This window comes from Rhizobium sp. CB3060, from assembly GCF_025200735.1.
In the GTDB taxonomy this organism is placed as follows: domain Bacteria; phylum Pseudomonadota; class Alphaproteobacteria; order Rhizobiales; family Rhizobiaceae; genus Rhizobium.
Genome location: NZ_CP104160.1, coordinates 57,672 through 115,342, shown reverse-complemented (window position 1 = coordinate 115,342; position 57,671 = coordinate 57,672). Strand labels below are relative to the sequence as shown.

Below are 57,671 nucleotides of genomic sequence, written 5' to 3'. Positions count from 1 at the left end.
GCGCAGCATTTCGCAAAAACGATACCTCTGCAAATCGTTGAGCTTCCGCTGCCATTACTCCTTCCGTTCACCGAAGCCGTACAATGGCCCGCCCTGCACAATAGTGATCCCGCAAGCCTCTGGATACGCGAACTTGTGTTCAAGGAGACGTCCTACATGATTTCGCCACCGGCCGCGGGCGAACCTCATATCCGCCGGATAAGCACCGCCCCTGTGCGGCCCACCTGCGATCGGCGAATTTGATAACGACCGGAAAAGTCATGCGCCTTGCCCTTTTTTACATAAGCCAATTGGGTTCGACCGCAACGGCCATAACCAGTCGCAACATTATTTTGCGTCCGGGCGCAGCAGAATAGCGTGGATGCGTCAGTTGAACGGAAATTCGAATAATTTCAGGTCTCCGATCGACATGAAGGACGCGCTACCATAACTCGGGTCGCGATTGCGGGTTGCAGGCATAAGGCTCAGCAGTCGTTACCGAAGCCGATCGACGTTTGTGCGTTACTTTGCCGAATGCCGGTAAAAAACATCCGCCAGAATGTGGTGATCATGGCGGTAGACTTCAGCCATGATATTGTAGAGCTCTGGATCGCGAACCTTGAACTCGTCTGATGTGGCGACGGTGAGTTCACCATTGACGTAAGCCGTATTCGTATTGAACCAAAACCGCGTGCCTTCGGCCCAATACTCATCGACGGTGTTCTCCATATACGAACGCGCCCAGAGTCCTTTTTCGCGGGCGTGGAAATAGGCTTTTTCAACTCGCGCGACGAGATCAGGATCCACCGTGCGAAGCGCGTTGAAGATGTTATGGGAGAATTCGTGAACAAGAATGTTCCCTCCGTAATACCGAGTGCCGCGCACGCCCATCAAATTTTCCACGGCCCCCGTCGTGTAGAGCCCGCCCATGCCGCGCGCCCGTTGGGCCCAGTATTCCCGGGCAGTCATCTTGTCGATCGTGTTGGCGTAATTCCGCCGTTCGTCGGGGGTGAGGCGCGGATCATCGGGCGCCGGCTTCTTCCAATCCCGCTGCTCCGGAATGTCAGTCGTCGTCTCGTCGATTGCCATAATGCCCACCCGCGCCCCAGCCCGGATTAAAGCATCGCGAACGTCACGACGTTCTGACAACATGTATAGGACAATGTCACGTGCGATCAAAAGTGCCGTGTCTGGAACCTTTTCGGACGAGATAATAGGTATGCCCGCTGCGTCAGCATATTTGGCATAAAACGGATCCAGGCCGAGTGAAGTCGGTGGGCTGCGAACCATGAAAGTATCGAAATTGGATATATCAGCCATCGACAATGGCGACGCAGATAACCCATCCTCAGCGCCGCCGAGTCCCCCTGCGGACGCAGCAAGAAGATATCCACTACACAGGACCATCCCCATCGAGCATACATGAATCATCATGACCTTTCCCCAATGCGCTGTCTTCCTGAGACGACGCAACAACCGTGCCAATTACCAAGCAAAGAACCGATGGCTATATCTGTCGACGATAGTCTGTCGCGCTGAGCATTTGCGGCTACGCCTTTATCCGAAGGATAAGCGGATTAGGACTTGCAGCTGAAGGCAACATGCTTCTCGACGCTGGGACGTTGCTCGCAGCCGCGCTTGCATCAATACGAACCGAGGTCGCCTACCGCGCTGGTCGGTGGATTTCACCGCTGTGAAGTGAAGCTTGCCGGAACCATCCGACGTTTGGATGAGTCCTATCAAATCAATCGATTATCCCAATGGGCCAATCAAGCGTAAATAGGCGGTGAAGTGCTCCACCGACAGTGGGGTCCGCGATGCTAATCAGTGGTGGTCCACGTGAAGATAAGCCTCCTCGGCAGGGATGTCGACGATGTCCCCATTGATCACATTCGCCACGGTCGACTCATCAGTGGCGAAGGTATTGGGCAGATCAGGATACCCAATCCGCCGATGGACGATATCGATCTCGCTTGCATGGCCGTCTTTGAGGTCTCGATCGAGTCCGTGGCTCTCGGTTTGTAATTTCATGCTCCAGGAACCCCTCATGAAGATTTCAGTGGTGATCGTCCTATCGAGCTGCACATTGCTGCCGGTCTCTACGCTGTCCATCGCGATTGCGATCCCGACTAACTGAAACGGAGAAAAGATATGTCTGATGCAAAACTGCAAGGTGTGCTTTCGGCTCTTTCGCAGACGGCGAGACAGCTAGACGCTATTCCGCCCAAACAGCCGGGTCCGGAGGCCAATTGCGTTAAGCTGGACACGAATGAGAATCCATTTCCGTTGCCAATGCTGGTGATGCGAAGCGCGATTGCCGCCCTCAAACGGCATTATCTTTATCCCGAAGATGATAATCGCTGCTTGCGGGAAGCGGCCGCCAATGCGTATGGCCTCTCTCGCGATCAGGTGATCGCCGGCAATGGATCGTCTGAACTGCTGGCGCTCATCTACAGGGCTTTCCTTGCTCCCGGTGATAGTGTGGCGATGATGTCGCCAGGTTTTTCGTTCAACCGCAAACTAGCCATGTTGCAAGGTGCTCGATTTCTCGAAATCGGATGGGGCAAATCTTATTCGTTGCCGATAGAGCAATTGCTTCTCGGTCCCGCAAAAGAGGCAAAGTTCATCCTGCTGGCCAATCCGAATAACCCGAGCGGAACCTTTATTCCGATAGCCGAGATCGACAGGCTCGCTGCGCAATCCGACCGTTTGATCGTGTTGGATGAGGCGTATGTCGATTTTGCGCCCGACGATGCTCTACGACTTATCAATCGCCACTCGAACCTGCTGGTCTTAAGAACATTTTCCAAAAGCTACGCCGCCGCCGGTATTCGCATTGGCTTCGGCTTCGGTCATCCTGAACTTATCGGAAGGCTGCGTAACAGCCAAAATCTCTTCAACATGAATCTTATCGCCCACGCGGTCGGCACTAGCATCCTCTCGCACCGCGCCGCCTACGCCGAGAACCACAAACATATCAAAGATGAAAGAAACCGAACCACGGCTGCACTTTCTAAACTAGGATTTTCGGTGACACCGTCTCATGCAAATTTCTTGCTCGCTCGCGTACCACCTGGGCAAAACGGCACGTGGTGGCAAGCATCGTTGAGAAGACGAAAGATACTTGTGGCCGTCTTTCCCGATGACGGCTTGGAAAATCATATTCGCGTAAGCATTGGTTCAAAAAACCAAATGGATGCATTCCTATCGGCCGCCGCTGACATTTCTGAAAGCCTGAAAGTGCAGCCAGTCACGCACGGCTAATTTTTGTTTTTGCGCACGCTACAGAAACAGCCAAGTCGATCTGGCCGGGATACCGAGATCTCTGCACCAGATGAGGTTCACACAACCGGTATCGGCCATTGCACTTTCCCTAGTGCTTTTTGATGCCTTGTCGTGGAGAACCATGGCCGGAGCATAGACGGCCTCTTGATCGCTTGAATCGACATCTTTCGTTAACATTGGAGACAATTGAATGGGAAATGCCATTCCTTCTAATCTGACCTTCGGCATCTTCGATCATCTGGACGACAACGGCTGCGACATAGCCCAGCAGTACGCAGATCGCCTGAGGTTAGCCGAGGCGTGCGACGGCCTTGGTTTTTATGCTTATCATCTTGCTGAGCACCACTGTACTCCGCATGGGAGAGGGCCATCACCAAATTTGTTTTTGTCGAGCGTCGCGCAGCGTACGCGTTGGATTCGTATCGGGCCACTTGTCATGCTGCTGCCCCTTTATCATCCACTGCGGGCTTTTGAAGAAATCTGTATGCTGGACCAATTGAGCGGCGGCAGAGTTGAGGTCGGGATTGGACGCGGTTCTCTCCCGATTGAATTAAGCTATTTCGGGATGTGTGCGGACGCGGCACCAGGCTGCTACGCGGAAGCAAGTGAAATTCTTGTTAATGCGATGAGAGGCGGCACGCTGTCCCATAAGGGCCAGCATTTTGAGCTGAGCAGCATACCTTTGACACTAAGACCTCATCAAAGGCCGCATCCACCGATGTGGATTGCCACAGGTAGACCCGAGTCGGCCCGCTGGGCCGCTGCGAATGGCGCAAACATCGCGTGCCTGGGACCGTCCTCTTCTGTCCGCAGAATTACTGACGCCTTCCGCGCCCATCGAAAAGAGAACACGGGCGAAGATGATCAATCCTCATTTCGTGGGTTGCTTCGCATGATCGTGATTGGGCGCTCTGACCGCGAAGCCCGTGTGCTCGCTGCGCCGGCTTACGAACACTGGCTCGCCAGCTTTAAATTCCTTTACGAGCTAAATGAACTGCAGACTCCACCAAACCTGCCGCTGACTTTCGACGAGGCAGTTGAGAATGAGTTATGCGTCGTAGGGTCGGCGGCGTCGGTGAGACAAACATTACTGAGCCAGATAGATGCGGCAGGCGCCAACTATCTTCTATGTCAACTTGCATTTGGGACCCTGCCGCTGGACGCTTCCCTTTACACAGCAGCCACTATTCAATCCGAATTTATGGCTCATCTTAACTGATGTGCCATAATTTGGAGCCCAACAACTTTTTCCTGCGCCGTGCTGGCCCTCCAGTTGGATGCTAAAGGTCAAGCAACAATCCTCGCCGTCGCATCCGGTTCATATGCTCCTGATGATGGAAAAGTTTTTGCAGCGGCCTCTCCATGGTCAGCAGATCGCCTTGCCGTTGTCCTATGCCAAGCATTGAGGGCCACATTGTCGCCGAGTACGTCAGCCGGAGCCGGCTATATCGCCCCTTTTGGCTCTACTTTGGGAAAGAAGCCTTGTTCCCCGCACTATATGAGAGAAATTAAAAATGATCGATCGTTACATCTCTGCCGCATCGTTGGCCGCTGCGGTTTTGGGCTTGATGTTTCTCAGCAATCCTGCGCCGGCGCAGCAAACGCCGCAAGAAAAGCAACCCGCCCAAGCACAACCAGATGGCAATGTTGGGGCTGCGAGCATCAGTGACCAGAAGATCGAAGCTTTTGCCATCGCGTATCTCCAGGTGGGCAATATTAGGCAGGAGTATGCGGCCAGGATCGAGGCGGCGCCGGATGAGACATCGAAGCAAGAGCTACGGAGCGAGGCAAGAAAACAGATGATACAGGCCGTTCAGACCTCTGCCAATATTTCGGTGGACGAATACAACCAAATTCTGTCGGCTGCACAGAAGGACCCTGTTCTCGTTAAGAAACTTGAGGATAAACTGCAGAAATCCGGACCCACAGAGCAGTGAGCGACGCTTCGATCACCAATCCATTTGCCGCCATGGCCGCGCCAAGTCCTACAATCTTGGCACGGCGTTGACCAGGGTTCTTCATCACAACGTCCGCGACATTGCTTCAAACCGGCGGTGCGCACGTCAACACGATACTGTGCGGCAATTTTCCGGCAGCCCAGCAGTCACATACGAGCAATGGACGCAATCATCTACTCTTCGGCGGACGTGTGCATTATCCGGATCTGCTAATGGCTCAAAGTGCCACTGTCGAACAAGATCACCCAAGTAGCTCTCACGGCGTAGTCGCATCTCCGACATCGTTAAGCGGCAGACCGACGGGCAAACGGGAGGTCATGAATGAGCGATGATCGCGCTCGGCTACCGGTTGAACGTATGCGCCGTCTACGCCCCATTGATTTTAGAGTTTCAGCTACCGGGTAAGGCTGCCTAAGGGCCAGATGTGAGCTCACCGGATAGTATCTGACGAGCTCATTATGAGGCCTTGATGCGGGCGGCATAGGCCCATGGCATCAGCGCATCGATGTCTTTGGCGAGGTGGCCATTTGCGAGGCGGGTGAAGAGGTCGCACAGGTAGGCGTATGGCTCGACGCCGTTCATTTTGCACGTGCCGATCAGGCTGGCAAAGCGGGCCCAATTTCGGCCCCCTTCATCGTGCCCGGCAAAGAGCGCATTGCGGCGGTTCATGGCCGGTCGGCGGATGGCGTTTTCCACCAGGTTGGAGTCAATATCGACGTGGCCGTCGTCCAGGAACAGCCGGAAGCCGTCCTGTCGCGTTAGCATATAGGCCAGGGCTTTTCCGAGATCAGACTTGCGTGAGACGCGCTTGGCTTGCGCTGCCAGCCAGGTGAAGAACTCGTCCACGAGCGGAAGGGACAGGTCCTGTCGAACTGCCCGGCGATGTTCGGGATCTGAGCCCCGGATACTGTCTTCGACCTTGTAGAGCGCGGCGATCCGCACCAGCGCCTCGTCGACGATGGGCGATCCACTCTTTGGCGTGGCCTTGATCAGCTTCCTGCGCCCGTGCGCCCAGCAGAAAGCCAGCTTCAAGGGATCGCCGCCCATCCGGGCCGACGTGGCGAGGTGAGAGTAACCACCGTAGGCATCGACCTGGATTGTCCCGTTGAACCCGTCAAGGATTTCAGCGGCATATTCGCCCTTACGCCCGGGCCGGTAATGGAACACCACGCCCTGCGGCGCGGAGCCATTCCAGCCACGGTCGTCACGCAACACGGCCCAGAGATAACCTGTCTTCGTCTTGCCTCGCCCCGGATCAAGAACCGGAGCTGTTGTCTCGTCGACATAGAGCCGCGTGCTTTCAAACAGCAGCCGTTCAGCCATGTGGTCGACCACCGGTGCGATTTCGCTGCCCGTGCGCCCAAGCCAGTCGGACAGGACCGTGCGGTCGATCGGCACCCCGTGTCGCGCCATGACCTCGGCCTGCCGGTTGAGCGGCATATGTTCGGAATGTTTGGCGACGGCAATCTCAGCCAGAAGGGCTTCGGTCGGCCAGCTCCCTTCCAGCAGATGCGCTGGCGCTCTGGCCTGGATGACGCCCGTTCGACCCTTGGGGCATGCGTATTTCGGGCGGATCGTGACGATCACCTCGTAGCGCGCCGGAACCCGGTCGAGCCGTTCCGTCCGATCCTCGCCGATCCGGACCATGTTGCCGCAGCCGCAGGGACAAACGATGCTCTCGGGCTCGATCACTCTCTCGACCCGCGGCAGGTGTTCGGGCAGTGCACGGGCCTTACGCTCCTTGCGAGGAACGGCCTTGTCCGGATCGGATGCGCTGGCTTCGATCTTTTTCTCGACGGCGGCAATCCGCGCCTGTGTTTCGGCAATCGCCGTTTCAAGGTCTTCCAGCGCCAGTTCCATCTGCGCCGGATCGAGCTTTTCCGATTTCGGCCCGAACTTCGTGCGCCGATAGTCGTGAACCTGCCCCTCAAGCTTCTCGATCAGTTCCTTCAGCTCGGTGATGAACGCGTCCTTTTCGGCGACCACCGCTTGCTCATGCTGACGTGCCGCACGCTCGACCGACAGCTCGAACTGCACGTCCGCAAAGGCTTTCAAAACCTCGGGAGGAAGGTCCGGGAACTGGCTAAGATCGATCGGCTGCGACATGCAGCTTCATAGCAAATCGAAGCAGAAAAACCCAATAAAACAATACAAAAACAGGACGGCTGAGTCATCCTGCCGCAGTCGGCGCTGTTACCCGTTGCGCCATGACCCGTCGCCAATCAAGCCCTTCGAATAAGGCTTCGTATTGACCCCTGGAAAGACGCATCGTCCCATCCTGAACCTTGGGCCAGGCAAAGCTACCCTGTTCCAGAATTTTGTAGGTCAGCACCATTCCGGTGCCATCCCACACCAGGATTTTGAGGCGATCGCCGCGCTTCGACCGGAAGATCACGGTCACCCCGGAATGCGGATCGAGCTTCAACTCGGTCTGCACCATCAGAGCCAGCGCCTGATGCCCACAGCGGAAGTCCACCGGACGCGTTGCAATCAGGATCGGCAGTCGTTGGCCCGCGACAATCATGCCGCCCCTCGCATGGCTCGCACCAGAGCCGCCACACGTTCAACCGGCACATCGTCGGGAACCCGCATCACAACGTCCGGGCCGATCTCCAACGTCAGGACCGACGAAGCCGCCTCCGGCAGCGGCGGCGCCAAAACATTCACAGCCGCGCTCGGCTCTGCCGCAATCGCCAAAGGCACAAATGCAGGCTCGGCATCGCCGCTCTCCGACAGCCCCGACATAGACTCAAAAGGCAGGGCCAGAGTGCCCTCGCGCACTTGCCGGCGCCACAAGGAAAGCTGGTGCGGAACAACGTCATGACGGCGCGCGACATCAACGACACGAGCACCAGGCTCAAGGCTTTCCGCTACGATCCGCGCCTTCACATCATCTGGCCAACGCCGGTTTCCGCGGCGCGGCTGGACAACTTCGTAGCGCCCAACAAATCCATCATCTGCCATGCAAATCTCCAGATAGTCCTGGAAACCTTCTCGCACACGCAGCAAGCCTCAAAATATAGCCAATCCAATGGGGCGGAGGCGGCGCTTACGGTTGAACTGAAATCCCCAGCGTTAACCTAATCCCATTGTCAAAGCGGTCGGCGAGACGACGCGGGAAAGGTCAAACTTACCGGGAGGATTAAGGCGCCGCTCCGGAAACGGCGCTATGGCAGCCATTTAACAGTCATGGCCCAATGAAGTTCGGATCATAGATGTGCCGGACAACATTCGTGCTGGTTTGGGTTGCTGAGCGGCGCGGTCGTGGCAATCGGCGAATCCATGCGGGACGCCTCCGCAAACAGCATTTCGCGCATCCAGACGCTTCCCGGATCACCATTGTGAAGTTCATGCCATTGAACCGCTTCGGTGAACGGAAGGGGTCGTGGCAGCGGAAGCTCGACGATCCGCAGGGGCATTGTTCTTGCGAAATGCTGCGCCAGCCGCAAGGGCATGGTTCCTATGCGCTCATTGCCCGAAACCATGGACGGAATCATGCTGTATCCATGTACGACGACGTCGATACGTCGCTCGCGACCGTGCTCGAGGAGGCACGATTCCGCGAGCCCCGGCCTCCTCGTATAGAATTTGGCTACAACGTGCCCCATCGACATGTATTTCTCGAACGTAAATGGCTCTTCCAGTTGCTTGTTCGAGGTGCAGCCTACGCACACATGGACATCATCGAACAGTCTCGCTTGTGGATGGGCGTTTGACATAAATATTTCGGGCAGAATGAAAAAATCAACGTCGCCGCGCCGAAGAAGATCCTCCGTATCGTCGCCGGGGGGAAGAAATTCGAAGCTGATGCCGGGAGCTTCTCGCGCGACACGCTCTGCAATCCTTTCGAAAAACACGAGTGTGACGTAATCGGAAAGTACAATCTTGAAGCGGCGATCCGACCTGGCCGGGTCAAACGGCTCCCTGGAAATAATCGAGAGCTGAATCTGCAGCAGAGCCTCGCGCACCGCGGGCGCAATACCTTCCGCCCGCCGGGTGGGGATAAATTCACGGCCGGCCATCGTAAACAGCTCATCTTGGAAATAGGTGCGCAATCGGGAGACGGCAGCGCTCATGGCAGGTTGGCTCAGGTTGATGCTGCGCGCCGCCGCCGTCAAATTACGCTCGCTCATCAGGGCGTCGAGCGCAACTAGGAGATTTAGGTCAAGACCATTGAACCGCATATCTTATCTATCCATAGCGTATATACGCCATCCAAACCTATTAGTACTCCTCATTAGTAATACAAATTGACGTTTTCACAGCGCAAAGAGGCGTTGTGAAAACTTTCTTCGCAAATCGCATATTGAGCGGAAAATTGAATATGGCGCTGTCCGATAGCGGACCCCATACGTTGGAAAGAAAGAGCGATCCGCACCGCATCGCGGTGAACTTCAGCGAGTGAACGGCAGGCCTTTTATCATTCCTGCGTAGCCGATCGGTCCGAGGCAATCCCCCTTCGGCACCCGGAAAGACCTGTCCATTGCTGCGTAACAAGGGTTCCCTGTCCTCTACGAATTTCTCTTGGTAATTTTGCCAGAGATTAATTCGGTTCAATCCCCGCGGTCGAGCGCCTTCTGATCCGGTGGCGTTAAACCGGGAGTTTACGATGAGAGGAAGAGGCTCAATACTGCTTTGAAGGGCGTTTCAAAACAAGCAGACGGCACTTGCCGTGCTCAGGATTGTTGCCGCGCGGCTATTCACCGAACATAGCGCTGTGAAACTAATTGGCTTCCCCTTTGACGGCGGGGCGACGGCCAGGGAATGCAGTTGGTTTTTCGCCCCCAATGCTGCCCACGGGCGGCGGCGATGCCGCGATCCAGTTTTGCTTCGTCGTCCTGTATGTGGTCTTGGCCCGGCCGGGAGCGTGGAGCTTTGATGCCAAGATGAAACGGATCTGAGCCGACCCCTCGTATCTCGACTTGCCGGGCAGGATCATCACCAGAAAGGTGGGCGCAGCCTTGCTGATCTTCTCGTCAAGCAGTCTCCTGATTAAGGATTGCCGCCACCAAGTGATCAGAACCAGCTCTTTGAACCTTAAGCTGCGGAACTGCTATCCGAGCGAACACGTCCATCTCTTTCAGCCGCCTTCAATCCGCCAGCCTCAACTCCCCGCATACCATTTCCAACCTTAGTTCTGATCCAACGTCGCTTATCAAACGGAAACATAAAATAGTCACGTACGGTGAGTGGCTCGGACTGATCTCGGAGACCAACTTGCGGCCACTCGTCCTTTTTCGGCCAATATGCCGTGCGGAAAACCGTGTCCCATACCGTCGTAAAGAACCCATAGTTTCGATGCCGATGATGCGGTTCCATCGAGTGGTGAATGCGGTGGAATTTGTTGTCGCCGATAATGTATCGGAGCGGCCCAAGATTGACACGTGTGCTAGAGTGAGAAAGGTGGGCCTGAAAGGTAATCAGCGTCATGGCAACGACGGGCACGACGCCTGATTCGAAGTTAATCAGGGTAAGTGGTAGCGTGACAAATAAGGCGTATACAAATGGCTCGGTAAGATGATGGTTACAATTCCACGCCGACAGTTCACGAATTGAGTGATGAGTAGCATGCAGGCGCCACAGGAATGGAACTGCATGTTGGGCGCGATGCATCCAGTAATAGAAGAAGTCACCGGCTATCGCGACGAGCACACCTGAAAGGACGGCGAGGCCCGTGTTAATAATTGGATTGTTGGAGTGAAGCAAGGCACCAAAATTGACCGTTAGGAGCGGCTTTATCCCTAACAATTTCAAACCCACCGCGTACAAGTGCCAGATTACAGCGCCGCATCCAATGCGAATAACCCAATTCCGCGCGCCCCGAACGTACGAGGCAAAGCTATACCGATAAGCCGGAAAGATCACCTCGAGCACGACGCATGTCGTAGCGAAAATCGCAACCAGCGTGAACGATTTCACGAAGAACTGGGCCATCTCCTCAAAATCGAGAACGTACATTAGAATTGCTCCGACGAATTGGCGAACGACGTAATTGCCCTATGCGATGTAGGCGGCGATTGAAAATCGATTGTTTGGATAAGAGCAATTCGTTTTGCAAATGGTTGTCGCCACTCCCCGAGCCGCCGCTGCAATCGGAAAACCGCCGGAGCCATGCTTCTTGAGTGCTGCCACTCTGGCCCGGCGCATAGCATAAGGGGAAATCGGGCGTCTCCTGTTTCAAACAGTTGACGGGCAGAAAACCGCGCACATGGAGATCACCGGTCTTTTGAACGCGACGGTATTCCACTCTTCGTGGGCCAAGAGCAAACGTTTTTTTGGCACGGTTCTTCGGCTCTGCTTCGCGGGAGTCGGGGCCCACGATCCCATCCAGTTTTGCCGCTATGCAGTGTGTTCGCAAAATTTTACTTGGCATGAATTGTGCAGTTTTGCCGTGGAGGAGTCTCAAGCAACTCACCATTCTACCAACCAAGGAGTGTCTAATGGCTACGCCTATTCAGCAATTGACTAATCAGGTCGATGACAATCCCGGGCCAAGATATCAACCGCCATGGGAATTCCTATCGATCGACACGAATACGGGCGTGGGCGGAAAGTACATCTACATCGGCTACATGTTAGGCCAGGAGAATCCGGTGACGTCGGTCGACTTTGTCGCCTACAGTCAAGCACAAGCGAACCCTCCCTCTGGTTGGAGTTGGACCGGGCAAGACTTGAAACAAGGCGCAGGCGGAAAATTCATCTACATGGTCTGGAAAAACGGCGAGCCCGGAAAACAGCCCATCACAGCTCTGCAGTTGCTCGTGACGGGCCAGTCCTCACCCCCGCATATTGCCGGCTACCAGGCGATCAACCAAGACCTAAACCAGGGCGCCGGAGGTCCGTATATCTGGCCATATTACAGCACGACCGTCCAGCTTCAGACCAAGGAGGAGGCAGTGCTCATCAAAGCATAGCCATTCAAAAGCGTCATGACGATCAAGGAACGCTTTGTTTTGCGACTTGCACATTCAGCACAAATTCGACGATGCGCGTATTAGCTCTGGATGTCTGGTCTCGGCTGTGCGGGTCTGCGACCTGATTTTTGTCGCGTACTGACGGGAGTTCCAACGCTGCAGAACCGACGGCAAAGAATGACGAAGTAAAGTAAAATCTAACGATCGTTTCGTATTGAAAACAATCGGTCGCGTCAATCGAGCCAATCTTTTTTCCTCACGGGGTCCTGAAGGAATGCAACCCGGAAGCCCGTCTCCTTGTTTCAGACGGATTTTCTCCATAGTGCGCCCTATAAACTGCGGAAAACCTCCCGAACTGAAAGAATCCCCATTTCAGGCAGATATCTTTCAAAAGCATACGGTTCTCTGGATCGAGCAGGTCCTCCCGTGCTGCCCGCAACCGGAGCATTTGTAAATAGGCTGCGGGTGTCATGTCCTTAAAAGCACGAAAACCAGCTTCGAGTGCTCGGGTTGAAACCCCCACTGCTTCTGCAACCATCGGCATAGTAATCGGCTGATCGATATTGGCTCGCATGAACTCGATCCCGCGTCGAACATGTCTGGGAGCGATCATGCTGGCTTTCTTATCCAGCAGATGCAATAGCCGATGAGGCACCATTCTTATCACCACGTCGGCGAGCGCCTGCGAAATATGTGCCATGGCTATAGGAGACTGCAAAAGCGGACCATTATCGCGTATTCCGTCGATGATTGTTTCGGTGAGATTGCCGATCGTGCGGCCAACTGGCGTTGACAGATCCAGCTCAGGCAAGAGGTCGAGGGAGCCATTGAAAGGCACGTCGAAAGTCTCGCCAATAGTCCGTTGGAACAAGGACCAATCAAGCACCAACTCATCTATTAGATTGGATTGCCCGTGCATCACGATGCCGTCAGGCTCGAAATTCCGGTAAAGAAGCAATTTCCCTTGTGCTGCCTCGGCGGTGCGCGGACCGTACGTAACCCCCATGCCACCGCTGCGCGGCACTACGATCGATAGATGCTCCGTTGCGCCCGAGCACCATTCCGCACGGAACTGAAATCCATCCTGATGGGAACCGGTAATCAATACGGCGCCTTCACAGGCCGAAAGATCGATCCCCCAATGGAAGTCTTGGGAGCGACTGACGAGTTCAGCGTCGAATGTCCCGAAAACCTCGCTGAGAGTTTCGATCATGCTATCGAACGTTGAGCCGCGATATCGAAAAACGGCATCATCGGCGCTATTTTCCATATGTGTCCTCCAGGTGCCAGCGAGATCGTTCCTGTCGGTTCATACAAGATCGTCTCTCGGGTTTCATAGAGCTTGCGACAACCATTTTTTAATTGACCATAGCTCGCTCGGCGCTCGAGACCTCCAGCGAGGAGACGGTGTGTTTCCCTTTCCCTCTTATCCGAGTTATTGGCAATCGGATCTTCAGTCGCCTTCGCCTCTCCGTCGTGGACTGAATGGGCTAGCCGATTACGAGCATAGCAGTAAACAGGCCCGGAGAGCGGTCGTTTTCTTGACATGGTTGCGTCTACTAGCATTCGCCCGTGGCGGGTTCCACCTCGATGCCGTTTTCCTGTCGACCGAATGTCGTTACATACCTATGTCCGCAGGCAATCGACGTTGTCAACCGCAAAATGGCGATTAACACGCGCTGTCGCCAATAATTTCGTGGTATATTCTGAACCAAGAACGAGAGCTTCTTTATGTCAGTCGTAGCTTACTCTTCAGTTTATTTGCTGACCAGATGTCATACGATGACTTCCGTTACGATCCAACGCTGGGAATTCAACGATGGGTGTTCCGGACATAAGACTAGCTTCAGTCGCGAAGCCCTCTCATATCCGCTTCATCTTTGCGTCAAAGCTCCACGCCCCGGGACCTGTAAAGGCCAAATAAAGGAGGATGAAGCAAAACAGGAGCGTATCATCCCCGCCGTTCAGCACGGGAAAGACGCTCTTGCCTGAGAAATGGGTAGTCCAGTAGCCGAGGCCCATTTGCCCTGACAAAAGAAATGCAACCGGTCTGGTCAGGAGGCCAGTCAGCACAGCTAGGCCGCCGAACACTTCCCGAAGGCTAAAAATCAGCATCAGAGTGGATAAATTACCTTCGTCCCCTGCTCCGCCCACGCCGAACGCGGGGAAGCCAACTAGCTTCATGGCGCCATGTTCAATGAGCAGCAGCGCGGTAACGATTCTGAGCACGGCAAGTGCCGTCTGCGCGTGTTTTGAAACATCCTCCAAAGCAGTCTCCAGTTTTCCGGTTGTATCGTCGTAAATTCCGGTCGATCGGCATTCGGATCAGGGGCGCCGGATCGATAGACGGAGTGGCGCTTGATACGGCCCTTGTTTTGTCGTCGGTGTCCGCCGCCTAAAAAACGCACGCGTCAACCGTGCGATCCTTTACTCGAACCGGATCGCAAATCCGTTCCAATCCGGAGGGTCCATGCTCACTTATTGTCCATGAGTTTTTGAGAGATGTAGGTGTATTCGAGCGCGTAGAGGCGCGCGCGTTCCTGCAGGTTGGCGGCAGCGGCGTGGCCGCCCTCGATGTTTTCATAATAGTAGAACGGCAGACCCATATCTTCGAATAGGGCGGCCATTTTACGCGCGTGCACCGGACCGACGCGGTCATCTTTGGTCGAAGTTTCGAAGAAAGGTTCGGGATAGGCCACACCCGCCCTGACGTTATGATAAGGCGAGATTGAGCGCAGGAAGGCGCCTTCGACCGGATCGTCCGGATTGCCATATTCGCCCTGCCACGAGGCTCCTGCCGACATGTGGGTGAAGTTGACCATGTCGAGAAGCGGCACCTGGATCACCGCCGCGTTCCATAGATCAGGGCGCTCGGTCAGTTGCACGCCCATCAGCAGGCCGCCGTTCGAACCACCCATGATCCCGAGATGCGGTGGCGAGGTAACCTTCTTCGCGATCAGGTCCTGCGCCACGGCCTGGAAGTCGTCATAGACGCGCTGACGATGGGTTTTCAAACCGGCCTCGTGCCATTTTGGTCCGAATTCGCCACCCCCTCGTATATTGGCCAGCGCGTAGGCACCCCCCTTTTCCAGCCACAACTTGCCAAGAGCTGCCAAATAGGTGGGACGCATTGAAATTTCAAAACCGCCATAAGCATAAAGAATGGTCGGGTTCATGCCGTCGAGCTTAACGTCCTTGCGCGCCACAAGGAAATACGGAACCTTCGTTCCATCCTCCGAGGTCGCCCAGAACTGCTGTACTTGCAAGTCTTCAGCATCGAAGCGTTGCGGGCTCGACTTGAGCTTCTCGACATTGCCGCTTGCAGCATCGGCGTAAAAAAGGGTTGAGGGTTCAAGAAAACTTTCCGAGAAGATGAACAGGTGATCGCTCTCATTGTCGCTGGAGATCACGGACAAAGTCGCATTTTCCGGCAGTGCCAACTTAAAGGACGTCCAGCCATTCTTGCCGAAATCGAAGCTGCGTAGCTCGCTGCTGAAATCCGACTGGATCGACAGCATGAGGCGGTTCTTGGTCTGGGTAATCCCTTGGACAGACTCGTGGTCGTTCGGCATGAACAGCACAAGTGGTTCGACATGTGCCGGATCGGCGAGCGCCGCGCGGAGATCGAAAGCGATAATCGCGCCGTTGTGGAAGACGGTGCCCTTGGCCGAGACCCAATCCGACTTCAAAGTGTAGATTGCCTGGCCCTTGTAGTAGCGACTCAAAGCGGCCGTGGTCGGGAATGGCAGAACGACCTTGTGGTTGTCGGTGTGACCGTTAGGGTAAAAGGCTAGTTCTGCGTTGAAGGAGTCGACGCCGCGATAGGAGATGTCCATCACATACTTGCCATCGATGTCGCGCATTACGCTGCGTCCAGACGAGACATCTTTCTTGTCGCCACGAAAAATTTCGACCGCCTGATCGAGGCCCTGGCCCCGCTTCAACACCTTGGTGACGTAGCCGTAGCCGGAAGTCGTCACTTCGCCCGGCCGCCATTCCCGGGTCACGTAGATGGTGTTCTCGTCCACCCAAGTTGCCGACTGCTTGCCCTCGGGCAGGACGAAGCCTTCCTTAACGAACTCGCCCTTGGCGACGTCGAATTCGCGTACCACATCTGCATCCTTGCCGCCATCAGACAGGCTGAGCAGGCAGAGATTGTCGACGGGCGGCAGGCAGTTCTCGCTTCTGAGCACCCAGGTCTTATCCTCGAGTTTGGACAGCGCCTCGACGTCGAGAACGACGCGCCATTGTGGGCTTCCGGACCTATAGGCTTCCCAGCTCGTACGCCGCCACAGACCCTGCACGTGCGTGCCGTCCTGCCAAAAGTTGTCGATCATGCCGCCGTGAGCGAAGCCGGGCGGAACAATGCGATCGGTGGCGTGCAGAATCTTCAGAATGTCAGCCTGGTATTCGCCATAGCGTGGATCTTTCGACAGTTTGTTGACGGTTGATTGGTTATGCGCCTTGACCCAGACAATCGCCTTTTCGCCGTCGATCTCATTCAGATAGGCGCGAGGGTCGGCGGCGTCCTTGGGAGCGTTGTTAGGGTTGGAATCGATCGGCTTGGCAACAGTGGTCATCGGGGTCTGGGCAGAAGCCGCCATGGTGAATGCCATCGCCAAAGCCGTAGCCATCACCAATCTATTCAGAAATTTACCGCTCATGATTTGCCTCGCCAAATCCAAAGTCTAAGCGGTTGAAACGAACCGCTCCGCCTCTCGTCTCGGCAAGAGCTGTGCCAATGAAATGCATTTGAATAGACCCATTTGGAATCAACGGTTTGGGAGCAGGCAGGCCGTGTAGGATAAGTGCCACTATAATGTCGCAACCGCTGCAGGCTTGTCACTTGCAGAGGGCTCTGTACGATCATCGGCGTACTGATTTCCCAAAAAGGGCGAATGCGCACATAGGCCATCAGGCCTGGTGTTGTCTCCGAACGGAGTGCGCGGGCGGGAAGGTGCGCCCCGCCGAGGCTCTCGGGAGTGGTCGGCCGCCGCCTGACGAATGGGATTGCGCCGTTGGGGGCGAGCGAGCACATAGTATCTCGCTAGCCTCCAAAAAAACGTGCGGACAATCCACGCCTGAAGGAGGCGCAAAAGGTCAGGCGAATACGCCGATGCTGCCGGTGATGGCGATGGTTAGCGGTCAAATGACAAGAACGCGGTGCGCTGTTGGCGATGCGCGTGCGGCGGTCGTAACCGCCTTTCGACCCGGGGTATAGAGCGCGTCATCGAAACACTGATCAAGTCTAATGACCGCTGGGCGAGCAACAAGGCGAAAGCTTCATGGCAATTGGTGAGAGTCCCTGCCGGCAAGCCGCACCACGGCTATATTAACGACGATCAAGCGCCGCTTCCCTTGAGAACGCCTTTACGCTCCCCGCCAAATTTCATGTCGGTCGCGACAGCTGACCCTACTCGAATTCGGCTGGCCTCGGTCGGCATAGCATCGTAAGCTAGTCTACAAGACACATCCGTTAGATCCGGGTGGTGGCGCGCGGGCCAAGGCCGACTGCTAAGAAGCGGTCGAGCATCGCATTCACTTGGTCAGCCACCTCGATAGTGTTGAAATGGCCAGCCAACAGCGTCTTGGCCAAAACGAGCTGGGAGCAGCGAACCTTTAGCCAGTCGAGATCACATGCAGCGCTCACCAGCGGCACATCGGCAGCGATGTAGGCCATCGGGACCTTGCAACGCGTTGCCGCAGGAGACGCATCATAGTTGAGCATGAAATTGCGCATTGCAGAATACGCCACATGCTGCGGTGTCTTCTCGCACGAGGCGCGGATATAGGTGTTGTGGATGGTCTCGCGCCTGGTAGGAGCGTCGTAGTTGAGGGCCATGGACCACGCGTTTTTTCGCAAAATCTCCCGATAGTTTGCGGTCGAAATTTCATCCAGGAACTGCTCAATTTCGGGGCTGTCACGTAGCGCAAACCGGGGTGTGACAATAGAATCGATCATCACCACACCCGAGGCCAGCTCCGGATGGCGGCCGCACAGCTCGAGCGCGACCGACCCACCCATGCTGTGGCCGATGATTAGCGGTTTCTCCAGGTTGCGCTCGCGGCATTGCCACGCCACGTCGTCAGCAAAACCCTCAATCGTGTACTCCTGCTTCGGCGCATCGCTGTCTCCGTGACCGCGGAGATTTACCGCCATGACGTGCCGACTTTTAGCGAAATATTCAATCTGGCGCGTGAATATCCTGTGATCGCCGGTCCAGCCGTGAATCAGGACGAGCGGCGGACTTTGGGGCGAAGCCGATATTGCTTCGAAGTGCGCAAGGCACACTCCGGCGCGGTTCATAAGGATGGGGCTCGATTCGGCTACATTCATGAGGTCGGCTCCTTTTTTCTGGGTTCGCCAGCCAAGGGCAGAGTGTGTGTGTCATAGAGCGAGCGGAACAACCAACGGCAGTCAGATCGCAAGAGCAATGGTTTGCGGATCCACACTGATCACATCAAGCCGGAGACGAAGATCGACTTGCCCGGTAGGCAAGCATCGAAGGAAAGGTATCGATGCCCAAATCCCCTGGGCGAAATGCCTGAGCGCACCGACGATAAATTAGAACAATCCGAATGCACGATCAAACCGGCCGCAGGTCGCCGATCCGACAATGTTTATTTGCCACCATAGCCTCCAATTCGGCAACGAGACCGGAGGCGGCGATTTCAGCTTTGATGCCATCGCCCAAGCGGCGCGCCGCATCGCGATAGCGCGGCTCCTGTAGCAGCCGACTGACGGCATGGGCGATCTCGGCTTCACTAGCACTCGGGGGCAGTCGAAGACCAGCTCCCTTCGACACAACTCGTGCAGCATTATCCCCTTGGTCGCGCCCGTTCGGGAGCACCAGTTGCGGTAGACCGTTTATCAGCCCCCGGCTGACGGTGCCGTGGCCGCCCTGGGTTATCAAAAGGCAGACTTCCTTCATCACTGTGTCATGCGGTGCGCCGTGCAACAGATGCACGTTCGCGGGGGCGACCAGCTTCCCCGCATCAACATGAGGCCCGATGGTCGCCACCGCATACACGTCCAGCGTACCCAATGCGCAAATGATCCGTTGGACCAAGTCGTCTTGACCCTGAGCGCCGGAGCTGCAGGCGACGAGCACACGAGGTCGATTGGCGTCCACCGGCCAAGGGGCCTTCCAGCTCTTTGACCAATTTGGTTGCTCCAGCAGCGGCCCAACATAACAAACGTTGTCCGGTAGAAGGTCGGCCTCAAAATCGAAGGTCCGGCTGATCGCCAGCAAGTACCGATCGGCACACCCAAATAAATCCACCGTCCTGGCCAAACCGGAAAGCCCCAGCCGGGCACGCGCCCCGTTTAGAAGCGAAAGGAATTGGTTTAGGAAGCCAGCCCAATTTTCGTTCGCCGCCGCGATCGCGATCCGCTCTTCTGGCGTCTGCGGCTGCGCCAATCCGCTGGTGGCCGGCGGAATTCCTGGCAAAGGGCGAAGGCTCACATGGGGTGACAACATTGCGATGGGCACGTCAGCGGCTTCGGCGCCCAACACGGCACCGAACAACATATCGATGGCAATGACAGCGTCCGTCGGTATGCGGCCGATCTCATCCTGGACGTCGGCTGCATAAGCTGGCGCGGGGCCGAACACCGCCTTTTGGAACCAGTCGTGTATGTCTGAAAAGCAAGTCGGATCCGCGTCGATCCCCATCGGGGCACGGCGCCAGCACACGAAGTCGAAACCCGCCGCAGCCACTTCATGCTGCATCTCTGGATCAGCCATAATCCGGACGCTATGGCCGCGCCGTTGCAGTTGTCGAGCTGCAGTCAGCAACGGGCCCAGATTGCCCGACGTCCCCCAGGACGCAAGCAGGAAGCTGTACATCACGCCTCACCTCACTCGTGGTTGAAACCAAATTTCCTCGTAATCGCAAGCTGCCAAAAATAGGTGATCGATAATGGGGACGTCATGTCGAGGTCTGCCGCCGTCACAATCGGAGGCGGGGCGATACAACATACTTTTCGTAACTTCCCTCAGCGGGACCTTTCCGGTTAGAAAGATGATGCTCCTTGCGGCCATCGCAGACGTTCTTGCAGGTGCCGTAAACCCGAAAGGATTCCCCAACTGCACACAGCTCAACCAGCTCGAGAGCTGGCGCAATCGGACGGAAAGGTCTAGCTGCTTAGCCGACCTCGACAAACGCGATATCGTCTTGCGAACTTGCGTCCGTCGCACTGCGGATCCGACGAATCTCCGATCATCTTCAGCTCGCGGGCAGCGAACTCAATGACTTAGCCGCTCAAGTTTCGTTCAACTCCTTCTGTCCTGCAATTTTTAAGACGTTCGAGGCGCTGCGTAAAATTGATTGTTTGAATGAGTACAATCCGCGGCCGGCATGTCTCTGCGCGTTCCTCAAACTCGCTGCCCAAGCGCAATCGTCAACGGCCACCCCCGCTTCCGCCTTTTTCGCAAACTCGCGGCGCCAAGTGTAAATCCGCTGCGGCATTAAATCATGTTGACGAGCAATGTCGGCGGCAATCGCCTGCCGAAGCGGGCAACGCAGCGAGCCGCGACCTTCAAGTCCGCGGAAGAAAAGACGATCTGGGGATTCTTGCTCGAGCGTCAGCGGTGTTATTTGGGTCGATGCGATCGTTTTCATGATCGCCCCACCGGCGGCGGTCGATCCCGTAAACCTCAGTGGGATTGGCGATGAGGCTGGCAATGGTAGTGTGTCCATCGCTTAGCACAACATTAACTAAGGGTGCCTGAATGCCGGCAGCGAGTTGGGCGATGCAGAGCATGGACAACGGCGTCAGTTCCGAAGGTGCAAAGGACGATGGCGCTTCCCGCAGGAAGCGCAGGGCCCATTTTCATCCCGGCGGATTCCTTTACCCGCCTTTCAGAAAGCTCGCGAAATCGGATGGCGATTATTTTTCGGGTTGGACCGCTAGCGCTTCCCGCCAGCAATCAATCTCGCCTCCGGATCCTGACGCAGCCGCCACATGGCGCCGCATCCGATCAGTGGGCCGATAGCAAGCATCATAAACGCACCTGGCCATCCCAGAGCGATCTGCACGACCGGCAGGATCTGGATGCTGAAAAGCGTCAGCAGAAAACCGGCGCAGGTTTGCGCAGTCAGCAAGGTACCGACGGAACTCGGCTCGGCGAGTTCTGCGACAGTTGCCGAAAATTGGGCGGAGTCCGCGATCACGCTAACACCCCACAATATAACAACGGGAGCCAGGACAATCAGCGGCGCGCCATAGAGCCATCCGACGAGAGCGGCACAGGTTCCGCTAACAGCCATAGCGGCGATCGTCACAAACGTCCGCCCGTAGCGGTCGGCAAGTATGCCTCCCAGCCACGATCCGATCGCACCGGAAGCGACAGCCGCAAAGGTCAACCAAGCCGCTTTGGAAGAGTCGAGACCTCGGTCAGCGAAGGACTGATGAAGGAATACCGTCAACCAGGCCCACATTGCGTAGAGCTCCCACATATGGCCAAGGTATCCGAGGTTCGCCTTACGGACCGACGCGCGGCGCCAGCTTTGAGCGATTTGCGAGAAGTCTACTGCCGTGGCTCGGCGTATGTTCGGTCCCAATTGGACGAAGCAGATCAGAATGGCTGCAAGAAATGCTGAACCGGATGCAGCGAGGTAGATGCTTTGCCACCGCACCTCGACAGTCGCAGCCAGGAGATGTGGACTTGCCGAACCGAGCGTAAGGGCCCCAACCAGCAGTCCTATCAGAAGGCCGAGATCCCGGTTTGCCCAGGTCGCCGTTATGCGCATGCCGACGGGATAGACGCCAGCCATACATAGCCCAGTAACGAAGCGCAGCAGGATCACGCTCATTCCAGTCGGCGAAATGACCACGAGGCTCAGAGTGGCCAGCGCTGCCGTGACAGCGCATCCGGCAAACAGTCGGCGCGGATCGTATCGATCGGCGAGAGAAAACAGTGCGGAAAAAATCGTTCCTACGACGAAGCCTATTTGAACGGCACTCGTAAGCAACGCCTCCTCGGCGGAGGTGATCGGCTGTTGCTGCTTTATGCTAGCAATCGCGGCGCTGGAAGAAAACCACACGCTCATCGCCGACACCTGGGCCGCGAGGATCAGCGCCAAGGAACGCCACTTGCCATCGCTCAAATGGGTTCCAGGTAGGGCGGCATGCGAATGCAAACAATCCGATTTAACCTGCTTGCCCATTTCTTCAGGTCCGGATATCGGCAGGACGCGCAGCGCTGATGCCAACGCGGTGGAAGTCTCGCCCGAAATAGATGAGCCCATCGCAACCGGGCTGATTTCGAACGGCCATCACTCGGCAATAAAAAACGGTGTGGGTACCCACTTCCGAGACGGAATCGACATCACAATCGATAGCACAAACAGCCCCTTCGAGCACCGGAGCGCCCGTTTCAAGAACGCTCCACTTGGCGCAGGTGAGGCGCTCGCCGACCGACAGGCCCTTCGTAGCGAACTGCATCGCTACGTCCCGTTGATCGGCCGAGAGAACATTGACACAAAGATTTCCATTCTTCCGAATGATTTCGTTGTTGGCGCTCGAGCGATTGATGCAGACGAGGAGCGTCGGCGGCTCGTCGGTCACAGAGCAGACTGCGGAGACTGTGCAACCTGCCAGCCCCGCGACCCCGTCCGATGTGACGATATTAACTGCCGCGGCAAGGCCTGCCATAGCGTCTCGGTAGTTGGACTTATCAACCATGTGAAATCCTCCATCTCACGAGTGAAGTCACTTGGCAGTCGCACCGCCGCGATACTTCGCGGCCGCATGCGTCGCGGGCAAACGGGGATGACCGAACAACTTTTCCCGGTAGGTGCCCTCGGCGTAGGACGTCTTATAGACACCCTTTTCCTGCAGCAGCGGGACCAAATAGGTGACCACGTCGTCGATGCTTTCCGGCGTGACGGTGCGGGACAGGTTGAATCCGGCAATACCAGTTTCCTCGCTCCAGCCGATCAGCGTATCCGAGATTTCCTCGGCGGAGCCGACCCACGGGGCTTGCCGGCTGCCGAGCACCATCTGTTCCAAGAGCTTGCGGCGCGTCCATTTGGGGCCAGCAGCCTTGTTCATGATTTCAACGTTGGAGACGATTGCCTGGCTCTTTCCGGTTTCGATGGGCTCGTCAAGGTCGTATTTCGCGAAATCGATGCCGAGCGAGGCCGCTGCATGTACGAGCGCCGCCTCTGAGCTGACATATCGGCGGTATTCCTCGAATTTTTCCCGAGCCTCAGTGGCCGTTTTGCCAATGATGAGCGTTGCGCCAAGGAAGACCTTTACGTCTTCTGCGGATCGCCCCTTTTCTTCCGCGCGGGCCTTGATGTCGGTGGTGATGCCTTTGACATCTTCCTTCTTCTGGCCATTGACGAAGACACACTCCGCATGGGTGGCGGCGAACTCCCGACCCCGGGCCGACGAACCTGCTTGATACAAAACCGGTGTGCGCTGGGGCGACGGTGAGCAAAGATGCATCGCATCGACCTTGTACTGCGGACCTTCGTGGTGAATGACGCGCACTTTGCTCGGATCGGCGAAGACAGCATTGTCTTTGTCGACAATGATGGCCTCATCATCCCACGAACCTTCCCACAGCTTGTAGACAAGCGACATGTATTCGTCGGCGAGATCATAACGGTCGTCATGGGCAATTTGCCCCTGAAGGCCGATTGCTCGCGCGGCACTGTCTAGATACCCGGTTACAATGTTCCAGCCGATGCGCCCGCCGGTCAAATGGTCTAGCGTGGACATACGGCGGGCAAATAGGAACGGCTGCTCATAGGTCAGGTTGCAGGTAACACCAAATCCAAGGTTCTTGGTAACGGCCGCCATTGCGGGGATGACGATCGTCGGATCGTTGGCCGGGATCTGGACTGCGCCGCGGACAGCAGCGTTCGGGCTGCCGCCATAAACATCATACACGCCAACGACATCAGCGAAGAAAACTCCGTCGAACAGGCCTTGTTCGAGTTTAAGGGCATAATTTGTCCAATATTGAAGATCGTTGAACCGATATGATTGATCCCGGGGGTGAGCCCACAGCCCTTGCTGAATGTGACCTGGGCAAAACATATCAAACGCGTTCAGATGTATTGGGCGAGCCATAGGTGTCCCTTGCTATTTCGAGCGCTAATGTCCATCTTAATATAATAATTATATCACTAAAATGGACAAATGCGCGATGTCAAGAGAGTTTCATACTCAGCATCACCGAGTTGAAAACTGCACTGAGTGATCGACGCCGCCCTCGTTAAGAGCCTCATTTGGGGATTGCGACCCCACTCCGATGCGCTGGCAGTCTCTTCTCCCCCGAACAGAAGAGGCAAGGATCGCATCGGCGATCCTTGCCTCTAATGTCATTCGGCGCGCGCCTTCATTTGAAGGATCGTCCTACATCCTTTTCATGGCTCCCGGAGTACAATCACCACATATCGGCACTCTTCACCTGTCTCATTCTTGAAGGTGCAATCATTGGGAGGACCGAGTTCCAGGCAGTCTCCCTCTTTCATCTCATGCCTGAAGCCGCCTTCGATGAAGACGAGTTCACCCTGCAAAATCCATACGAGGTGTTTGCGATGCGCGTATGAGGAAGCTGGAAAAGACGATTGCTTTCCGGCAGGAAAAGTGACGTCGATTACATCGACCGGCGTGGAAGAACGAGGAGAAACATGGGTGCGCACGTAGCCCGTGACCGGATCGATCCAGGTGGGCTGATTGCATTTCCGCAGCAACATTCCTTCCTGCATCTCCGCTCGAACCATCAGCGTAGACATGCTGATCTCAAAGGCGCCGGAAAGGCGAGCCAGTAAGGTTGCCGTTGGGCTAGCGCCGCCGCGCTCAACTTTATGGATCATCGCACGCGATACGCCGGACCGCTTTGCTAGCTCTGTCAGCGACCAGCCCCGGAGTTCGCGCTCAATTTTTATTCGTGCGCCGAGGCGCTCATCAACGTTATCCAACATAATAGACAGTCTTGACCTGGTTTTTTTAAAGGGTTCCGAAGTGGCTACAGCGTCAACACGCCGACTTTTTGACTTGTCAGGTTAGTTTCAATCGATTATCGATCACGACAGCCACTCTGCCTTAAACTGCGGATCGGCACCAATCATCAAATATATTGGACAGCCTCGCCTCATGGAAAATGCTATCGGAATCCGTCCGGCGGTTGAAGCGGACCTACCAGCCATTCTCGACATCTACAATGACGCGGTGCGAAACACCACTGCGATATGGAACGAGACGCTTGTGGATCTGCCTAATCGAAGAGAGTGGTTTGCCGACCGTATGTCCAAGAACCACCCGGTTCTGGTTGCCGAGAGGCAGGGCGAGGTTGTTGGCTATGCCACCTACGGCGTCTGGCGCGTGATTGAAGGCTTCCGGCAGACGATGGAGCATTCCGTCTATGTCAGGAGCGATCGCAAGGGTGGAGGCATCGGGTCCGCGCTCATGCAGGCACTCATTTCCGAAGCGCGGGCTCGCCATATCCACGTTCTCGTCGCTTGCATCGAAGCCGAGAACCTGGGTTCAATTAAACTGCACGAAAAATTAGGCTTCAAAACCGTCGGGCGATTTGGTCAAGTCGGCCAGAAATTTGGGCGATGGCTCGACCTCCTGTGCATGGAACTCCCACTTCAAGAGGCCTCCAAACCTCCTGTCACAGCACAAGTTTTGGACTGAAACTGATTCCTAGCACCGCTCCCTTCGCTATCGCACAGAAGGCGCTCGGGTGGACCTGGATCAGACTTGGATTGACGTCAGCGCCTTGGAACCTGGTTGAAGATGCCTTCGCTGCTGCAGGCAGGAGACGTTGGCCCCACAGCATCACATTGCATAACGGGCCGGTGGCCCTCCGGAGCCGCGGTTGCTTGCTATTCCTTGCTTGGATTCGGATGCGATCACGACTCTTTCGAAATTGCGGTAAATCTGCGGCACTCGATCTCGCGTGCCATAATGATTGCAACTCTTCTGGGTGGAGCAATCTTCATGGTCTCCACCTACCTTATGATGGTCGCGCATCCGACGCTGACCATCGAAGCATCGACAACGCCGCATAAGAGATTGTTGTCCAGATGCGTGGCCCCACTTTCAAGACGGTTTTTACGATCGTGGTCGCGGTCGCGTTTTTTTGCGGCTGGACTTTGCACGCATGCCACCGCCTCCAGACTGCTGTGGCATGGGACGAGACAATGTCATTTCCTCCAGTCCGTTCGCTTGTGTGAACCCGCGTCTCAAGACGCCGATCGTTCACGTCCCGACTGAGCTCCGATAGAATTCGTACCTGGAAATGTCTCTGGAAGTGGGCATGTCGCAGACATCCAAATAAACCACGCCGATGGGTGAAAGGACGTTACTTCGTCCGCGAAGGCATGCGCGACTGGGTGTTCCGCGCAATGATGAAGGGCAAAGCCGGAAGAACTAGGTTCTGGCGGCTGATCCATGCATCCGACGTTCCTATTCGTCGCCATTGCAAAATCCGAGCCGAAGCGAATCCGTTCAATCCTCTATGGAATAGCTACTTCGCTGCGAGGCGAGGCCTACCATCGGTGAAGACGGATCGGCTCGATGAGACCGCACATTCTGCCGACCAACAGGAACTGGCGGCTCTGGTCAAACAGGGCTTGGCGGAGGCTTGAGCTGTATGCAGGGAAACTTGCACGTACAGTTTTTAGGGAGGGCCGGCCTGGCGACGGGTCGTCCCTACCCGACAGGACACGCCTGAGCGTGAAGCGCGCAATCCGGGCACCGGCGCAACGATCAAAGTAGCAGCTGCAAAGAAGCTCACCTTCCAGCCGGCAAAGCGCTGAAAGATGCGCTCAACAAGTGACCAACGGAAAGCCTCGCTCAGTCGAGCGGGGCTGCTCTCCTTTCTGGATTCACATCTGTGCCGTTGTTGGGGCGCTGCATAGGTTCTGCCTTATCAATATTCTCGGCGCTTGCCAGGTCATTCGGCTGATGGGGCGAGATGAATAATGTCTCCCCTCGACCAGCCTTCGGCAAGGTGCATTAGAAACTCCATCTCTTTTCTTAGAGCGACGGTCCGACTGACATCGTGTGCGTGCTCGTTTTCGGCGCGCACGTGATAAAATTCTCCGACCGCAATTCCGGCGGCTTTTCGCTTGTCCTCAAGCGAGGTCTTCAAACCTGCGAGTTCCTCCTTAACAGCGAAGTAGCGCCGCATAACGGCGATCAAACGCAGGTCGTTTTCCGCTTCATCCATATTGGCGCCTTCCAAAATGCTTTGATTAGGAAGAAGCAGATTCGCTCTCTCCTGTCACGCCTCGAACGACGATCGTCAAGATGGTACTTTAGAAATATCTAGAGGATGTAAGATTCATGACAAAGCGAGAAGTATTCCATTCATCGCCTTCGGCGGCCCCGCAAACAACCCAATTTCCTTCATCTTGAAGGGTGATACCCGGAATTCTGACCCGTGTGTCGGGTGTCCCTGTCTAGTTCGTTCACATCCAGCAGATAGCTATACGCGCGCCAACTGTCCGTTCACCGCATAATTTGAGTGAAGAACCTAAAAAAGAAAAAACCGAACGCCCCCTTGCAGATCGTCCGGCTTTTCCCGCGACTACCTACTTCGACAGGGCAAACGGTCGGGTAGCATGTCGCTAGTTGGAGCGTATGCACGATATGAATATATAGACGCATTTCGCGTGCGCAAACTACCAAGGCAGGTAGGTTACCAAGTTTGACGGCCCGACACTCCGACCCTGCGGTACCGCCTCGCATGCTCATCCGATCCAGCGAGATGTCGGAGAGCGCGCTTCATTTTCCTGATTGTTGCCGCCGAAATCGGATTGGTTTCCAGCGAACCACGCCCGCTGCAAGGTGGCCGTGGTGACGGGCGCCGGCGCCGGCATCGGCAAGGCATGCGCCCTCGCCATCGCGCGCGAGGGCGGCAGAGTGGTAGTGGCCGTTATTGATGGCTCGGCGGCGACCGCCTGCACGCGCAGATCGCGGCCGAGGCGGGCAACGCGCTGGCCCTGGCCATGGACATCGCCGATGCGCAGGCGGTGGCCGCGCTGTTCGAGGCGGCAGAGCGGCACTTCGGCGGGGTTGACCTGCTGGTGAACAATGCGAGCGCCATGCATCTGACCCCATACGACCGCGCGATCGTCAACATGTCTTCGTGCCAGGGGCTCAGCGGTGACACCGCGCTGACCTCCTACGCCGCGTCGAAGGCCGCGATGAACACGCTGTCGGCCTCGGTCGTCACCCAGTACGGTCACGCGCAGATCCGCTGCGTTGCGCCGGGTCTTATCATGACCGAACGTCTCCTCGCCAAGTTGGACGACTGCATGCAACGGCATCTGCGCCGCCATCAGCTCCTGCCGCACGTCGGCCGCCCCGAGGACGTGGCCGCGCTGGTGGCTTTCCTGCTCTCCGACGATGCTGCGTTTATCACCGGCCAGGTCGTGTGCATCGACGGCGGCATGCTGACGCATGTGCCGACATATGCCGATGGTGGCAACAGCCGCGCCGGGCGACCGGCCGGTGACACCGCCAAAGCGGCCGCGGCGCCAGAGAGGTAATGGACATGCTGCTCAATCCGCTGCACCGCCGGCACCGGCTGCGGGACGACATCCCGGTCATGCCCGGCGCTTTCCCCCTGGTCGGGCACCTTCCGGCCATCGTTTGTGACCTGCCGCGCCTGCTGCGGCGCGCGGACCGGACGCTGGGCAGCCATTTCTCGCTTGATTTTGACCCTGCGGGACAACTGATGACATGCCTCGATCCGGATGCGTTCGCATTGCTCCGGCACAAGGACGTGTCCTCGGCACTGATTGAAGAGATCGCGCCCGAAATCCTTGGCGGAACGTTGGTCACTCTGAACGGTAGCGCGCACCGGCAGGCGCGCGATGGGATCAAGGCGGCATTCCTGCCGAGCGGCCTGACCGAGGCCGGCATTGGCGAGCTGTTCGAGCCCGTCATCCGGGCCCGAGTGCAGGCGTGGCGCGACCGCGGCGAAGTAACTATCCTGCCCGAAACCGGCGACTTGATGCTGAAGCTCACCTTTTATCTCATGGGCATCCCCGGCAAAGACCTGCCGGAGTGGCATCGCAAGTACCGGCAACTGCTGCAATTAATGCTTGCGCCCCCGCTCGACCTGCCCGGAACGCCCTTTCGGCGCGGCCGCGCCGCCCGCGACTGGATCGACGCGCAGTCGCGCCAGTTCATCCGCGATGCGCGCGCGCATGCGGGCCCTCTCCGGTACAAGGACATGAACAAGATGCAGACCGGTTCCACGCTACACGACGATCAAACTGGCGTTTCCGCGCTCGACGGATTGGGCGCGCAGGCGCCCGGCGCATCCGGCAGGCTGCTGCCGGAAATCTGGATGCTGGACGGCACAAAGCGGGTCGAACAGGCACTGGCGCGTCTTCTCTGCGCCGAAGACGACGGTGAGACCGAGCTGATGGCGGCGATGCGTTACCCCACCTTGCATGGCGGGAAGCGCACCCGCGCCTTGCTCTGTCCGGCTGCCGGCGCACTGACCGACACCCCGGCGTACATGCTCGACCTCGTCGGCGCCGCGATCGAAATGATGCACGCCTGTACCCTGGTCCACGACGACCTGCCCGCAATGGACGACGACGTGCTTCGCCGCGGCCTTCCGACCGTGCACGTCAAGTTCGGCGAAGCCGCTGCGATCCTGGTCGGGGATGCACTACAGGCGCACGCCTTCCTGACCCTGGCGAGCCTGGATGCGCCGGGCGACATCCGTATCGCGCTCGTGCGTGAATTGGCGCAAGCGGTATCCGCCGAGGGTGCTGCAGGCGGGCAGGCCATGGACCTGTCGCTGGTTGGAAAGCACGTTGAGGTGGGCAGGATCTTGGCGATGCACCGCATGAAGACCGGAGCGCTAGTGCGCGCGTCCGTTCGCATGGGCGCGCTATGCACCATCGTGGAGGATGCCGCGCACGCTGAGCTGTACTGTGCGCTCGATCAATACAGCACCTGTTTCGGCCTGGCGTTGCAGGTGGTCGACGACATTCTCGACGCGACAGCGGATAAAGCGACACTGGGCAAGACCCCCGGCAAGGACGCGGCGGCGCAAAAGCCGACCTGCGCGTCGATCATGGGGCTACAGGCAGCGCGCCAGCTCGTGGCGGATCTGTTTCGCGACGCGGGGGATGCCATCGCCCCCCTGGGGCCGCGTGCGGAACGGTTGGCCCAGATCCTGCAGCGCGCCAACGCTATCTGTTGAAGCACGCGCCATGCGCATGAGCGCGCCCGGCCGCGTGGGGTCGCCCCTGTGCCGCTGCGATCAGTGGCGGCAGCGGTTGCAGGCTGTACTGTGTCCAAATCCACGTCGCCGATCGCAGCGGTGGTCCAGCACTGCCGGCGCGCTACGCGCAAGCACTATGCGGTGGACCGCGACGGGCACGCGGCGACGTGCACGTCCTCTGCCCGATCCTGGTCCTCGTCAACCGTCTGCAGAAGGAACATCCCGCGTGAACGCGCTGTCCGAACAGATCCTTTCCGAATTGCGTCACCTGCTGAGCGAGATGAGCGATGGCGGCAGCGTCGGTCCGTCAATCTATGACACGGCGCGAGCTCTGCAGTTCCACGGCAACGTCACCGGTTGACAGGACGCATGCGCGTGGCTCATCGCGCAGCAACAGGCCGATGGCGGATGGGGAAGCGCGGACTTCCCGCTGTTCCGCCATGCGCCCACGTGGGCAGCTTTGCTGGCATTGCAGCGTGCCGATTCTCTTCCCGGTACTGCCGACGCAGTCCAGGCTGCAACCCGGTTCCTCCAGCGCCAGCCCGATCCCTATGCACATGCCGTTCCGGAAGACGCGCCGATCGGTGTGGAGCTGATCCTGCCGCAGCTTTGCGGCGAGGCCGCATCCTTGCCGGACGGCGTGGCGTTTCCGCGTCACTCGGCGCTGTTGCCGTTGCGGCAAGCGTGCCTGGTCAAGCTGGGGGCGGTGGCGATGTTGCCGAGCGGCCATCCGTTGCTGCACTCCTGGGAAGCCTGGGGGACGTCGCCAAGCACCGCATGCCCGGATGGCGACGGCAGCATCGGCATCAGCCCCGCGGCCACCGCCGCGTGGCGTGCGCGCGCCGTGACACCGGGCAGCACGCCGCAGGTCGGGCGCGCGGACGCATATCTGGAGGCGGCATCGCGGGCGACGCGCAGCGGCATCGAAGGTGTCGTTCCCAACGTCTGGCCGATCAATGTGTTTGAGCCATGCTGGTCGCTGTACACCCTGCATCTTGCGGGGCTGTTCTCGCATCCCGCACTCGCCGACGCGGTGCGCGTGATCGTTGCGCAGCTTGAAACCCGCCTGGACGTGCGCGGTCTGGGCCCGGCCTTGCACTTCGCGGCTGATGCGGACGACACCGCCCTTGTGTTGTGCGTCCTGCGCCTTGCTGGCCGCGACCCGGTAGTCGACGCGTTGCGCCAGTTCGAAGTCGGCGGGCTGTTCGTCACCTTCCCCGGCGAGCGCAATGCCTCGGTGTCGACCAACATCCATGCCCTGCATGCGTTGCGACTGTTAGGAACGCCCGCCGCCGGCACCAGCGCCTACGTCGAGGCCAATCGCAACCCGCATGGATTATGGGACAACGAAAAATGGCACGTTTCATGGCTGTATCCCACCGCGCATGCGCTGGCGGCGCTGCTGAAGGCGCAGCGCGACGACGGCGGCTGGGGCGCCGGTCGTGCGTCCACATTCGAGGAAACCGCCTATGCGCTATTCGCGCTAAACGTGATGGACGGGAGGGAAGAGCCAACAGGGCGCGCGCGCATCGCTCAGGTGGTGGCGCGTGCGCTGGAATGGATGCTCGCCCGCCATGCGGCGCATAGATTGCCGCGGACGCCGCTGTGGATCGGCAAGGAACTGTATTGCCCCACCCGGGTCGTGCGCGTGGCCGAACTCGCCGGATTATGGTTGGCGCTCAGTTGGGGGCGGCGCGCCCTGGCCGAGGGAGCAGGAGCGGCGCCATGATCCAGAACGAACGCGCTCTGCAGCAGGTGCTGGAGTGGGGGCGTTCCCTGACCGGGTTTGCCGACGAGCATGCCGTGGAAGCGGTCAGGGGCGGCCAGTACATCCTGCAGTGCATCCACCGGAGCCTGCGAGATACCAGCGCTCGCACGGGCCGCGATCCGCAGGACGAATCGCTGATTGTGCCGTTCTATCGCAAACTGGCGCTGCTGTTCTGGCTCGACGATTGCAACGACCTTGGCCTGATCACGCCGGAGCAGCTCGCCGCGGTGGAGCGGGCGCTGGGACAGGGTGTGCCGTGCGCGCTCCCTGGATTCGAGGGCTGCGCTGCGCGCTTCGCTGTCCGCGCTCGCCTACGATCGTCGTGACTATGCTCAGCTTCTCGACGATACCCTGTGCTACTGCGCGGCTCTGCGCGCCGGACGCGTGAAGGCGGCAGGAGCGGAGCGCTGGTCCTACACCGAATACCTGCACAACGGCGTCGATTCGATCGCCTACGCGAACGTATTCTGTTGCCTGTCACTGCTCTGGGGTTGGACATGGCGAGTTTGCGCGCCCGTCCGGCGTTTCGACAGGTCCTACGGCTCATTTCCGCGATAGGGCGCCTGCAGAACGATCTGCATGGACGCGACAAGGACAGGTCGGGCGGCGAGGCCGACAACGCGGCGATCCTGCTGTCGCAACGCTACCCGGCTATGCCTGTGGTAGAGTTCCTCAACGACGAGCTGGCCGGCCATACGCGCATGCTGCACCGGGTGCTGGCGAACGCTTTCCGGCGCCGTGGGGACCGCTGATCGAGGCCATGGCGGCCCTGCCCGCGCAGTACTATGAGACCTCCGCCAACCGCTACCGCAATGAAGTCGCGGGGGGATGCCACTGCGCGCAGGCCTGAACGCGCGCACTGCCCTGCTACCACGCGTGGTAGGTGGTGGCCGGGCATGTCGCTGGCGCGGGGTAACATGATGCGACAGCGACGGACAAAAAGAGTTATATCATACAACCATGTGCGAAAAATCTTTGCTCGTACTGTACCCGCTTGATGTCACGCTTCGGCCGTCTGCTCGTCGGCCTGTTCATGTTCCTCGGCCAGAATACCGACAATCGAAAGAACCCGATTCCTGATTCGGGGCGACAGCCGCAAAATGCCCTCGATCAGTCCGCGACCGTCAGCCGTCGCCAGGTAAGCAATGCGTTCGTCGATCTCCGCGGCTTCTGGGTGGGGAACTCCGCTGCCGGGTTCCGGCAGGCCTTCGAAAAATCGCGCCATTGGCACATGCAGGCAACTTGCTATTTCATAGAGCATCGAAGCACTGACGCGGTTTTTGCCGCTTTCGTATTTCTGCATCTGTTGGAAGCTGACGCCGACGCCCTTGCCCAACTCGCTCTGCGATAAATTGGCTTGAATTCGGAGAATGCGGATCTGCTGTCCGACGTGGCGATCGACGGGATGGATCCTCGCATCCGATGGCGACGCCCCCTGCCGCGTGAAACTTGCTTCGATGTCTGTGATATAACTCATGCCGGCTCCTCTAAGGTCGCAAAAGGGCATGATAGGGGCAACCAGACATCTCCACTTTCATATTTGTGATGCGATTACATATTCTTGATGCGAAATTCACGATTTCGGCGAGTTTTGCCGCAAAGCACGTCACCGATCGGGGCCAGCTTTGGGAGCGATACTGCCCGTCCGCTGCGCCGCAACCATTGCGCGGTTGACTGGAACACGTCGACCTTCAAATTGACTGACGGTCTAACAAGACGATACCGACTCGCGTCGCTACGCTTTGGTCGTCCGTTTATGGACCAAGCGTCGCGCCGAAGAATGTACACAATAGGGGATCAACACACCCGTTTCCATATTGGGGCCGATTTCAGCTCCGGCAATTGCGCCGCTGGTGGTCATTCAAGTATACCCGCAAAGGGCCGGCGGCGGCGCATTCACCCTCCTGTGGACCGGCAGTGTCGGGCGAAATGAAAAACTGACCCCCCCTATTGCCTCACCCACGAATGTTACCGCAGTTTTGTGCGCTGAGATGGCCGTTATCTTCTCCTGCCGCGGCGGGAGAAGATAACGGCGCGCGCTTCATCCAGTCTCCATCGAGAATAATCTGCCCGGCTGTTTCGATACGCCAAGCCTTGACCGCCATTTGCACCGTCCGCAGGCTTTTCTTCGTGAAGCGCGACGGATCGGCGCTCATTAGACGCTCTAGGACCGAGGCTGCAGAGACCGCCGGATCCGCCTCAAGCCACGCTCGAATCTTGGGCTCGAACGGCTCCAGCATGCTCTGCCTTTTCGGGTAAGGCTTGGTCCGACGATATGGCCTCCGATGTGTCGGCCGTTTCTCCCCAACCTGCCAAGCTGTCTTCAGGCTCACGGTAAATCGATGCAGATCGACGGCGACCGGTTCTTCGGATCTGGCGTTTAGGCCTCGGCGATCGACCCGCCTTCCGAGCTCCTCCTGGGCGGCACGAATTCCGGCAAACAGCATCACCGGATCTTCCCTTTCCAACATTGCCTGCAGCCGCTCCTTGTCGGCCTCGGCCACACCGGAATGGGCCAGCACCCGCGCAACAGGCGGCATGGGCAGATGGTAGCGTTTGATGACACGAGCCCCGATCCGTCTCTTCTCCCGCAACTTGAACGAAGGTTGGAACAGGTTGCCGTAGAGACGCACCACGTCATAGAGACGCCCAAGCACAACCGTCGCCTCCGCGCCGACGAACCTCCCGTAACCGACAAGCCTTCGCACGATCGCACCGTTCTTCTGCTCGACCCAGGCTTGATCGTTCTTTCGATACGCGCGCGAACGGGTCACCTCCAATCCCTGGCTTCGACACCAGCAGACCACCAATTCGTTCATGAAGGCGCTGTCATTGTCGAAGTCGACGCCAAGCAGCGGAAATGGAAACTGCGAACGGGCCTGCTTGATGGCAGCGATCACGAGGCTGCTTTCGCGCGTCCGCACCGGCACGCACTCGGTCCAGCCCGTCGATATATCGGTCAGCACCATCGTCTGCACGAAGCTCCCGGACGAAGACGTGCCGGAATGCGCTACAAAGTCGACCTCGACGAAGCCAGGCGGAGGATCGTTCCAATCTCCGAAGGTGCGCACCGGAACCGACCGGCGAACCGCCGAACTCATGCCAGCACGTCGACGCTGACCGCCGCGTGCTACGATACGGACTTCCGTCAAAAGCCGGTCCATCGTTGCAGGGCTCACCGTCATCAGTTTATCGCGAAGCTCGGTGTTCAGCTCGAGCCGGCCATGACGCTCAAGGGCTGGCAGTAAAATCGGAATCAGCGGCTTCAGGCGTTTTGAGCAAAGACGATCGGACACTTCCCATAGAGCCACCAGCGCTTCCCTGACATCGGGACCATACTGGACAACATGCTGCCGAGCGGAACGCCGCTCGAACCCACGATGGCGGAGCACTCTGATCGCATGTTTGCGGTGATATCCGGTAACCGCGACGAACTCATCTAGGATACTTTGCTTGTCAGCCCGACAGCTCGATCGATATCGCTCGATGATCGCCTCAACCAGTTCCGTCCGTGTCGCCATGCTGATCCGCCGTGCCATCCATCCCCCGAGCCGGGACAGCGAACCATGACCATCCCATCGGGAGCATCAACACTATCGGTAACATTTTGCTTGAGGCAATGCGGGGTCAATTCCTCGATTCGCTTGACAGGCAGCGTTCAAAGTCCTGCCAGGCGCCATAGTCGTATGAGCTCTGCTGGCGCCGAGATCCCTGTTGATATCACATAGGGATCGGCGCGTCGTGCCGCTTGGCCGCCTCGCTTCTTGACAGGGAGTCCATGGCCGAGGTCGTTGACGAAATAGAGGGCAACTTTCTGCTCGCCCGCCACGGTCCATGACGTCAGGCTACCCCAGGACCTTTCAGCCGTTCGTCCGCTGTACTCACTAATGCCTTTGGCTTGCAGCCATTGGTTGAAACATGCACGCGCGTTTAGGGGATTGACGACACGATCATTTGCACCTTGCCAGATCGTTATAGGAGGCGAGGGTCTCGGTCCGTTGTGAATTTGCGCAATCGGGCGTCCCCATCCGTCGGGCGGAGGAGCTGCCCCACCCTTCATCGCCCGCAAGGCGGACACGGCATCACGGGCGGATCCGAAAGGCATGCCGGCAACGATCGCCGCTCCCGCAAATATCTCCGGGTAGTTCGCCACCAGCGCGCTCACCATCGCGCCACCGGCCGACAATCCCACGATGAATATCCTGGAAACATCGATCCGATGCCGCTCGCACGCATACTCGATCATTTGCCTGATGGACATGACCTCGCCCCGGTCCTTGGCAACGGCGCTCGGCCGGTACCAGTTAAAGCAGTTTTGCGCATTATTAGTGCGCCGCTGTTGCGGGTATAGGAGAACGAAACCACGATCCCTCGCGAGCTTCGAGAAACCGCTGGCCGCATTCAGACTTTCGGGAGACTGGAGGCATCCATGGAGAACAACGGCGAGCGCCGGCCTCTTCGGCAAACGCGCCGGAACGAAGAACTTCATCACAAGGCGGCCTGGATTGCTTCCGAAGGCGACAGCCTCCAGCAGCCCAGCTGTTGCGCGAGGAGAAGGCGATTTGCTTGGTTTCGGCCGTTTGAGTGCCGGTTTCAAGCCGTCTCGACCAGGCGGGTCATCTGCTTCTGCGCTCTGAACGCTTTCGACAGGGATCGGCTGAAACTAAACCTCATGAATTCTCACGCCCCAACCGCGCTAGGAGTGCTCGAATGCTCGGCTGGGTGGCCCGGCGCACCGCCTCGTGGAGGGCAAACCAGCGCGGCTTGCGGATGTTCTCGGGAAACTTGTCCGCGACTTTCGAGACGTTCAGGAGCTGGACGATCACCGTGTAGCGGTTTCTGCTCGTGTCTTTCTGATAATTAAAGGTTCCGAACGACGTCTCAGTGACGATGCCCATGATGCCTGCCTCCTCGAACGCCTCTGTCGACGCCGCGACACCGCTTGGCTCGGGACTTTCGATGTGGCCCTTCGGAACGCCCCATCGTCCGGCGACCAGCAAGACCTCAATACGTCCCTCGTTATCCCGCCAGTAGCAGATGGCACCTGCCTGTGCGATGTCGTCACTGGAAGCGTCGTATCGTGTTGAGTCCCGAAGCATTATTAGCCTCCGATTGCAGGACCTATCTAGGGCGATCCCACTGCGGGTCCCGGCGGCCGCACTGAGTTCGGCAAACATGAATAATCCTGGAAATTCGGTGAGCGCGATCATCGATGAAGCGCGAGGTGCAAGTTATCGGAATCGAACTCAAGCTCGATCTCTCGGGTAAAGCCGCAGCCTTCTTGGTTCCGATCTTCTCGGCGAACCACGAAACATCGTTGAGCACACGTCCATCTATATCGATAAATGCTGATTCTAATTACTTTTCAGCTCTGACCCACAATTCGAGTGCATCTTTTGCTTCGAAGCCTTCTTGGGCCTTCAATTACGCACTTTCGCGACGGAAGCGATAGTCTCCCTTTGATGCGCGCATGGCCTTGCCGATCGCCTTGTTGATGTCATCGAGATTGCAGCTCTCCGGGTTGAACTTGCGACCCACCCACCGGCGCATGGCTTTATGTTCCTCGTGATCAGGATCGAACCACGCTTCGAGGAAGTCAGCATAGCCTGAAGTCCCACCAACATCCTCTGGAGGTCCGGACCGTTTCCCGGCAATGCAGCGAGGATATTTTGCACCTTCCTCGCGTGCGACTCGTTCCAGCCGCAGAAGATGACGCCAATTATCGCCAAAATCGTACTCGTAGAGGATTGTGATAGCATTTTCGTCACGATCGTAAGGAAAGTGGAGGTCAATCATCCTGACCTCGGTTGCCTCGAAGATCTTGCTGTCGAACATCCTGCCCTCATCGAACTCCGGTGCGCCGTAGATCAGACCGCCGATGTTGAACTGATGCAGATGAGTGTCGGTCCAGCCGAAGGCAGCCTGCAGCACTTCGTGAAGCTCAGCGAGGTTGAGGGAGATTGGCAGTTCGAGGATACGACTGATCTCGGGTTCGATGTCGAGGATATGAACCTTGGCGTTCACGATGAAGCTGTCTGGGTCAAATGGATCAAGCATGCCATTGATCATGCCGAGCACAATGGCCATAGGCAATAGATGGTTCAGCAATTGTCGATTATGGAGGCACGAAGTGGTCCCCGGCTTCGCTCGCATCCCGGTAATGCCCCGTGGCATCCCGACGCGGTGGATAGGATAAGAATGGAACTTTTGTGTGCTGCAGCACTTGGAGTCTTCAACGACGAAAGGATGAGAGAATGTCAGCTGCTAAACTCGGCAATCCGATCCCGATGGGAATTCCCGGATTAGAGTTGGTGAAAACCTCCGATATCTCGAGTCCAGCCGAAGCTGCAGAACAGATTTCGAGAACGCCGATGTAGGTGGTTGGCGTCGATTCCGCGCTATTGGATCAATGTTTGCTTCTTTCGATGAAGCTCGGTTTGTCTATCACATTGGCAGCGATGGCAATGATTATTGGTCCAATGCTGATTTCGAAGGACTCGGACCTGGCCGATTAGCAAGGACCCCATGACGAACGCGCGAAAGGTTGAAGGCATTCAGAAGGCGCGCCCTGCGACCGGGTGTCGACATTCGTTTTTCCGATATCAACTCTCCTAACGGCAGCAATCGGGTCAAACATACGCGCGCATCCCATGCGACCACTCGTTTTAGAATGACGAATTGAATTCTCGCGAGAACGGCAGCACTTGACGTAAAAGGCGAATCCTTTCGTCGGGTCCATACAATACGAATTGTCGGTGGCCATTAATCTAAGAAGATCGGTGCTAGAATATCAATCAGTTACGGTTATTTTACATCGTTCTTCCGCCCGGCGATCAAGCAGTCGACCACTAAGGGATCAGCAAGCGTCGACGTATCGCCGAGGCCACCGAAATCATTCTCGGCAATCTTGCGAAGTATTCGGCGCATGATTTTTCCCGACCGGGTCTTAGGGAGACCGGGTGCGAACTGGATTCTGTCAGGGGTCGCTATCGGCCCAATTTCCTTTCGGACATGGGCTTTCAGGAAGTTTTCCAGAGCCTCCGACGGCTGCTCGTCGATCATCAGTGCCACGTAGCAGTAGATGCCCTGCCCCTTGATGTCGTGGGGGTAGCCGACAACAGCCGCTTCCGATACGCTCGGATGGCTCACCAGAGCGGACTCGATCTCCGCCGTCCCCATGCGGTGGCCGGACACGTTGAGGACATCATCCACCCGTCCAGTAATCCAATAGTAGCCATCATCGTCGCGCCTGCAACCGTCGCCAGTGAAGTACTTCCCCTTGTAAGTGGAGAAGTATGCCTGGATGAACCGCTCATGATCTTTGAAAAGCGACCTCATCTGGCCAGGCCAACTATCGGCAATGCAAAGGTTTCCCTCGGCTGCGCCCGTCAGAACCTTGCCTTCCCCGTCGACGATTTCGGGCACGACGCCGAAAAATGGAAGTGTCGCCGAGCCCGGCTTCAGCCGAGTCGCCCCAGGTATTGGTGTGATCATGTGCCCGCCCGTCTCGGTCTGCCACCATGTGTCGACAATCCCGCAACGCGATCCACCGACGACAGAGTAGTACCACTCCCAAGCCTCGGGATTGATCGGTTCGCCCACAGTTCCCAGAAGTCTGAGGCTCGCACGGCTCGCGCGGGTCACATATGCATCACCTGCTCCCATGAGGGCGCGGATGGCGGTTGGAGCAGTGTAGAAGATATTGACCTGGTGCTTGTCGACAACGTCCCACATTCTCCCTGCGTCCGGGTAATTCGGGATGCCCTCGAACATCAATGTTGTGGCAGCATTAGCCAACGGCCCATAGACGATGTATGAGTGGCCCGTAACCCATCCCACGTCCGCGGTACACCAGTAGACCTCGCCGGTTCGGTAGTCGAAGACATGCTGATGGGTCATGGAAGCGTAGACAAGATACCCTCCCGTCGTGTGCAGGACACCTTTTGGCTTGCCCGTGGAACCGGACGTATAGAGGATGAACAGCGGATCCTCCGCGCTCATCGGTTCGGGCGCGCAGACTGGATCCGCAACTTCTACCGCCTCGTGGTACCAGAGATCGCGGTCAGGATTGAAACTGATTTCCGATCCGGTTCGCTGCACCACCAAGACCGAGGTCACAGCGAGACCCTGTACCGCCGCGAGTTCGATGGCTTGATCGGCATTTCTCTTGAGGGGAACCGTGCGTCCGCCACGGACGCCCTCATCAGCTGTGATAAGAACTCTGGAACCGCAATCTACGATCCTTCCAGCAAGAGCTTCCGGTGAGAAGCCTCCGAATACGACCGAGTGGATCGCGCCGATCCGCGTGCATGCAAGCATGGCAACGGCCGCCTCCGGGATCATCGGCATATAGATCGAGACGCTGTCGCCTTTTTCCACGCCCCTCGTCTTGAGCACATTGGCGAGCCGGGACACCTGGTCGTGTAGAGCTTTGTAAGTGATGTGTTTCGACTGTGTGGGATCATCACCCTCCCAGATGATTGCGGTTCGATCGCCGTGCTCTGCGAGATGGCGATCAAGGCAATTATAGGAGACGTTGGTAACCCCGTCCTCGAACCACCGTATCGTGACATCGCCTTCGAAGCTTGTGTTCTTCACGATGCTATATGGTTCGAACCAATCAATCCGCTTACCATGTTCACCCCAGAACGTCGCCGGGTCACGGATGCTCTGCTGGTAAGACCGCAGGTAGGTGTCAAAATCCATGGGCTGCAGGCCATTCGCTTTCAGATTCTGCATCTAAACTCCTTCAAAATTCCGGTCTGTCAGATTTCGTCGGCCCCGATTGCCGAAAGGGCCGCTCGAGCAACTTCGAAATCTTGCTCGCCCGAACCCGATCCCACGCCAATCGCGCCTGCTAGATTCCCGTCAAACCGTATTGGGAGTCCGCCCGGCAGATGGGTCACGCCTCCTTGGGAGGCGATGCCTGCGGCAACGCCGAATTCCGCTGACATCGCCCCAGTCGCCCCATTGATCGAGGCAGCAGTGCGGGCCTTGGCGCGCGCCGTGTGCATGCTGAGGTATTTCGCTCCGTCCATTCGGATGCTGGCGATCGTCTCTCCACTGGTGTCCACAATAAAGACGCACTGGGGCACCTTGATCGACTTCGCGTGCGAGACTGCCGCAGACAGCGCTTCCAAGGCCGTTTCTGCGGTCACAATGATGCTGGTTCGAAATTTTGACATCTCATTTCTCCTGGAAAATCTCGCCGAAGTAGCTGGTCGTGATAGATCCTGATGGGGTGCACATGAAAGGGGTGTTCAATCCAGCAGACAGCTGGCTACCTGCAGTGCGCCTGGATGTCGGCCTGGTCGAAAGAAGAACATGTCCGGCAAGATTTGAACATGCATTGAACTTGATCTCATCTAGTCCGATAATCGAGACTGTCATTCTAGGTCGGAAAGCATGCGCAACTCCCTTTGCCTTTCGCATGGCGCACCATGCGAACGTCGTTCCTCTAGTCGCCCGTTCGGCATCCGCGAGTGCGAACGTAGTGTACTTTAGACAATACAGCAACAAGAATCGCCTAGACAAAAGCGCTTTGTCCAAGTAAAAAACAATTCATACCAAAGAGGCGATCATGCAAACACCACTTCAGACCCGGATTTTGGAGCAGCTTCGGCTTGACTTGAGTGGAGATCTGAAGTCGGGTGATCGCATCAACGAAGCGGAGATCGCCGAGCAACTCGGCGTGTCGCGCACGCCCATCCGCCGCGTCCTTCAAAAACTTCAGGATGAAGGCGTCCTAGCTTTCGAACCGCGCCGCGGCTTCATCCTGCGCGACCCCTCCTCCCTGCTGAAGAATGGCGAGGCGGAAACTGTCGAATTGCTCGATGAACGCGTAATGCGTGACATGGCGACTGGCGAGCTCAACGCAGTGATGAGCGAGCGCGCGCTCATGCAGCGTTATTCTGTACCGAATGGGGTTCTTGCTTCGACCCTTCGTCGCTTGACGAGGGATCATCTCGTCGAACCATCGCCAGGCCACGGATGGATCTTCGCAGATGTCAGTCCTCGAGCAATGGCCGAGAGCTATCGCTTCCGTCAGATTATCGAACCCGCCGGAATATTGGCGGACGGCTATGAAGTGGATTTGGCCGCGCTCAAGGAGCTCGACGACGATCACGCTCGTGCGATTGAGCAGGTGCACCAAATGGATCGCCGGCGTCTTTTCGAACTAGACGCCCGCTTCCACAAGCTCGTTGCACAGGGCGCCCGCACAAACGAATTGGTGAGCGCAATCGAGCGCCAGAACAACATCCGCCGAGTATCAGAGTACCTCGGCTTCATTCGCATCGAGCGTTTGCGGCAGTCGATGACCGAGCATCGGGGCATTATGGCCGCTCTCTTCGACGGCAATCGCCAGGTGGCCGCCTCTCTAATGCATATTCACTTGCAAGTCTCGAGAGACGAGACGTTCATCCACATGGACGACGACCTTGCGCTTCTTCGCGGTGGCAAGGTGCGTCTGATGGGAGAGGAGGATGCCGGGTACACCGGAGACGACGATATGTAGAACTGATTTCCAAAGGTCACGCGGGAGAGATCGCGTGCGGCGCCGACGGAGCAATCCCCCAGGAAACTCTCAGGCAAAAGGACCGCGTGACTGGAAAATCTGGAGAGTGGCAGCAACGCCCACCGAAGGGGATACCGTTCAAACGGGAAGCTCTCAGGTACCAAGGACAGATGGGGATTATTGGTCACTTGACCTTCCGACAACTGTCTTGGGAGAACACAATGCCCCACATCGCAATCATCGGCGCGGGAATAACCGGAATAACCACTGCATACTCGCTATTGAGCCGAGGCTACGACGTTACGATTTTTGATCGACATGCCTACCCTGCTATGGAGACTTCATTCGCTAATGGCGGCCAACTGTCGGCGAGCAATGCAGAGGTCTGGAATCATTGGTCGACCCTCCTCAAGGGCATCAAATGGATGCTCACAAAAGATGCGCCCCTACTCCTCAATCCCAGACCCTCATGGTCAAAATATTCATGGCTGGCCGAGTTCGTATCGGCCATACCAAAATACAAGGAAAACACGATCAATACCGCGAAGCTTGCAATTCAAGCACGCCAATACATGTTCGACATTGCCGAGCGCGAAGGGATCGATTTCGATCTTGAGAAGCGCGGTATTCTTCACTTCTATCGGGACGCGAAAAGCTTTCGCCACGCCGGTGAAGTGAACACCCTTCTGCAGACTGCGGGTCTAGACCGGAAGGCTGTCTCGCCCGACGAGATACGATCCATCGAGCCGACACTGACCGGAACTTTCTACGGCGGATTTTATACTGCTTCAGATTCCACCGGAGATATTCATAAATTCTCGCGCGGGCTCGCGGAAACATGCATTCACAAAGGGCTCGGTTTGAACTGGAGGCGGACGTAGTCGGCCTCCAACATCAGAGAGTCGGGATATCCGTCAAATGGGTCCGGGTTTCTGCAGAGACAGAGACGGGGCGCGCAGACCAAGAGGACCGGAACTTCGACGGCGTGGTGATTTGTGCAGGGGTTGCGAGCAGGCTGTTTGCACGGATGCTGGGCGATCGCGTGAACATCTATCCGGTCAAAGGCTACTCAATCACGGTTCATCTTGACGATGAGCGGAGCCAAGAGGGTGCGCCCTGGGTCAGTCTTCTTGACGATGGCGCGAAGATTGTCACCAGTCGCCTTGGCAAGGATCGGTTCAGAGTCGCAGGAACCGCCGAAATCAACGGCGTGAATTACGACATCCGGGCTGACCGCATCGCTCCTCTCGTGCGTTGGACACGTCGGTATTTCCCCGACATCAATACCAGCCAAGTGACCCCGTGGAGTGGGCTGCGCCCGATGATGCCCAACATGCTTCCGCGGGTTGGCAAAGGTCGCCAGAACGGCGTGTTTTACAACACTGGCCACGGCCATCTCGGCTGGACCCTTTCATGTGCCACGGCAGAGCTTGTTGGCGAAACCGTTGCGGGCGCTTACGCCACCTGATGCGGCTGCCAGAACAGAAGGAAAACCTCGGAGCCCGACCTGCCGTCGTAATCATCCGTCGGCAGGCTGCGTCACGCGCCATGTTTCGTGGCGAGCAGGAATTGCATTCTATTTTGCGTAATTGCGCTTCTAGACCGGCTCCACCAGCCGTCCGAGTGTGATGGCCCAGTTGAGGACGGCAATCGCAAGCGTCGTCTTCAAGAGGGCGGCGAGGCCCAGATGGACGATAAGCTTCCCGGCGATCAGGGGATAGCCGAACACGCCGGCGAAATAAGACAGGCTGAACAGCAGCAGGGCTTGTGGGGCCTGTCCCGCCGGCGCCTGATTGGCCGCTAGGCCGTTGATCACCGAATAGGAGCCCGTAGCCGACGCCGAGGACCATGGCGGCGAGCAGGTGTCAGGCACGAAGTGACGCAGCCCATGAACATCAGGATCGAAACCACTATCAAGCCGTCAATACGCTGAAGGATATCAGCGGGTCGCGTTTCACCACGAAGCCGTCCACCAGCAGTCGATAGATGTAACCGTCCGATTATTACCGCCTGCCGGATAGCTTCGTGATGGCCTAAGACACGTGCTTAACGACGTCGCTAGCGACGTGTCTTGGGCGAGGTATGTGATGCGTGTCGAGATTCTTGGGCAGGAACGTCGGCGTCTGTGGCGCGACGAACAGAAGCTCGAGATTGTGATGTCGGTTGGGATCGACGGGGCGACGATTACTGAGGTTGCGCAGCGACATGATGTGACGCGGCAGCAGATTTACACCTGGCGCAGTGAGCTGAAGAAGAAGGGACTTTTGTCCTCTTCTGCGAATGCGGTGTTTGTTCCCGTGGACATGAATGCTGTGCAGACCGAAATCTGTGGAGACCGTCAGCATTCGACTGGGATGATCGAGTTGCAATTGGGCTGCGGTCGCAGCCTTCGTTTCGACAGTACTTTGGACGGCGCCACGCTGACACGGCTTATCCGGGCGGTAGAAGCGGCATGATTGGGCCAGGGACCGGCGTTCGGGTCTATCTTGCCTGTGGAGCCACGGACATGCGCAAAGGAATAGAGGGTTTGGCTGCGCTTGCGCAGGATGTATTGCGCCAGAAGCCGACAGGTGGCGCCGTCTTCGCCTTTCGAGGCAGACGTGGCGACCGTTTGAAGCTTCTTTATTTTGATGGCCAGGGCTTTTGCCTGTACTACAAAATTTTGCAGAAGGGACGGTTTCCATGGCCTTCGGCGGCCGACGGGACGGCCCGGCTGACATCCGCACAAATGGCGATGCTATGGGAGGGGATCGACTGGCGTCGTCCCGACTGGGGAGCGCCTCCGGCTCGCGTCGGATAATTTTATGTCTCTGAATCTACTTGTTTTTATGGCTATTGTTCCTGACTCGTGGTAGTCAGATGCATGCCGAATGCCACCAAAAATCTTCCAGACGATCCCGCCTTTCTAAAGGCAATGATCGCTGCCTTGCAGGCGGAAAACGCGAAGATGTCGGCGACTTTGCGTGCGCACGACCAACTGGTCCAGAGCCTGCGGTTGCGCATCGCCAAGCTGAAGAAGCAGGTCTTCGGCAAGTCCTCGGAAAAGATCGAGCGCGAGATCGAACAGTTGGAACTGGTGCTTGAGGATCTTTTGATCGGAGCGGCCGAGAGCAATACGACACCGATCAAAGAGGTCGATGAACCCGCGCCTGCCGTGCCTTCGGCAAACGCGCCGGAAAAGATCATGCGCCGACGTCCGCGAGTGTCGGACAAGGCAGTGCGCGAGCGCAGGGAATTCGATCCCGGCAATTGCTGCCCTGACTGCGGCGGTGAACTGCGTCTTGTCGGTGAGGATGCCAGCGAAATCCTCGACATGATCGCCGCGCAGATGAAGGTCATCGAGGTCGCGCGATTGAAGAAATCCTGCCGCTGCTGCGAAAAGATGGTGCAGTTGCCCGCCCCCAGCCGTCCGATACCGGGCAGCATGGCGGGCGCCGGTCTTCTGGCCTACATCCTGGTCTCGAAGTTTGATGATCACCTGCCATTGTATCGCTTGAACGAGATCTTCGCCCGCATGGGCGTCGATATTCCCGACAGCACGCTGGTCGATTGGTGCGGTCGCGCCATGCAGGTGCTCCAGCCGCTGATCGAGCGGATCGAGGCCGCGATCATGGGAAGCAACCTCCTTCATGCCGACGACACTCCTATCCGGGTGCTGGATCGCTCGTTACGAGACAAGGGTTTAGGCAAAGGCGTGAAAAAGGGCAGGATCTGGACGTATGTCCGTGATCAACGTCCCTGGGCGGGCGCGGCTCCGCCAGGTGCGGTCTACTATTTTGCTCCGGACTGGAAGGAAGACCACGTCCACCATCATTTGCGACAGACAAGCGGCATACTTCAGGCGGACGGCTACAAAGGGTACGGCAAGCTCTATGAACCTGGCGCGGATGGAAGATCTCGCTTCCGAGAGGCATCGGGTCGTTACCGAGCCCCGCCCCTCACAGATCCGGACGTGCAGATTTCCCGCATCCGGTTCCTCACGGTCCAGTTTCGCTCAGATACGGCTCCATTGATGTACGATCCGGGTCGGCGGCAGGGGAAATCGGTCCAGAACCTGCGCCATCCGGCTCCAGTTCGGCTTTCCGGATCGGCCGCGGCGCGAGAGCCCGCTTTTCCAGATGCGTTCGACCTGATGGTGGTACCACTTCAGACGCCGTCCGTTGCCCGTGATCCCGTAATAGGCGTAGTGGCCTTGCATCATCCGGGCCAGATGTCGGTGCTGGACCGTGAGCGACAGGTGTAGGTGTTTGATGCACCACTCCCTGGCTGCCCGTAAGGCCCGCGCAAACCGATCCTTGGCCGTGATCTGCCGCACCACCGGCTTCCCCTTCCGCGACTGGCCCCAGACATGGGTGAAACCGAGAAAGTTGAAACTGGTGGCGCTTGTTGCAGGGTGCCGCCCGTGCGGGCGCCGGAAACGGAAGTCCACATAGCGCGTCTTGTCGGGATGGAGCCGGAGCCCATACCGCTCAAAACGCTTGCCCAGCACGGCCAGCATGCGCCGGCCGTCCAGGTGATCCTCGAAGCTCATGACGAAGTCGTCAGCGTACCGCACCATCTGGCACCTCCGTTTTAGGCGAGGCTTCGCCACCTCCACGAACCATCTATCCAGCACGTGGTGCAGAAAGATGTTCGCGAGAAGTGGACTGATCACTCCGCCTTGTGGAGTTCCAGCTACCGATCGGCTCAGGATGCCCTGGTCGAGCACCCCTGCGTTCAACCACTTGTCAATCATACGTCTGATGACGCCGTCTCTGATCCTCAGGTCGAGGAAGCTGCGCAGATGCCCGTGGTCGATGCTGTCGAAATACTTCGAGATATCCGCATCAATCACCCAGCGCTGACCAGTCTCCATGATGCCATCGCGCAATGTGCGGATGGCCTCATGCGCCGACCGTTCCGGCCGGAACCCAAACGAGCAGTCCAGAAAGTCCTCCTCGTAGATCGGTTCCAGCAGCATCACGATTGCCCGTTGCGCCACCTTATCCTCGAAGGTTGGGATACCCAGAGGTCGCAGAGACCCATCGACCTTGGGGATGTAGTGGCGTCGCACCGGGGCGCGCGGTAGCTGCCCGACATCATCCGGGTCCGGAGGCTTTCAAGATTAGCCCCGAGATCCTTCTCATAGTCGGCCGTGCGCCCGTCGATGCCCGCCGCGCCATCCTTGCGCGTCAGAGCCCACGCCTCGAACATCCAGTCGAGGTCAATCAGATGGTGCAAGGATGTGAACACCCTCTCCGGGTGCTTCCTCGCCTGTTCGGCTATCCACTGCCGTTTCGTGTACACGTTTGTAGGGCTCAGGGTCCCCTCCGATGTTTCCTGTCAGTGGTTCTGGTTCCGTGACACCCCCCTTTCCTCGTTCGGGTCCCGCCGGACACGGTTCCCCGCGCTCATTGGTACTATGAGGGTGCTACGACTTCCCGCTCACGCTCACCCATCAGCTTATTGCTTCGCTTTCCGGGTCCCATGCGGCCCTGCATATTCGTGTCCGCCAAGGCGCTCCCTCCGACATGCAGGGCTGTCGCAGGGCCTGGAGTCTTTTACGTCAGCCGGCACCCCCGTTTCCGGCATCGCCTCCGTGGGCGTGAGTGGGATCTCTCAGGTTCCCCGGCGATCCATCCCGTGACTTTGCGATGGCCCAAGACCCCGGACGACCCCGCCTGCCTCGCCAATACCGGCAAGTCGGGTGCTGCCCCCGGTCCCAACACTCCGAAGGCGTCATCAAGATCATGATATCGGGGCTTACCCCACCGCTTCATCACCCGCTGTCTACGCTTCACGAATGACGTTGCCGCCATCCATGCAAGACTCGCTTCCGGCTGGCGGGCTGCGCCTTTGCCGGACGGGCGTTGAACCCGCTGGATCGCTACGAACGGTTTCTGTTCGGCTCTCACCTCCTTTCGTCTTCATCCCCCGTTCCGGGGCTTGCCTGACGCAAGCTGGGCGCATTGGCGACGTGACTTCCACGATATCTGGACCTCAAACAAATCCGAGATCGCGCGCGAGGCTCTCGATCGTATCGGCGCGCTTTACGACATCGAACGCGACATTGCGGGCCAGCCTGCCGACGTCCGCCTTGCCGCGCGTCAAAGGCACAGCAAGCCAAAGGTCGAAGCATTCCGCATCTGGGCAGAGGCTCAACTGACTCGCATTCCTGGCAAGGGCGATCTGGCGGCAGCCTTCCGGTACGGTTTGAGCCGATGGTCCTCGTTCTGCCTGTTCCTGCAAGACGGTCGTGTCGCCATCGACAACAACGCCGCTGAGCGAGCACTGCGTCCGATAGGAGTTGGAAGACGCAATTGGCTCTTCGCAGGAGCCGACACGGGGGCAGAAACCCTGGCGCGCGCCATGACGATCATCGAGACGGCCAAAATGAATGGCGTCGATCCGCAGGCCTATCTGGCTGACGTGCTCGACCGCATTCACGATCATAAAATCAATCGTCTCGACGAACTGCTCCCATGGAATTGGGCGCCTGTTGCCGTGACTTGCGCTGAGGCCGCCTGATGGCCACCATCACCCACGTCTTCACCCTCAGCCATGTCGCCGAAATGCTCGGCGAAGACCTGAACTCCTGGAAGGGATCGTCAGCAATTCCGACAATCTGACCTATGGGAGTATCATCAGCGTCATACACGGTGACGATGATTCAATCACCGCTCTGACCGATGACGGCATCGACGAGCTGACGCAGATGCTTTCCGCTGCTCGCCGTTCGCCCGAAGCCTGGAATGACTTCCTCGACGACTTCGACTTCCTCTCAGATCCAGATGCCATAGCCCGCATCAAAGCGAAATCTCTGCGGTAACAATCGGCCGCTTACCGATAGATGATGGCCGCGCTCGTGGAGCCGATGAAGAACAACAAGTAATCCTGCTTATAGGCCGCTGCGAGGCTGGGCTGGAAACTCGACAGGCCTCCAAAGGTGCAGCCGCCCAGCCCCACCATGATGATCGGGAAAACCGCCCTGGAGCGAAGCACTCGCCCGCAGCGGCGCGGCTGATCCGGCAGACCGGGGGCCTCGCCGATATAGCTTCGGCGAAGCGGACGGTCGAGAAGATAGAGAAATACGCCGCCCAGAAGTGCGGGACACGGCTGCGATGGCGAAACCGGCCTCGACGGAGAAGCTGAGCGCCGACACCGCGCGCCCCAGCAAGGGCCCAGTGCCGATGCCACTCATCATGCTTCCCGAGAGAAGAGCGAAATAGTTGATCCGGTGCGCGGAGGCGACCAGCCCCGCGACGATGATCGGGCCCAAGGTATAGAATATCCCCCCGATTCCGAGCATCAGACCGCAGGCGAGCATCGCCGTTCCCCGAGCCCGACGCGACTGCAAAACCAACACAGGCCAGCGCCAGGAAAAGGCTTGCTGCGGGGATTGATTTCGCCGCCCCAACCAATCCGTGAGGTGGCCGGACAGAAGCACGAACAAAATGGTGTCGATAATTATGACCGAAATAAAAGTTCCGGCATTGCCCTCGTTTCCGCCTGGGACATGAGCAGCGACAGCAGGAACATCATGCCATAGGGGACGGAGGAGATAGGCGGCAAGGCAGAAGACGGAGAACAGCCGGTTTGAAGCGGGTGTGGCGTCGGACACAGGAGTGGTCATCGTCTGGTTGTTCCCTGTGACGCGGCCGTCAGACGGCGCGCAAAATCGCTTCCTCCGACGGCCTTTTTGGCACAGCTCGTCCTTTTGCTGGCTGTCGTTTCCGGACCGAATTTTGGGCAATCGATGCGGCCCTCATCGGACTTAGGTGCGATCACGCGGCGCGCTTCAACGCGTCAGCCAACATCGAAACAAGCGTCCATCTCGCTTTTCTCGATGATTAGCGGCGGCGACAGAGCGATTCTGTCACCGGTCACTCGCATGAGCAGTCCGTTCCTTAAACATTCGACAAAGGCGTCATAAGCCTGGGCGAGGCGGTTTCTGCTCGAAGGCGACAGTTAGAACTTCTCCGGGTTCACGAAGCGTCGCAAGACGTTCTCTGTAATTCGGGCGACGTTGTTATCGTATCCTTTCCAGGCCATCGATGCGGCCCAGGCTATCGAGCCGGTCGAGAACACTGCCCCTCCCGATGAAGTTTCGAAGAAGGTCAGGTCTGATCTTATGAGATCGCTTTGCGTTCCGGACCATGTTGGTGTCGGATCAAGGAGATCTTCGGGTGTCATCAGGTAGATGTCCGTATGGAGCCGGGAAGAGGCAACCACAAGCGCGTTCGGCGGAGTGCCGAGTGCGGAGTCGGTCCGGTCGATCTCATTGCCCGCAGCGCCGCCGCCGTTGAGGCCGAAGTCGCCTATCATGTCTTCATCAACCCCTTCGAAGATGAAGGCAGCTCTGGGGTTCTTCGCGGCCTCGGTTTTGATGTAGGGCGAAGACAGGTCGAACCCTTGGGCCGTCATTCCTACACCGAAGACTTCCTGTGGAGCTCGTCCGATGCGTCTCCACAGCCCCCCAAGCTCCCCGGAGAACTGGTGATAGTAGTTCCCGGTGCCAGGCTCCCACCCGCGAATGCCGCTTTCGGAGCGTCTACATTCAATCACGCCGGGAAGCTTTTCGTTGTAGGTGATACGCCAGTAGAACCCGTTGCCGCCAAGATACATGATGCGGCCACCGCGGTCGGAATAATCTCGGTAGGCGTCGAGCATTTTCGTGCTCGTGTATTCCGGATGAGTTCCGGTAACGACGACCTTATAATCGGCCAGGGCTTCGACGCCTTCCGCTTCAAGGTCTTCATCGGTCACAACGTCGTAGCCGATACCGCGGTCCTCAAAAAAGCCGAGGATATGAGTGTCGGCATTGAACTGCCAGATATTGGATCCCAGGCCACCGATGAACCCCTGAACCTTCGGCTGAATGTCCAGCACTGGCCGAAGACGCGACGAGAAGAATACGCCAGAACCATCTGAGTGGACTTCGTATAGGGAAAGCCCGTATTGTGGGTTTTCCTGCAGGAAGACGTGGTGCCTGTCGATCTGCAAAAGCTGCCCTGCTCCGATTTCGGTTTCCGACACGTCGATGCCTAGCCGGTGGTTTGCATAGGCCATATAGCTGGCCGTCGGCATAACGAACACGACCGAATTTTTCGGAGCACCTTTGGCCGCTGTCACAGCGAACACAACATAGTATTCGCTTTCGCCGTCCGTCGCCGATAGGTGAACGGCATACGCTCCGCTCCGAAGATCATCCGGTAGTCGAAAGGTGAAATCGGTTTCCCACCCTGCATCATAAAGGTCGTCATCGTGGAAGTGAACGGCAGCATAATGCTCGGGACACTCACTCCACCTGTAGACGGAACCGTCCCAGGTATGGCCTGATACGGCTCTGTGCGGGAGATTGAAGAATTTCCCATCGAGGGAATGCGGACCACGATCGCTAAAGGTGTCATTCGCGATGTCGGTGCTGAAATCCCACTCCGCGATGACTGTATCGATGCCTCGTTTGCGCGTCAGGTGGTCCACTACGCTGTCAGACGGCGGTTGACCGCTGCAGATAAAAGGTGCCTCGATCTTCCCATTGTAGCAGAGCGTCGGCGAGCGACCATCGAGCACGGCCGCGAACGTAATCTCTCTCCAGTCGACGTCGATCCCGTTTGAAACACGTCCCGTTCCGGCGCCGCTGTCGCGGATCGATGGGAATGTTTGGAGAGCTCTTTGTTCGACGCGCAGTTCATTGGTGGCCGGATTGAACGATCCGATCACGACATACCATGCTTTGGCGCGACATTGCACATTTGTACTTGCTTCCCCGATACGTCTGCCCTCGCTAATCGCCTCGAGGGCGGCGCAGCCACGGTCGTCGAGGCTGAGCCGCAAACTGGACTGGGAGCCGACGGAAATGATGGTCTGCCGTGAAGAGCCCGGCATCGTCGGCCAAATGAGTGCGGCGATGGAGACAGCGCCTCCTATGGAAAGAGCTGTCCGCGGCAAAACGCGCCCGTAAGAACCTGTGACTATCTTCTGTTCACGTGCGTGGAACGGTCCGCCCATCTCGCAAGAGATGTCGGCGTCCTTATATCCCGGCCCATCAGGATTGATGTCGCCCTGAACGATCCGCTTGAGGGTCGCATTGTAGGCCTCAATGCCCTGCCCGCTGACTTTGACATCGACCTGTTCTCCAGGCCGATAGCTGATCTTGCTGCTATATGCGGTTATCTTAAGCATTGACGGCGCCCTCCCTGATCAGTTCGTGGTCGATGTCCTCTCCGGTAAGGTCCTTCCAGCGCCGGGCAAACACATCGCGCTCAGCTTGGAGCTGGCATTTGTATTCCACTCCCTCCACTAACGAGATGGGCTCCCCACGGCGAGCAGGGAGTCGACCGAGGGCCCATCTCCGATAAGGCTGCAAGATTACCAGCACGTACTTCCCCTCGAGCTCTCCGCCGCGCATGACGTTCAGCACGCGCTGCAAGCCCGGGCTGTGGTGCCCTATCGGGTTGCGCATAAATTCGTCGATAAATCTTTTGTCTTCCGGTTGAAGCGAATACCTGTTCATGGCGCACCTCAGACGTTGAACTTGAAATGGTACGACTTGGGTCGCGTCAGATAGTCAAATCCAACACGTGAGAGCGTCGCTCCTCTTCCCGAATCCTTGACGCCCGTCCAGGCGAGCTCCGGATCGAGATAATCGCACCTGTTCATAAAGACCGTTCCCGTGTCGAGTTGATCCCCGATCACTTCGGCAGCATCCTGGTCTGCGGTCCAGATCGACGCTGTCAGGCCGTATCTACTATCATTCATGAGACGCACAGCTTCGGCGTCGGATTTCACCGGCATGATGCCGGCCACTGGTCCGAAAGTTTCCTCCGTCATGATCGACATCGCATGCGTACAATTCACGAGAATCTCGGGAGCAAGATACGCCGTTCTCCCGTTGTCTGCAGCAAACTTCCGGCGATCCACGAGTGCCCTGGCGCCCTGCTCGACGGCTTCGCCTATCTGCCGCCTGACAAAATCGGCCGCAGAGGCCTTGACCATGGGCCCGAGGGTGGTCGCGGCATAACGCGGATCTCCAAGTTTCAGCTGCTCTGCGTAGCTGACAAGCCCATCGACCACCGTCTTGAAATGGCGTTCGTGAACATAGACACGCTCGATCCCGCAGCAACTCTGGCCCGAGTTGAAGAAGATGCCGTCGGCCACATTTTCAATGGCGTGGTCGATGTTGGCGTCTTCCCGGATATAAGCGGGATCCTTGCCCCCGAGTTCGAGCCCGGCTGATTTGAACGAGGCAGCCAGCGCGGCCTGCAGCGCGCGCCCCCCCGCGACAGAGCCCGTGAAACAGACGTATGCCACGCGCGAGTCCGCAACCATTCTAGCGACCTGATCGTGGTCGATGTGCAGGTACTGGAAGACGCCTTCGGGCAACCCTGCAGCTCTGAAGGCCTCATCTATTCTTTCAGCAGCCAGCGGTGTTTGATCGGAGTGCTTGAGCACGACAACATTGCCCGCGACCAGCGCAGGGATAACGGCATTGACCGCGGTCAGGAACGGGTAGTTCCACGGAGCAAGGACAGCGATCGTTCCCAACGGCGCGCGCCGGATTGAGCGCGCAAAGCCGTCAATCGCGTCAGGGATGGCCGGAGCCAGCGCTTCTGGCGCCAAGGAAAGCATGGTACGCGCACGCACCTCGAAGCCGTCCACCTCACTGCCGCTGTAGGCGATAGGTCGCCCAATCTGGTCTGTGATCTCGCATGCGATTTCCTCCTTCCGCTCAACGAAGGCGCGCACGGCACGTGAGAGGACCTCGACACGGTGCGCGACAGGTAATCGCCGCCATTCGTCGAAGCCGACGGCAGCCTTGTTGAGAGCAGCGTCGACGTCCGCATCAGTGTGACGCTGGCGGGTAAGCAAAACAGTGTCGTCCACAGGGGTAATCGTTTCAAATGATGCCATGGTGCTTGTCCTCCTCTCTCCCGGCTCAGCAGCGCTCGAACAGCCGAAGCTTTTCCCAATCGGTGACGGCGCCCTCGAAAGCACCAAGTTCCCAGCGACCGCAGTGGAGATAGTGGCGCACCACCTCATCCCCGAGGGACTTGTGGAATTCATCGGAACGCTCAAGCGCATCCAGCGACCGGTAAAGTGCTCTCGGAATGCGCGCTACGTTGTCCGCAGTGTAGGCGTCTCCGGCGAACGCCTCCTCGAGAGGAAGCTTTTCCGCCAAACCGCGAAGACCGCTCGCAATCAGTGCCGCAAATGCGAGATACGGATTTGCATCGGCACCGGGAACGCGGCATTCGAAGCGAATCGACTTGCCCTTTCCGAGAACACGAAAAGCGGTTGTACGGTTATCGACGGACCAAGCCAGGCGAGTCGGCGCGAACGTCCCAGCCGTGAACCGCTTGTACGAATTGACGTTGGGCGCGTAGAAATAGGTCGCCGCCGGAGCATGCTTAATCGCGCCCGCGAGGAAGTGCTTGAAGAGAGTCGACATTCCATCATCGGCCGTCGCGTCATGAAAGCCAGGTGTCCCGTCCTTGAGGCTGCGGAGCGACAAATGGATGTGGCAGGAATTTCCCGAGAGGTCCGCACCGAGCTTTGCCATGAAGCTGACTGACTTGCCCATCTGGTGGGCGATTTCCTTGCAACCATTCTTGTAGAGGACAAGACGGTCGCAAGTCTCAAGCGCCTCAGCGTATTGAAGATTGATCTCCTGCTGACCTGGGCTGCACTCTGCCTTCGACCCTTCAACAGGGATATCGGCCCGTTCCATCAGATTGCGGATAGCGCGAATGTATGGTTCGTCCTTCGAAGTCTGGAAGATATGGCCATCTTCCGGGTACCAGCTCGAGAACTTCAAATTCTCGTATCTCGACGACCTTGCCTCGTCGAACGTCTGGTTGAAGAGATAGAATTCCAACTCGGCTGCCATATCCGCCGCAAAACCGAGTTTCTCAAGCTGGTCTAGCTGCCTGCGAAGGACCTGCCGAGGCGAATGTTCCAGCGGAACTCCGCTAGACGTCGTTACATCCGAAAGAACGAGCGCCGTTTTCGGGAGCCAAGGAATGGCACGCAGGGTCGACATGTCAGGGACGAGCGCGAAGTCCCCGTAACCTTTCTCCCACGAGGCGGACTCGTAGCCGGGCACGAGAGTCATCTCCATGTCGGTCGCAAGGAAATAGTCGCAGAAAAGCTGCGGCGATGCGCTGGTTTCGAGGAAGAAGCGCGCGGTCAGACGTTTTCCGATCAATCGGCCCTGCATGTCCGTCATCGCCACGATGACAGTGTCGATCTCGCCATTTGCAACCGCAGTCTGGAGCTCGTCCGGCGTCAAGCGGCCGGCGAGTGACCCGTTCGAGGCGCAGCCGCCTATGTCAGGCAGCCGCACCGCGTCGCGGTTCGAGAAAAATTCGTGGTTCAACCTCTTCTCCTCCAAAGAACACCCGCCCTTAATGTCGGGCCCGACGTAAAACGCCAATTGTGTTTTGCGTGAAATTACACACGCGTCATTTCGCTGATAGCAGATCGGCAAAAACGCCCCTCCGCGTCCATCGGGTATATGTGCCAAGCTACCAAGTGCCGAGAAATCAGCACTTTTGCACCTTATTCTCGTGTTTTCCGTGTCAGGCCGAGCACCCAGCTTCACCCAGAACAAAAAACTTGCTCAACTCATGAAAGCACTTTGATCATGAATTGACAAAATCTGCAAGATAGTGTTCCCTATTTTTAGTGTTTTGCTCAGACAAAACGCAATTATGGGAAAATAAAAACGAAAACGTCATTCCACTGGAGGACACGTCATGAATATTGCAGCCCAATCATGGGAGCGCCGAGAGGCGGCGAGCTTCTTTCACACATTCACCGATCTGCCCTCTCTAAAGGCAGATGGCCCTGTGATCGTTGATCACGGCGATGGTCCCTACATCGTCGACACGACTGGTCGCCGCTTCTTTGAAGGCAATTCTGGTCTTTGGAATATGACGCTCGGGTTTTCCGAGCAGCGCCTGACGGATGCGGCTATCAAACAGTACCAGGAATTCCCGGGCTACCACACCTTCTTTGGCCGCAACTCAAAGCCCACGGTCCAGCTCGCGGAGCAAATGCTGGCGCTCGCTCCTGTCCCCATGAGTCGCGTGTTCTTTACCAACTCGGGTTCCGAAGCCAACGAATCGATCGTCAAGCTGCTCTGGATGATGTGGGCGGCCGAGGGCAAGCCCGGGCGCCGCAAGCTGCTGACGCGCAAGAACGCCTACCACGGTGCCACGGTGATGGCATCGGCCCTGACGGGGAAGGACTACGTCAAGGCCTTTGGCCTGCCAGGGCCGGAGATTGTGACGCTGGACTGCCCACACGCATGGCGGTTCGCGCTCCCGGGTGAAAGCGACGAGGAATTTGCGGAACGTCTGGCGAATAACCTGGACGCTACGATCCTGAAGGAAGGGCCTGAAACGATTGCCGGCATGTTTGCGGAGCCGGTAATGGGTGCAGGCGGCGTGGTCGTTCCGCCAGCGACGTATTTTGCCAAGATCCAGCCGATCTTGAAAAAGTACGGCATTCCCCTGATCGCCGACGAAGTCATCTGCGGCTTTGGCCGCACCGGCAGCCTCTGGGGCACGCTCGCGGTAGGACAACAGCCGGATATCATCGTCGCGTCGAAGAGTATGTCGGCTGGTTATTTCCCGATGGGCGCTGTGATGCTTTCTGCAGACATTGACAAGCGCGCCACCGCCGCGAGCGAGGTCTGGGAGGAGTTCCCTCATGGATTCACAACGGGCGGACATCCGGTAGGCTGCGCAATCTCACTCGAAGCCATCCGGATCATTACGGAAGAAGGCGTGTTCGAGAACGTGAAGTCGGTGAGCGAGACGTTCCAGTCTGGGCTTCGTGCACTTGCCGATCATCCTATGGTTGGAGAAGCGCGTGGCCTGGGCCTCATGGGTGCACTCGAGACCGTGGCCGATAAGAAGACGCAACGGTCCTTCTCCGGTGATCTCCGCATCGGTGAAAGAATCGCGAAGGAAGCGCGAGACCGCGGTTTCATCATCCGACCTCTCGGAGCCTCCGTCGTGCTTGCACCCCCGTTCATCTCGACGC

Annotated in this window: 43 protein-coding genes, 10 pseudogenes and 1 riboswitch (2 of these 54 cut by a window edge); of the genes and pseudogenes, 20 read left to right on the top strand and 33 right to left on the bottom strand. The window is 57.7% G+C overall.

Features of this window, described 5'->3' with window-relative positions; translation table 11 throughout:
• Window positions 1-243, top strand: partial view of a LysR family transcriptional regulator gene (locus N2601_RS30100; protein ID WP_260305645.1) — the end only. The gene continues 747 nt to the left of window position 1, outside the view; 243 of the gene's 990 nt are visible here — the last part of the coding sequence; its start codon lies off the left edge, out of view; its stop codon occupies window positions 241-243.
• A 258-nt stretch (window positions 244-501) separates the two neighbouring features.
• Here N2601_RS30100 and N2601_RS30095 read toward each other — a convergent pair whose 3' ends face one another.
• Window positions 502-1,410, bottom strand: a complete 909-nt coding sequence (locus tag N2601_RS30095; RefSeq protein ID WP_311319477.1) for a glycoside hydrolase — start codon at window positions 1,408-1,410, stop codon at window positions 502-504.
• A 393-nt stretch (window positions 1,411-1,803) separates the two neighbouring features.
• Window positions 1,804-2,091, bottom strand: coding sequence for a hypothetical protein (locus tag N2601_RS30090; protein WP_260305643.1), 288 nt, complete (start codon window positions 2,089-2,091; stop codon window positions 1,804-1,806).
• Window positions 2,092-2,130: 39 nt separating this feature from the next.
• On the opposite strand from N2601_RS30090, the gene N2601_RS30085 reads away from it, so the two are divergent.
• From N2601_RS30085 to N2601_RS30075, 3 genes are all read left to right on the top strand, one after another.
• Entirely contained in the window at window positions 2,131-3,243 is a 1,113-nt protein-coding gene (locus N2601_RS30085; protein ID WP_260305642.1) for a pyridoxal phosphate-dependent aminotransferase, read from the top strand.
• A 211-nt stretch (window positions 3,244-3,454) separates the two neighbouring features.
• Window positions 3,455-4,483 (top strand): LLM class flavin-dependent oxidoreductase, encoded by a 1,029-nt coding sequence (locus N2601_RS30080; protein ID WP_260305641.1) that lies wholly within the window; start codon window positions 3,455-3,457, stop codon window positions 4,481-4,483.
• Window positions 4,484-4,778: 295 nt separating this feature from the next.
• Window positions 4,779-5,201 (top strand): DUF4168 domain-containing protein, encoded by a 423-nt coding sequence (locus N2601_RS30075; protein WP_260305640.1) that lies wholly within the window; start codon window positions 4,779-4,781, stop codon window positions 5,199-5,201.
• Window positions 5,202-5,678: 477 nt separating this feature from the next.
• Here N2601_RS30075 and tnpC (N2601_RS30070) read toward each other — a convergent pair whose 3' ends face one another.
• The 5 genes from tnpC (N2601_RS30070) to N2601_RS30050 form a co-directional block, all read right to left on the bottom strand.
• On the bottom strand, window positions 5,679-7,328 hold the full coding sequence (gene tnpC, locus N2601_RS30070; RefSeq protein ID WP_260305393.1) for an IS66 family transposase: 1,650 nt from the start codon (window positions 7,326-7,328) through the stop codon (window positions 5,679-5,681).
• Between the two features lie 64 nt (window positions 7,329-7,392).
• The gene (gene tnpB / locus N2601_RS30065) at window positions 7,393-7,746 is read right to left on the bottom strand and encodes an IS66 family insertion sequence element accessory protein TnpB (RefSeq protein WP_260304104.1); all 354 of its coding nucleotides are present in this window, start codon (window positions 7,744-7,746) and stop codon (window positions 7,393-7,395) included.
• The gene (gene tnpA / locus N2601_RS30060) at window positions 7,743-8,186 is read right to left on the bottom strand and encodes an IS66-like element accessory protein TnpA (RefSeq protein ID WP_260304103.1); all 444 of its coding nucleotides are present in this window, start codon (window positions 8,184-8,186) and stop codon (window positions 7,743-7,745) included. Before tnpA (N2601_RS30060) ends, tnpB (N2601_RS30065) begins: the two co-directional genes overlap by 4 nt.
• A 245-nt stretch (window positions 8,187-8,431) precedes the next feature.
• Complete coding sequence (locus N2601_RS30055; protein WP_260305639.1) at window positions 8,432-9,406, bottom strand: LysR family transcriptional regulator; 975 nt, start codon at window positions 9,404-9,406, stop codon at window positions 8,432-8,434.
• An 853-nt stretch (window positions 9,407-10,259) separates the two neighbouring features.
• Window positions 10,260-11,180, bottom strand: a complete 921-nt coding sequence (locus tag N2601_RS30050) for a sterol desaturase family protein (RefSeq protein WP_260305638.1) — start codon at window positions 11,178-11,180, stop codon at window positions 10,260-10,262.
• A gap of 482 nt (window positions 11,181-11,662) precedes the next feature.
• Here N2601_RS30050 and N2601_RS30045 point away from each other — a divergent pair, with 482 nt between their 5' ends.
• On the top strand, window positions 11,663-12,136 hold the full coding sequence (locus tag N2601_RS30045) for a hypothetical protein (protein ID WP_260305637.1): 474 nt from the start codon (window positions 11,663-11,665) through the stop codon (window positions 12,134-12,136).
• Between the two features lie 256 nt (window positions 12,137-12,392).
• On the opposite strand, the gene N2601_RS30040 is transcribed toward N2601_RS30045, so the two are convergent.
• The 10 genes from N2601_RS30040 to N2601_RS29995 form a co-directional block, all read right to left on the bottom strand.
• On the bottom strand, window positions 12,393-13,406 hold the full coding sequence (locus tag N2601_RS30040; RefSeq protein WP_260305636.1) for a helix-turn-helix transcriptional regulator: 1,014 nt from the start codon (window positions 13,404-13,406) through the stop codon (window positions 12,393-12,395).
• 593 nt (window positions 13,407-13,999) lie between these two features.
• Window positions 14,000-14,404 carry a DoxX family protein gene (locus N2601_RS30035; protein ID WP_260305635.1) on the bottom strand — a complete coding sequence of 135 codons (405 nt, stop codon included), beginning with the start codon at window positions 14,402-14,404 and terminating at the stop codon, window positions 14,000-14,002.
• A gap of 206 nt (window positions 14,405-14,610) precedes the next feature.
• Complete coding sequence (locus N2601_RS30030) at window positions 14,611-16,800, bottom strand: prolyl oligopeptidase family serine peptidase (RefSeq protein WP_260305634.1); 2,190 nt, start codon at window positions 16,798-16,800, stop codon at window positions 14,611-14,613.
• Between the two features lie 812 nt (window positions 16,801-17,612).
• Window positions 17,613-18,473, bottom strand: coding sequence for an alpha/beta fold hydrolase (locus N2601_RS30025; protein WP_260305633.1), 861 nt, complete (start codon window positions 18,471-18,473; stop codon window positions 17,613-17,615).
• Between the two features lie 250 nt (window positions 18,474-18,723).
• On the bottom strand, window positions 18,724-19,986 hold the full coding sequence (locus tag N2601_RS30020; RefSeq protein ID WP_260305632.1) for a glycosyltransferase: 1,263 nt from the start codon (window positions 19,984-19,986) through the stop codon (window positions 18,724-18,726).
• A gap of 415 nt (window positions 19,987-20,401) precedes the next feature.
• Window positions 20,402-20,761 carry a hypothetical protein gene (locus tag N2601_RS30015; protein ID WP_260305631.1) on the bottom strand — a complete coding sequence of 120 codons (360 nt, stop codon included), beginning with the start codon at window positions 20,759-20,761 and terminating at the stop codon, window positions 20,402-20,404.
• Window positions 20,762-21,049: 288 nt separating this feature from the next.
• Window positions 21,050-22,249: an MFS transporter gene (locus tag N2601_RS30010; protein ID WP_260305630.1), complete on the bottom strand. Its 1,200-nt coding sequence runs from the start codon at window positions 22,247-22,249 to the stop codon at window positions 21,050-21,052.
• Between the two features lie 64 nt (window positions 22,250-22,313).
• Window positions 22,314-22,826 carry a flavin reductase gene (locus tag N2601_RS30005; RefSeq protein WP_260305628.1) on the bottom strand — a complete coding sequence of 171 codons (513 nt, stop codon included), beginning with the start codon at window positions 22,824-22,826 and terminating at the stop codon, window positions 22,314-22,316.
• A 27-nt stretch (window positions 22,827-22,853) separates the two neighbouring features.
• Entirely contained in the window at window positions 22,854-24,224 is a 1,371-nt protein-coding gene (locus tag N2601_RS30000; protein WP_260305623.1) for an LLM class flavin-dependent oxidoreductase, read from the bottom strand.
• Between the two features lie 296 nt (window positions 24,225-24,520).
• On the bottom strand, window positions 24,521-25,090 hold the full coding sequence (locus N2601_RS29995) for a helix-turn-helix domain-containing protein (protein ID WP_260305806.1): 570 nt from the start codon (window positions 25,088-25,090) through the stop codon (window positions 24,521-24,523).
• A 163-nt stretch (window positions 25,091-25,253) separates the two neighbouring features.
• Between N2601_RS29995 and N2601_RS29990 the strand changes: the two genes are divergently transcribed.
• Window positions 25,254-25,796 (top strand): GNAT family N-acetyltransferase, encoded by a 543-nt coding sequence (locus N2601_RS29990; RefSeq protein WP_260305622.1) that lies wholly within the window; start codon window positions 25,254-25,256, stop codon window positions 25,794-25,796.
• A 1,028-nt stretch (window positions 25,797-26,824) separates the two neighbouring features.
• Window positions 26,825-26,943, top strand: a pseudogene (locus tag N2601_RS29980) (HU family DNA-binding protein); the annotation flags it as partial.
• Between the two features lie 117 nt (window positions 26,944-27,060).
• Here the strand turns inward: N2601_RS29980 and N2601_RS29975 are convergent.
• Window positions 27,061-27,336, bottom strand: a complete 276-nt coding sequence (locus N2601_RS29975) for a hypothetical protein (protein WP_104825582.1) — start codon at window positions 27,334-27,336, stop codon at window positions 27,061-27,063.
• Window positions 27,337-27,908: 572 nt separating this feature from the next.
• Here N2601_RS29975 and N2601_RS29970 point away from each other — a divergent pair.
• From N2601_RS29970 to N2601_RS29950, 4 genes and pseudogenes are all read left to right on the top strand, one after another.
• Window positions 27,909-28,660: pseudogene (locus N2601_RS29970) on the top strand (SDR family oxidoreductase).
• Window positions 28,660-30,336 carry a polyprenyl synthetase family protein gene (locus tag N2601_RS34180; RefSeq protein ID WP_311319472.1) on the top strand — a complete coding sequence of 559 codons (1,677 nt, stop codon included), beginning with the start codon at window positions 28,660-28,662 and terminating at the stop codon, window positions 30,334-30,336. The pseudogene N2601_RS29970 and the gene N2601_RS34180 overlap by 1 nt, the downstream one beginning before the upstream one ends.
• Before the next feature lie 247 nt (window positions 30,337-30,583).
• Window positions 30,584-32,086, top strand: a pseudogene (locus N2601_RS29955) (hypothetical protein).
• A pseudogene (locus N2601_RS29950) lies at window positions 32,083-32,975 on the top strand (terpene synthase family protein). Before N2601_RS29955 ends, N2601_RS29950 begins: the two co-directional pseudogenes overlap by 4 nt.
• A gap of 150 nt (window positions 32,976-33,125) precedes the next feature.
• On the opposite strand, the gene N2601_RS29945 reads toward N2601_RS29950, so the two are convergent.
• Both N2601_RS29945 and N2601_RS29940 read right to left on the bottom strand, forming a co-directional pair.
• On the bottom strand, window positions 33,126-33,632 hold the full coding sequence (locus N2601_RS29945; RefSeq protein ID WP_445945066.1) for a helix-turn-helix domain-containing protein: 507 nt from the start codon (window positions 33,630-33,632) through the stop codon (window positions 33,126-33,128).
• 448 nt (window positions 33,633-34,080) lie between these two features.
• Entirely contained in the window at window positions 34,081-35,226 is a 1,146-nt protein-coding gene (locus tag N2601_RS29940) for an integrase catalytic domain-containing protein (protein WP_341850726.1), read from the bottom strand.
• Here N2601_RS29940 and N2601_RS29935 point away from each other — a divergent pair.
• Window positions 35,131-35,373 (top strand): hypothetical protein, encoded by a 243-nt coding sequence (locus N2601_RS29935; protein WP_260305619.1) that lies wholly within the window; start codon window positions 35,131-35,133, stop codon window positions 35,371-35,373. The two genes, N2601_RS29940 and N2601_RS29935, sit on opposite strands and share 96 nt — an antisense overlap.
• Before the next feature lie 410 nt (window positions 35,374-35,783).
• Here the strand turns inward: N2601_RS29935 and N2601_RS29930 are convergent, their stop codons facing one another.
• From N2601_RS29930 to N2601_RS29910, 5 genes are all read right to left on the bottom strand, one after another.
• Window positions 35,784-36,614: an extracellular catalytic domain type 1 short-chain-length polyhydroxyalkanoate depolymerase gene (locus tag N2601_RS29930; RefSeq protein ID WP_311319471.1), complete on the bottom strand. Its 831-nt coding sequence runs from the start codon at window positions 36,612-36,614 to the stop codon at window positions 35,784-35,786.
• Between the two features lie 181 nt (window positions 36,615-36,795).
• Window positions 36,796-37,224, bottom strand: coding sequence for an NUDIX hydrolase (locus N2601_RS29925; RefSeq protein ID WP_260305618.1), 429 nt, complete (start codon window positions 37,222-37,224; stop codon window positions 36,796-36,798).
• A gap of 325 nt (window positions 37,225-37,549) precedes the next feature.
• Window positions 37,550-38,194, bottom strand: coding sequence for a plasmid pRiA4b ORF-3 family protein (locus N2601_RS29920; RefSeq protein ID WP_260305803.1), 645 nt, complete (start codon window positions 38,192-38,194; stop codon window positions 37,550-37,552).
• Between the two features lie 735 nt (window positions 38,195-38,929).
• Entirely contained in the window at window positions 38,930-40,864 is a 1,935-nt protein-coding gene (acs, locus tag N2601_RS29915) for an acetate--CoA ligase (protein ID WP_260305617.1), read from the bottom strand.
• 26 nt (window positions 40,865-40,890) lie between these two features.
• Window positions 40,891-41,310, bottom strand: a complete 420-nt coding sequence (locus tag N2601_RS29910) for a GlcG/HbpS family heme-binding protein (RefSeq protein WP_260305615.1) — start codon at window positions 41,308-41,310, stop codon at window positions 40,891-40,893.
• Window positions 41,311-41,705: 395 nt separating this feature from the next.
• Between N2601_RS29910 and N2601_RS29905 the strand changes: the two genes are divergently transcribed.
• Window positions 41,706-42,641, top strand: a complete 936-nt coding sequence (locus N2601_RS29905; protein ID WP_260305614.1) for a GntR family transcriptional regulator — start codon at window positions 41,706-41,708, stop codon at window positions 42,639-42,641.
• An 11-nt stretch (window positions 42,642-42,652) separates the two neighbouring features.
• Window positions 42,653-42,736, top strand: a riboswitch (glycine riboswitch).
• A gap of 126 nt (window positions 42,737-42,862) precedes the next feature.
• A pseudogene (locus N2601_RS34300) lies at window positions 42,863-44,109 on the top strand (D-amino acid dehydrogenase).
• A gap of 129 nt (window positions 44,110-44,238) precedes the next feature.
• Here N2601_RS34300 and N2601_RS29890 read toward each other — a convergent pair.
• A pseudogene (locus tag N2601_RS29890) lies at window positions 44,239-44,623 on the bottom strand (MFS transporter); the annotation flags it as partial.
• A gap of 105 nt (window positions 44,624-44,728) precedes the next feature.
• Here N2601_RS29890 and tnpA (N2601_RS29885) point away from each other — a divergent pair.
• From tnpA (N2601_RS29885) to tnpC (N2601_RS29875), 3 genes and pseudogenes are all read left to right on the top strand, one after another.
• Window positions 44,729-45,097, top strand: coding sequence for an IS66-like element accessory protein TnpA (tnpA, locus tag N2601_RS29885; protein ID WP_260305611.1), 369 nt, complete (start codon window positions 44,729-44,731; stop codon window positions 45,095-45,097).
• Complete coding sequence (gene tnpB, locus N2601_RS29880) at window positions 45,094-45,441, top strand: IS66 family insertion sequence element accessory protein TnpB (protein WP_104825737.1); 348 nt, start codon at window positions 45,094-45,096, stop codon at window positions 45,439-45,441. Before tnpA (N2601_RS29885) ends, tnpB (N2601_RS29880) begins: the two co-directional genes overlap by 4 nt.
• A gap of 63 nt (window positions 45,442-45,504) precedes the next feature.
• Window positions 45,505-46,557: pseudogene (tnpC, locus tag N2601_RS29875) on the top strand (IS66 family transposase); the annotation flags it as partial.
• 78 nt (window positions 46,558-46,635) lie between these two features.
• Here the strand turns inward: tnpC (N2601_RS29875) and N2601_RS29870 are convergent.
• Complete coding sequence (locus tag N2601_RS29870; protein WP_260305609.1) at window positions 46,636-47,694, bottom strand: reverse transcriptase domain-containing protein; 1,059 nt, start codon at window positions 47,692-47,694, stop codon at window positions 46,636-46,638.
• Between the two features lie 881 nt (window positions 47,695-48,575).
• Between N2601_RS29870 and tnpC (N2601_RS29865) the strand changes: the two are divergent.
• A pseudogene (gene tnpC, locus N2601_RS29865) lies at window positions 48,576-49,148 on the top strand (IS66 family transposase); the annotation flags it as partial.
• A pseudogene (locus tag N2601_RS29860) lies at window positions 49,148-49,449 on the top strand (hypothetical protein). The pseudogenes tnpC (N2601_RS29865) and N2601_RS29860, both read left to right, overlap by 1 nt.
• 11 nt (window positions 49,450-49,460) lie before the next feature.
• Here N2601_RS29860 and N2601_RS29855 read toward each other — a convergent pair.
• The 6 genes and pseudogenes from N2601_RS29855 to N2601_RS29830 all read right to left on the bottom strand — a co-directional run bounded on the left by N2601_RS29855 (window position 49,461) and on the right by N2601_RS29830 (window position 55,911).
• A complete protein-coding gene (locus N2601_RS29855) occupies window positions 49,461-49,817 on the bottom strand; it encodes a hypothetical protein (protein WP_260305608.1) in 357 nt (118 codons plus the stop codon).
• A gap of 587 nt (window positions 49,818-50,404) precedes the next feature.
• Window positions 50,405-50,561, bottom strand: a pseudogene (locus tag N2601_RS29850) (aspartate aminotransferase family protein); the annotation flags it as partial.
• A 27-nt stretch (window positions 50,562-50,588) separates the two neighbouring features.
• Complete coding sequence (locus N2601_RS29845) at window positions 50,589-52,805, bottom strand: N,N-dimethylformamidase beta subunit family domain-containing protein (RefSeq protein ID WP_260305607.1); 2,217 nt, start codon at window positions 52,803-52,805, stop codon at window positions 50,589-50,591.
• Window positions 52,798-53,136: a hypothetical protein gene (locus N2601_RS29840; protein WP_260305606.1), complete on the bottom strand. Its 339-nt coding sequence runs from the start codon at window positions 53,134-53,136 to the stop codon at window positions 52,798-52,800. Before N2601_RS29840 ends, N2601_RS29845 begins: the two co-directional genes overlap by 8 nt.
• Before the next feature lie 8 nt (window positions 53,137-53,144).
• Window positions 53,145-54,533 (bottom strand): aldehyde dehydrogenase family protein, encoded by a 1,389-nt coding sequence (locus tag N2601_RS29835; RefSeq protein ID WP_260305605.1) that lies wholly within the window; start codon window positions 54,531-54,533, stop codon window positions 53,145-53,147.
• Between the two features lie 25 nt (window positions 54,534-54,558).
• Entirely contained in the window at window positions 54,559-55,911 is a 1,353-nt protein-coding gene (locus N2601_RS29830) for a glutamine synthetase family protein (protein ID WP_260305802.1), read from the bottom strand.
• 466 nt (window positions 55,912-56,377) lie between these two features.
• Between N2601_RS29830 and N2601_RS29825 the strand changes: the two genes are divergently transcribed.
• Window positions 56,378-57,671 carry the 5' portion of an aminotransferase gene (locus N2601_RS29825; protein ID WP_260305604.1) on the top strand. The gene runs 83 nt beyond the window's last position, so 1,294 of the gene's 1,377 nt are visible here — the first part of the coding sequence; its start codon is at window positions 56,378-56,380; its stop codon lies beyond the right edge, outside the window.

Excerpts from the sequence above, each read along its gene's own strand:
- N2601_RS30025 (WP_260305633.1), bottom strand. The coding sequence starts at position 18,473 with ATGAATGTAGCCGAATCGAGCCCCATCCTTATGAACCGCGCCGGAGTG.
- N2601_RS30000 (WP_260305623.1), bottom strand. The coding sequence starts at position 24,224 with ATGGCTCGCCCAATACATCTGAACGCGTTTGATATGTTTTGCCCAGGT.
- N2601_RS29940 (WP_341850726.1), bottom strand. The coding sequence starts at position 35,226 with ATGAGTTCGGCGGTTCGCCGGTCGGTTCCGGTGCGCACCTTCGGAGAT.
- N2601_RS30080 (WP_260305641.1), top strand. The coding sequence starts at position 3,455 with ATGGGAAATGCCATTCCTTCTAATCTGACCTTCGGCATCTTCGATCAT.
- N2601_RS29945 (WP_445945066.1), bottom strand. The coding sequence starts at position 33,632 with ATGCCCTTTTGCGACCTTAGAGGAGCCGGCATGAGTTATATCACAGAC.
- N2601_RS29930 (WP_311319471.1), bottom strand. The coding sequence starts at position 36,614 with ATGAAGTTCTTCGTTCCGGCGCGTTTGCCGAAGAGGCCGGCGCTCGCC.
- N2601_RS30020 (WP_260305632.1), bottom strand. The coding sequence starts at position 19,986 with ATGTACAGCTTCCTGCTTGCGTCCTGGGGGACGTCGGGCAATCTGGGC.
- N2601_RS29845 (WP_260305607.1), bottom strand. The coding sequence starts at position 52,805 with ATGCTTAAGATAACCGCATATAGCAGCAAGATCAGCTATCGGCCTGGA.
- N2601_RS29920 (WP_260305803.1), bottom strand. The coding sequence starts at position 38,194 with ATGATCAATGGCATGCTTGATCCATTTGACCCAGACAGCTTCATCGTG.
- N2601_RS30075 (WP_260305640.1), top strand. The coding sequence starts at position 4,779 with ATGATCGATCGTTACATCTCTGCCGCATCGTTGGCCGCTGCGGTTTTG.
- N2601_RS34180 (WP_311319472.1), top strand. The coding sequence starts at position 28,660 with ATGGACATGCTGCTCAATCCGCTGCACCGCCGGCACCGGCTGCGGGAC.
- tnpB (WP_104825737.1), top strand. The coding sequence starts at position 45,094 with ATGATTGGGCCAGGGACCGGCGTTCGGGTCTATCTTGCCTGTGGAGCC.
- tnpB (WP_260304104.1), bottom strand. The coding sequence starts at position 7,746 with ATGATTGTCGCGGGCCAACGACTGCCGATCCTGATTGCAACGCGTCCG.
- N2601_RS30030 (WP_260305634.1), bottom strand. The coding sequence starts at position 16,800 with ATGAGCGGTAAATTTCTGAATAGATTGGTGATGGCTACGGCTTTGGCG.
- N2601_RS30085 (WP_260305642.1), top strand. The coding sequence starts at position 2,131 with ATGTCTGATGCAAAACTGCAAGGTGTGCTTTCGGCTCTTTCGCAGACG.
- acs (WP_260305617.1), bottom strand. The coding sequence starts at position 40,864 with ATGCAGAATCTGAAAGCGAATGGCCTGCAGCCCATGGATTTTGACACC.
- N2601_RS30015 (WP_260305631.1), bottom strand. The coding sequence starts at position 20,761 with ATGAAAACGATCGCATCGACCCAAATAACACCGCTGACGCTCGAGCAA.
- tnpA (WP_260305611.1), top strand. The coding sequence starts at position 44,729 with ATGCGTGTCGAGATTCTTGGGCAGGAACGTCGGCGTCTGTGGCGCGAC.
- N2601_RS29990 (WP_260305622.1), top strand. The coding sequence starts at position 25,254 with ATGGAAAATGCTATCGGAATCCGTCCGGCGGTTGAAGCGGACCTACCA.
- tnpC (WP_260305393.1), bottom strand. The coding sequence starts at position 7,328 with ATGTCGCAGCCGATCGATCTTAGCCAGTTCCCGGACCTTCCTCCCGAG.
- N2601_RS30090 (WP_260305643.1), bottom strand. The coding sequence starts at position 2,091 with ATGGACAGCGTAGAGACCGGCAGCAATGTGCAGCTCGATAGGACGATC.
- N2601_RS29975 (WP_104825582.1), bottom strand. The coding sequence starts at position 27,336 with ATGGATGAAGCGGAAAACGACCTGCGTTTGATCGCCGTTATGCGGCGC.
- N2601_RS29840 (WP_260305606.1), bottom strand. The coding sequence starts at position 53,136 with ATGAACAGGTATTCGCTTCAACCGGAAGACAAAAGATTTATCGACGAA.
- N2601_RS30005 (WP_260305628.1), bottom strand. The coding sequence starts at position 22,826 with ATGGTTGATAAGTCCAACTACCGAGACGCTATGGCAGGCCTTGCCGCG.
- N2601_RS29905 (WP_260305614.1), top strand. The coding sequence starts at position 41,706 with ATGCAAACACCACTTCAGACCCGGATTTTGGAGCAGCTTCGGCTTGAC.
- N2601_RS29835 (WP_260305605.1), bottom strand. The coding sequence starts at position 54,533 with ATGGCATCATTTGAAACGATTACCCCTGTGGACGACACTGTTTTGCTT.
- tnpA (WP_260304103.1), bottom strand. The coding sequence starts at position 8,186 with ATGGCAGATGATGGATTTGTTGGGCGCTACGAAGTTGTCCAGCCGCGC.
- N2601_RS30095 (WP_311319477.1), bottom strand. The coding sequence starts at position 1,410 with ATGATTCATGTATGCTCGATGGGGATGGTCCTGTGTAGTGGATATCTT.
- N2601_RS30050 (WP_260305638.1), bottom strand. The coding sequence starts at position 11,180 with ATGTACGTTCTCGATTTTGAGGAGATGGCCCAGTTCTTCGTGAAATCG.
- N2601_RS29925 (WP_260305618.1), bottom strand. The coding sequence starts at position 37,224 with ATGCTTCGGGACTCAACACGATACGACGCTTCCAGTGACGACATCGCA.
- N2601_RS30055 (WP_260305639.1), bottom strand. The coding sequence starts at position 9,406 with ATGCGGTTCAATGGTCTTGACCTAAATCTCCTAGTTGCGCTCGACGCC.
- N2601_RS30040 (WP_260305636.1), bottom strand. The coding sequence starts at position 13,406 with ATGGAAAATAGCGCCGATGATGCCGTTTTTCGATATCGCGGCTCAACG.
- N2601_RS29910 (WP_260305615.1), bottom strand. The coding sequence starts at position 41,310 with ATGTCAAAATTTCGAACCAGCATCATTGTGACCGCAGAAACGGCCTTG.
- N2601_RS30045 (WP_260305637.1), top strand. The coding sequence starts at position 11,663 with ATGGCTACGCCTATTCAGCAATTGACTAATCAGGTCGATGACAATCCC.
- N2601_RS29935 (WP_260305619.1), top strand. The coding sequence starts at position 35,131 with ATGCGCTACAAAGTCGACCTCGACGAAGCCAGGCGGAGGATCGTTCCA.